Source organism: Clostridium sp. CTA-7, from assembly GCF_054768095.1.
Genome location: NZ_BAAAAV010000012.1, coordinates 1 through 57671, shown reverse-complemented (window position 1 = coordinate 57671; position 57671 = coordinate 1). Strand labels below are relative to the sequence as shown.

Here is a 57671-nt window from a genome sequence, read left to right as displayed (position 1 = left end):
TTTCTTTTATAAGTATATTTTATTTAAATGAGTAAAAAAACAATATAAGAATGGAGAGTGAAGTTATGAAAAGAGTAGAAGAAAGATTTTTAGAATATGTAAAAATAAATACTAAATCAGATGAAACAACTAGAAAGACTCCAAGTACAAATGGGCAATTAATTTTAGCAGAAAAACTATGCAATGAGCTTAAAGAAATAGGATTAAAGGATGCCAAAATAAGTGAACATGGATATGTTTATGCTACACTAGAGAAAAACTGTAACAGAGATTTACCAGTTGTAGGTTTTATAGCTCATATGGATACGGCTCCAGATTATAGTGGAGAAAATGTAAATCCTAAAATTATAGAGAATTATGATGGCGGAGATATTAAGTTAAATGATTCAGTAGTACTATCTCCTAAATTTTCACCTGAATTAAAAGAGTATATAGGAAAAACATTAATTACTACAGATGGAACTACACTTTTAGGTGCTGATGATAAAGCAGGACTTGCAGAAATTATGACAGCAATGGAGTATTTAGTTAATCATTCAGAAATTGAGCATGGAACTATCAAAGTAGGATTCACACCTGATGAAGAAATTGGAGAAGGTGCAGATCATTTTGATGTTGAAGAGTTTGGAGCAGACTTTGCTTACACTATGGATGGCGGGAGACTTGGAGAGCTTGAGTATGAAAACTTCAATGCTGCTGGAGTAAAGGTTCAAATAAAAGGAGTTAATGTTCATCCAGGTTATGCAAAGAATAAGATGTTAAATTCAATAATGGTTGCTAATGAATTTATAAATAGTCTTCCATTAGATGAAGTTCCAGAAAAAGCTGATAAGTATGAAGGCTTCTCACATCTTACAGATATAGAAGGAACTGTTGAAAATACATCACTAAATTATATTGTAAGAGATTTCTTTACAAATTCTTTTGAAGCAAGAAAAGAAAAATTTAAAGCTATAGAAAAAGAATTGAATAAGAAGTATGGAGAAGGAACTGTAGTGGTAAGTATAAAAGATCAATATAGAAATATGAAAGAAAAAATTGAACCTGTTATGCATATAGTAGAAAATGCAAAAGAAGCTATGATAGATGCAGGTGTTACTCCAAATATTAGACCAATAAGAGGTGGAACTGATGGCGCCAGACTTTCATTTATGGGCTTACCAACTCCAAATATATTTGCAGGTGGAGAAAACTTCCATGGAAAGTACGAATATGTTCCAATAGAATCAATGGAAAAAGCTGTTGATGTAATAGTTAATATAGTTAAGAAATATAGTAAATAGTTATACTTTTTAATAAAAAAATTACTACAAGTTTATTAATTCTTGTAGTAATTTTTTGCAAATTTATTCTATTATGTTTGATGCCTTTTCCTCAGTATCTTTTGGAGCAATATTATTAGAAGTAGGAATTACATTAGTATCTTTATTGACGAAATTATTTAATACATTTGCTAAATCTACACCTGTTAAACTTTTTAACACTTCAAAGCCATTAGCAGCAACGTCAGTTACAATTTTAGAAACTTTTGATGCTCCTTGGCTACCACCATTATCTATTACTGTTAATTTATCTATTTGCTCTAATGGGCTTGCTACTTCTTTCATTACATCTGGCAATTTATTTACTATCATTTCAACTATTGCAGCTTCACCATATTTAGCCATTGCCTCAGCCAATCTGTCTTTTGCTTCAGCTTCGGCAATTCCCCTAGCCTTAATAGCCTCAGCCTCAGCTAAACCTTTAGCTCTTATTGCTTCAGCATCAGCTTGAGCTTGTATTTTTTTAGCATCAGCTTCAGCTATTGCTCTTACTCTTATTGCTTCAGCATCAGCTTCTGCTTGTCTAATTGCTTGTATTTTATGTGCTTCTGCAGCAACTTCAACTTCATACTTTTTAGCATCAGCAGGCTTCTTTACTTCTGCTATTAATTTCTTTTCTACAACTAAAGCTTCTTTTTCAGCAAGCTCAGCTTGTTGTTCTGCTAAGATTGAATTATTCTCAACTTCTTGCAATTTATAGGCAACGTCGGCGTTTGCTTTAGCCTTATCTTGTTCAGCTCTGAAAGCTTCTAATTTAATTTTTTTATCTCTTTCACTTTGAGCAATTTGAGTTTCAGCTTCTAGCTTTGCTTTTTGACCTTCCCTTGTTGCACTTGCAGTTTTAATTTCCGTATCCATTTTTCTTTCAGCTTCTGCTATGTCGGCTTCAGATTTTGCTGCTGCTATTTGAGGTTTGGCTCTATTTTCTAAGTAGCCTCCTTGAGTACTTATCTTTAAGATAGTATAAGATATCAGAACTAATCCCATTGATCCTAATTCATTTCTTATATCATCTTCAATTCTTTGTTCAAATGAAGCTCTATCTTCATTTATTTGTTCAACAGTTAAAGTAGATATAATACCTCTTAACTTACCTTCTAATATTTGCTCTACTATAGTTCTTATTACGGTTACTGTATTTTTTTCTCCACCATTACAGAATTGTTCTACTGCTTTTAATACGCTTTCATTATCACTTTTAACCTTTACAACTGCTGTACCAACTATATTTACAAATATACCTTGCTTCGCAGGTGCTTCATTTACATCTGTTGTCATTGAAATATTTTCTAGTGAAATAGTAGAAGATGTTTCTAATACGGGAATCATCAATCCCCCTCTTCCAACTAAAACTCTTTTTCTAAGTCCTGTGATTACCATTGCTTTATCAGCAGGTACTCTTCTCCAAAAAGATAGAAATACTATTAATACTACAATTACAATAATTATTATTGGAAGTGCATTTAATAATTTTTCAAGTAAAATATTCATTATTATTTCCCCCTTGTATAAATTTAGATTAATTCTATACTTATATTTTATCATAAATTTTTCATTATTATGAAATATTTACAAAGATTTTTTGCTACATAAACCTAAAACAATTTATATTTATATTGGTAAAATATGTTTTTAAATGTAGGTATATATTGTATAATAAACATAAAAAAGTCGCCAAGGCGAGTTTGGCGAGCCGTTGACTTTTTTAGCGCATGTGCATTTATGAAGATTGTCTGAGGAAAATCTTGCGCGCGCACTATATTCATATTTTTACTATTTAGGAGATAACTTTAATAACTAAATATCTTACAATAGTTATCCATAATAAACATAAAAATATAATTTTCTAAAGAATAAAAAATTAAGTATGTAAGGAGAAGATTTATGATAGAAGCAATTTTAATATTAATACTTTTATTAACTATTTATAATGTTATTTTTTATATTCCTAATAAGCTAAAAGCTCAGGATGAAAAAATATCATTACACTTTAAAGAATTATATATTCGATTAAATAGACTTGAAAAGATGATTAAAGACAATTCAAATGAAGTGGAGTGATAGAAAATTAAAAATAATGACTTATGCATAATATTGAAGATAGTTTTATGTTTATATATTAGCTGGACAAGTGTAGAGCTTAATAAATTAAGTTTAGCAGTTGTAGTTATTATATTAATTTATATAATAACTACATTTATTAGAAGGGTTTTATATAATAAATACAGATTTTCATCTGAGATATTAACTATATTAGAGGTTTTACTTTCACTTTTATTTACCTTAAGATATATTGAATTTGGAGTTTTAATGATAAGCTTAAGTATGGCTGAGTATTTTATAAGTGAAAAGAAAAGAGTTGTATTAGGGATAATTTTAGCTAGTACTCCTTTATCTTTAGTACTTAAGTATCAGGAATTCAGTGATATAATTATGATTTTAGTTATTATATTAATAGCAATAATAAAGGATAACATTCAATGTAGTAAACTTAAAAGAGTTGAGGATATAGAAGAAAAACAACGAAAGTCTATAAATAAACTTCAAGACAAATTAGCTAAAGAAAGATATATACAAGAGCAAATTCTTCATACAGCAAGACTTGAAGAAAGAAATAAAATATCTACAAGACTTCATGATAAGATAGGCCATACTATTTCAGGAACCCTACTTCAGCTAGAAGCTATTAAACTTATAATAGATACAGATAAAGAAAATGCATACGTTATGTTAGATTCATGCACCGAAAATTTAAGAGCCGGAATGGAAGAGATAAGAATGGCTCTGAGAAATATTAAGCCTGCAGAGGAAGAACTAGGTATTAATAGAATTAAAAAAATACTAGATGAGAAAATAAAAGGGACAAGCGTTAAGGGAAAAGTAAATTACATAGGAGATTTAGATAAGATATCTTCAAGAATATGGTTATTGCTTATACAAGCTATAACTGAACTTACAACTAATTCAATTAAATATTCTAGAGGAGATTTTATAACAATTAATATAGAGATCTTAAAGAAATTTATAAAGTTAGAGGTAAAAGATAATGGAGAGGGCTGTAAGACTCTTAAAAAGGGAATAGGTCTTAGTAGTATAGAAGATAAAGTAAATAATATTGATGGAAAGTTTATTGTAAATTACCATAAAGAATTTGGGGTTATAATTTTAATTCCTTATTAACTAATAAGGGGGAACTAAAATGAGTATAAAGCTAGTACTAGCAGATGATGATGCTTTAATTAGAGAAAGTTTAAAGATCATTTTATCATCTCATAGTGAAATTGAAGTAGTAGGAGCATTTGAAAATGGAAAAGATACAATTGAATTTTTATTAAATAATCATGTTGATATAGCATTGCTAGATGTTAGAATGCCTTTAATTAATGGAGTGATAGCAACTGGTGAAATATCTAGAAAAACAAATACGAAAGTAATTATTTTAACTACCTTTGATGAAGATGAATATATAAGAGATGGAATAAGAAATGGCGCTAAAGGTTATCTATTAAAAAATACTCATCCTAATAAAATAATAGAAACTATAAAAATGGTTAGTGAAGGAAATTGTGTTATTCAAGATGAAATTTTAATTAAGCTTAGCAGCAATTTAAATAAAGAAGAGATAAAAGAAAATAAATTAGATAAAAGTATATTTACTGAAAGAGAATTAGAAGTTATGAAAGCTATTTCAGAAGGATTAAATAATAAGGAAATTTCAAAAGCTTTATATATATCAGAGGGGACAGTTAAAAATTATATAACCTCTATATTCCAAAAAACTGGACTAACACATAGAACTCAAATTGCAATTCATTATATAAAAGGAGAACAGTAGTCTATGTAAATTTATTTATTCCGCCGCTACGCTCCAAGTCAACATAAACTTACATAGACTACTTAAAAACTGAAGGAAATATATGACTTTTGTCATAGTTAAAAGGTGACCTTTGCTAGATTCTCTAGAAAGGTCTTTTTTATATAATATTAGTAAGATATATTAAGGAGGGGAATCTTATGGAAGTTATAGAAATAAAAGATTTAGTAAAAAAATATGAGGATAATATAGCCGTTGATAATATTAATTTAAAGATAGAAGAAGGCGAAATTTATGGAGTTCTAGGACCAAATGGAGCAGGTAAAAGTACAACTATAAGCATAATTTGTTCACTTTTACACCCTACATCTGGTGAGATTAAGGTTTTAGGAGAAGATATAAGAAAAAACTCTTTAAAGGTAAGAAGGTGCTTAGGACTAGTTCCTCAAAATATTGCTATATATAGTGATTTTACAGCTTATGAAAATGTTAAATTCTTTGGAGAGCTTTATGGGCTAAGAGGTAATGAACTTAAGGAAGGTATAGAAAATTCATTGGAATTTACAGGACTTTTGGAGTTTAAAAATAAAAAAGCAAAGGATTTTTCAGGTGGTATGCTGAGAAGATTAAATATAGCTTGTGCGATAATTCATAAGCCTAAGATATTAATTATGGATGAGCCCACAGTAGGGATAGATCCTCAATCTAGAAATCATATAATGCAGTCTGTTAAAGAACTAAATAAAAAAGGTGTAACTATAGTTTATACAACTCACTATATGGAAGAAGCGGAGGCTTTATGTTCTAAGATTGCTATTATAGATCAAGGAAAAATAATAGTTGAGGGAACTAAAGAAGAGTTAAAGGATATGGTAAGTGACAAAAGAACTTTAAATATAGGGCTTGAGGATATTTATAAGATAAATATTGAATCTCTAAGAAATGTTGAAGGAGTTTTAGATATATCTATAAATGAAAATAACCTTATCATAGCTTCATCAAAAGAGGTAAACAATCTAGATAAGATAATAAAAGTAGTATCAGATCAAGAATTAAAAATAACGGATTTAGGTTTTAAAGAAATAACATTAGAAACAGTATTTTTATCTTTAACTGGGAAAAAGTTAAGGGATTAGGAGGAAAAATTATGATTCCTATAATAAAAGCAACAATTTTGCATTGTATAAGAGATAAAAAGAATCATTTATTTATGATATTTTTTCCGTTATTTTTAATACTATTGATTGGAAGTACATTATCATCATACTTTAATAAAGTGAACAACAAAGCTGTTTTGAATGAAACAATTATATGCTATTTAGATGAAGGTTCTGATAAAACTAAAGAAGTTTTAAATACATTTAAGAATGCAAAATTAGATGATGAAGAGGATTTATCAATTACCTTTAAAGAGATAAGTAATATAGAGGAAGGAAAAAAAGAAGTAAGAATTAATAGAGCTGTATTGTTACATTTAAAGGGAGATACTATAGAGTTTTATTCTAATAGCCAATCTTTAGTAAAGCCATCCTTTGTATATGGAGTATTAAATGGAATTTCTAATAAGTTTAATGCTATTATGGAGGTTTATAGTATAAATCCTAGTAAGGTTAATGAGATAGTTAAGATTGAAAACACTAAGAATTATATAGAAGAAGAAAATATTACTTTAAATGAAAAGCCAAGTTCAATGGATTATTATGGTGTGGCAGAAATAGGTCTTATGATATTTTATTTTGTAACATTACCTCTATATAATATTAAAAATGATAGAAAAAATAGTATAAAAGATAGAATAAGCTTATCAGGGGTATCTACGAGTAAATATTATCTATCATCATTTATTGGATTTTTCTTATATTCTTTTGGAACATTAATGGTAACTTATTTATTAAGTAATATTATTTTTGATGTAAATTATGGTAAAAATTTATTGATAGTACCTTTGGCAATGTTACCATTTTTAACTATAGTAATTGGAGTAGGTATTGTAATACCAATGATTTTTAAAGAAGAAGAAATTTCAGGAACACTAATACAAAATATTATTATACCAGTTTTAGTATTCTTAGGTGGAGGATATATAGCATTAGATGACAACTTAGGTAGAGTATTAAATTTTATAACTAATATTTCTCCGTTGAGATGGTTTAATATAAGTATATTTAGATATATTTATTCAGGAGATTCATCAACTTTAATTAGATGGTTAGAAATTGGATTGATTAGTTTAATAATTACAATATTATTAATCTATATTATAGGGAGAAGGAGTGATAGAGTAAATGAAAAATATAATAGTATTAATTAAAAACAATTTAAAGATAGCTATAATAAAAAAGCCAATAGGGTTTATTATGTCTATTATTGCTCCTATTTTAATACTTTTGCTTATGTTAAATGTAATTAATATGAATTCAGGCTATATAACAGTTGGCATTATCGATAATGATAGTTCAAAAACTAGCAAGGATATTCTAGATTCAATTAAGAATTATGAGGGATTTAATGTAAGGGAAATCCAACAAAATGAGAAGAAAGATTTATTTTCAGAAAATGCTATAAATGCAGTTATAGAAGTAACCAGTGGATTCGAAGATAGTTTATTGAAAGGTGACACAAACCCAATAAAGATTACTTCTGTAGAAAATGATGATGTTGGAATGATAATAAGAAACTTAGTAAATGAGCAAATGAGCAATATAAATAGTATTGCAATAGCAGCAGAAGGAAATAAAGAGGTATATTATAAATCTTTAGATAATTATAGTAATAATTCATATATAAAGCTAGAAAGAGAAAGTTTAAATGATTTACATGAAGAGTATTCTTTTAGTCAAACGTTTATTGGTTTTATAATAATGTTTATGCTTATAAGAGGAATGAGTACTTCATATAGAGTATTTAAGGAAAAGGAGGAAAATGTATATAATAGAATATTTATGGCTCCTATAAAGACATATGAATATTATGTTGCTGATGCAATAAGTGGATATATATCAATATTACTTCAAGTTAGTCTAAGTATTATTGGTATAAAATTTCTTAAAGTACAAGTTGGAGTTAGCACTTTAGAATTATTTGCAATATTAAGCCTTGTAGGCCTTGTTTCAATTAGTCTTGCAATATGTTGTAGATCTTTTGCTAAAAATATAACTGAGGCTTCTAATATATTTAATTTTGCTAATATAATAATGGTAATGATAGGAGGAGCTTTTGTACCAATAGAAATAATGCCGCCTATAATAGAAAAAATATCATATTTTACTCCTGTTAGATGGGCTATTCAATCAATAATAGATATACAGCAAGGGGCAAGCTTTAATGAGATATATAAATATTTAATTATAATAGTATTATTTGCAGTAGCATTTTTTGTTATTGGAATCTATAAAACTTCTAAAGAAGAAAGAAAGCTTAGTATAAATTAATAATTTTGAGATATATAAAGTAGGAAGCTACACTAATGTGTAGCTTTTTTGTTAAAAGTTTACAGTTAGTAAAGTTTTATGGTAAAATATCTATAAAAGAGTTTAACTACTATCTTTGCATTTATCATTTCATTTAAATAATTAAATGATAAATGTATAAGGGAAAGGAAATTCTGATGAAAAAGGTAGTATTATATATAATTTTAAGTATTTTAATAGCAGTTAATATTTGGATAGTTATGTTATTGTTTAATGAATCTAATTTACTATCTAAGTTAAATTTCTATTTAGTTTGGATAGTATCTATTTTAATTGGGGTAATAACATTTATAGTATCTAGAAAATATAAAATTAATAAAAATATTGATATGATTATATTAGTAGTAACTATTGCTTCAATATTATTATTAACAATTATAGGAGGCACATTAATTATAACATCGGCTATTTATTAAGAAAAATAATAAAGTTTATAGGAGGAGAACTATGGAAATCTTTTTTTTGCTTCTATATATTACAATACCTATTTTAGCTCTATATTTTATAATAAGACTTGCAGTTAGTCATGCCATAAAGGATAATTTAGAAAATATTGAATCGGTTATGAAAAGAGCTATTAAGACGAGTATTAACGAAAAAGAGTGGAGAGAAAATAACTAATAAGATGGGAGAAAATATGGAAATTAACTTGAGACTATTAAATAAATTAGATGTAAATGAATACTGGGAGGTAGGATTTGAAAATCCAGACCAAGAAATGTTTTATTATACTGGAACAACAAACTACCCTACAAAAGAAGAAATAGAATTATTTATTGAGAAATCTATAAATAATGGGGAGAGAAGACATCTACTAATATGTGATAATGATCAAATTCTTGGAGAAGTAGTACTTATGGATATAGATGATGAGTATAAATCATGTAGTTTTAGAATAGCTATATTCGATAAGGATAACTTTAGTAAGGGTATTGGATTAAAAGCAACTAAGAAAGCTTTAGAGATCGCATTTACAGAACTAAATTTAAATAGAGTTGAATTAGAAGTTTTTGATTATAATCCTCGTGCTAGAGCTATGTATGAAAAGGCAGGATTTAAATTTGAGGGAACAAAAAGAGAAGCTCTTTTTATAAATAATGAATTTCATGATGTGCATATGATGGCAATATTAAGTAAAGAATTTAAACATAATTAGAATTAATAAAATCAAATATAAAAAAATTATAGACAGTTTAATTATAAATATGGAGATAAGGAGACATTATCTTGAAATATAAAAATGTTATAAAAGAAATTAGAGGAATTTTTTTAACTATAATAGGGAGCATTATAATAGTAACCGTAGTAAATACAAAGGCTTTAGCTAGTGCTAAGGTTCAACAGGAATCTATGGAAAATACACTATATAATAATGAAAAACTTATAGTTGATAAATTGAGTTACAATTTTACAGAGCCTAAAAGAGGAGATATTATAATATTTTTTGATCACGGAGAAAAATGTAATATATTTGAAGAAAGCTATGAATACTTAAAAGAAGTGGCTTCAGTTTCATATAATACTGATACAAGAACAAGACTTGTTAAAAGAGTAATTGGAATACCTGGAGATGAAATAGATATAAAAGATGGATATGTATATTTAAATGGTGAAAAGTTAGAAGAAACATACGCTAAGGGTACGACCTATAGTAAAGATACTGAACTTTCAGTTAAGGTAAAAGAGGGAACTTTATTTGTATTAGGAGATAATAGAGAGGTAAGTAAAGATAGTAGAGAGTTTGGACTTATTAATATTAATCAAGTTGAAGGAAAAGCAGTATTTAGATTATCACCATTAAATAGATTTGGATTTCTAGAATAAAAAGTGGATTTTTCCACTTTTTTATTATGTTTAATTTTAATTATTGCAAATGTATTAAGATTATAAAATTATGTTTAAGTTACAGATTTATTTATATATAATTAAAATTACTATAATTTTCAAGGAAATTAATATTACGAAGGATATTGTGAGAAAAGAAGTTAGAAATAATGAAGAAATACCTTATGTATTCAAAAATAATATTCAAGGATGTGATATGGGTTGGATACTCAAATTATAATTGTTTTAATATTAAACTTTATAATTTCATTAATTGGAACATTAGCCTATTCAGTTAGGTTAGTAGGTGTTAGAACTGGTAAGATAGCTGTTACCTTTGCAGTTTTTAATGTATTGATGCTTGTTTCTAGAACAGCATTAACGTTTCAAACTCCTTTATTAACAAAATTTGTAGAAAGTAATCCTAGTAGTGGAGATTTAATGACTATATTTAATTTAATAATTATAGTTTCAGGAATTGCAAGTATAGCTGGAGCTTTTTTAATACCAACTTTTCAACAAATGTTTAGTAAGGCAGTAAATCATTTTTCAGTAGAAAGATCTATTCCTAAACTTATTATCCATAGTGTTTCAAAAAATGGTATAAAGTATATGAAAGATAGTATAGCAATTCCAGTAAAAGAAAGTTTAACAAGTATAAATTATAGAAGACTTCCTAAAAAGATCTTATTTTATAATTTTATTTCTGTAGCTATTATTACGGCAGGAGCCTTTGCACCAATATATGCAGCAAGTATAGCTCCAGAGCTTAGAATGACTTGTTTATCTTTATCACCAATAATTAATGGAACAGCAACAATACTTACATCAATTTTTATTGATCCACATTTATCTATTATGACTGATGATGTTGTAGATGGTAAATGTAGTGTAGAAGATTTTAGGGCTTGTGTTATAGCTATGGTAGGAAGTAAAGTGGTAGGAACTTTCGTAGCGTTGGTATTATTTGTACCAGCATCATATTTAATTGCTTTTGTAGCTAATTTTATATAAGGTGAGTGAAGAGGAAATGGAGAATAATGAAACTTTTAAAGTTAGTAATATATTGCTTTTGATTTTAGGACTTTTTTGTGCAAAATTATGGGCATATCTATTAAGAGATATAAATATTCCTGAATTTTTTAAGTGGCTTACAGGTATTATAGTAATATTAACTATAATTTTTTCTATAAATAAAATCTATATAGTTATAGATCAAAAGAAAAAATAACTTTAATAGTTTATGTATTCTTATTTAATAAAAATTAAGAATATATTCAAAATTAAGAAGTGGGAAGAAGTTTAAAAATAAGCATGAAATTAAGAATAGGTAATAAATATCTTTATATAATAAAAATATTTATTACCTATTAATTTTTATAGAAGTTAAAGTATATTAATTTATTCGTGTTATTGTGTAGCCTTTTTCTTCTAATAATTTTAATATGTTATCATCACCGATAAAATGGCCAGCACCAACTGCGACGGTATGTTTTTTATCATCTTTAATTAATTCATCTATTTTATTTGCCATATCAATGTTTCTATCAGTAATCATTATTTTATAAACTTCTGGGTTATCACTTTTAATCTTATTATTTGATTCTTCAATAAATTCAATATCACCATTTTTATAGGCATTAAGAGAATTTATTGCATAATCAACTTCCTTATCTATATTAGAATCAGAGTAATTATTTATATACTCTTTTATATAATTCCAAGTAAAAGTTTTATTTCCAGCAATAATTTGTGAATCAACTCCCTCCAGTTCATTTATAACTATAGTATCTCTGGCAGCGTTATGTTGCTTCATTTCATTAATCATTAATAAATCTAATCCATTTCCAAGTATACCAGCTTTAGCACAACATAGTTTAGTTAATAAGCTATACAAAGATGGGGGATTTAAATATTTAATACTATCTATATTTAAATTGGGACTTAAAGATTTAAATATAGAAGATAATTTTTCAGTTTCACTTTCAGTTAAATAATTATCTATAGTTTCACCGTTTTTTAAATATCCAGATGATTGAGCTTTTTCGATAGTTTCTTTTTCAGATAAATCGAGTTCTACAGATAATACATCAGTTTCATCAATTATTTTTTTAATATCATCATTTAAAAAATTAATTTTATTGTCACCAATATGCATAGTTCCAACTAAAGTTACACTATTAGTTCCATTAGTAGCCTCCCAAATATACCCCCTAGCAGTTTCTTTTTCAATAGCTTTATTATTATTATCACATGCAACTGATATAGATATGAAGAAAGTAATAAGAAAGAAACAAAGAAAATTTTTCAGTTTTAAAATACTTCTCATATATTTTACCTCCTTAAAGTAATTTATTTTATGTTGAACTATATTTTACCATAAATGGTTTTATATTCATAGGAGACTTTATATAATATAACTTACTATATAAGTACTTATAAATTTTTTTAGTAAATTACTATTAAGAGTTTATATTATAGTTTATTATGTTAAAATTAGAAAAAATAAGCTAGTCAAATTGTATTATTAATATTTATGTAAATAATATAGAAATAGGAGAATATTATTATGAAGAGAAAAGTTGTATTATATATTGAAGTAAGCTTAGATGGATATATGTCAAGAAAAAATGGTGATGTAGATTTGCTATAAGATGATGGAGTATCTTTATTTAAATAAAATAGTCTAGAAATAAAATTTAAATTATTAGAAAGTAAAATTTTTAATAGAGTAGTAAAAAAATACTACATAAAAAAGATAATATCTAGCTAAAGATCGATATTTTAGGTTATAATTAAAATATAAATTTTAGGAGGGATACTTATGATAAATAAAATAGGTAAAATAACTATATACGTTAATAATCAAGAAAAGGCAAAGGAATTTTGGACTAAAAAATTAAACTTTGTAGTTAAATTTGAGCAAGCAATGGGTCCAAATATGAAATGGATAGAAGTAGGTCCAAGTGAAGATGAATTCACAACTTTTGTTTTATATAATAAAGAGTTAATGAAAGCTCAAAATCCACAAGCAAATGTAGAGCATCCATCAATAATACTAAGCACTAGTAATATTGAAGAAACATATAACAAAATTAAAGGAAATGAAGTTAAAGTTGGAGAACTTATGAAAATGCCATACGGTTCTATGTTTTCTTTCTTTGATGAAGATGGAAATCAATATTTAGTAAGAGAAGATTAGAGGTTTATAAATAAGGCTTATTATAATTAAATATGATAAGCCTTATTTAATTTTACTTTCAAAATATATTATGTATAGTTTTTAAATTTATTATATAATATTAATAGGTAAAATATAGTATAGATATTAAATGGAGGTATAAAAATGAAAAATGCAGAATATTACATAGAAAGTTTAAACATGACTTCACATGTAGAAGGTGGATATTTTAAAGAATCATTTTTATCAAATGATGAAGTAAGAAAAGATAAAAAACTATGGAGTAGTATATATTTTCTTTTAAAGACAGGTGAAGTATCAAACTTTCATAGATTAAAATCTGATGAAGTATGGTATTATCATGATGGTGAAGCACTTACTATTTATATGATAAGCCCAGAAGGAGAACTTATAGCAAAACAGCTTGGTATTAATATAGAAAATGGAGAAGTTCCACAGGTATTAGTTCCAAAAGGATATATATTTGGATCTGCAATGAACAATGATGGTTTTGCTTTAGTTGGATGCATGGTTGCACCAGCATTTGAATTTGATGACTTTGAATTGTTTGAAAGAGAAGAGCTTTTAAAATTATATCCAGAGCATAAAGAAACAATATTGAAACTTACTAGAGAAACAAACAATAATTAATATTTTAACGTTTAAAAGTTATTATAAAGAGAAAGAAAATTATAATAATATTAAAACTAAATGTAAGTCAGTAACTCCAATTATTAATTATATAAAGAATTATCTAAAAAGTAATAAATTTATCTTATTATGAGGTAAGTTTATTACTTTTTTTCTTATAATATATACATAAACTGTAATTATATGGTATAATATGCCTCGGAGTTTATTGAAAATTGGAGAAGTGAAAGAGATGAAGTCTAAAAAACTTATTTATATTATTATTGCAATAGTTATAGTATCAGGAGGAATTATAACAATAAATAGATTTATTGATAGGTTTTATATAGGAAATAATAGAAAAAGTATTTATACAGATAATTCAAAAATAGTAGCATTAAATGATAATTACTCTTATTTATATAAGAGAGGAATAAATGAAAAAGGATATACTAATATGTCCTTTAAGTTTTCAGGGATGGAGACTATTTGGGAAATTAGTTCTAAAAATGATTCAACAATAGATATAGAATTTGATTCTAAAATAGAATCTGGAAAATTTAAAGTAGTATTAATAGATCCAAATGATAATGTTATAAAAATTTTAGAGCAATCTCAAGAAGGTAGGAGTAAATTTGATATAAAAAAAGGGAATAGTAGAATTAAAATAATAGGAAGTGATTGTAAAGGTAAACTAAAAATAAATATAACTACAAATGAGGAAGAAGATGTAGATATAGTAGATGGTTACTAACAGGAGTAGTTATCTTTACTTTTCCTTTACTTGAAGAAAAATCTATTGAATTATTAGAGTAGCATTAATCTATTTAAGGAATAATAAAAATATAATTTTTATAAGTAGGTGATGTTATGAAAAAATTAATAGGTATGGTTCTAATAATAGTTTCATTTCTGAATTTAGCATTGTGTAAGACATACAGTTTAACTTTAGATGATAATGAATATAAAAACAATATTAAAAGAGATTTATTAGTGTTAATGGTAGCTTATGAAGATGAAATAGAAGATATAGAGGTGTCACAGGATTCTTTTGTTTATTTAATACTTAAGAATGGAAAAAAAGTACTATATGATGATAAAAAGGAAAAAGGAAAAGAAGAGAAGATTTCAAATGCAGATATTCAAGATACTTTAGAAATAATATATCCTTTAAATAGTATTGATTCAGTTTTAGATAATATAGATCCAGGAAGAGGAAGATCCTATTCTTTTCTTAATGTTATCTATGGAAGCAATAGAAACGAAATAGAAAAAAACCTATCTAATTTCTCAACAGGATGTGGAAATATAATGTTTAATAAAAACGCTAAAGCAGGTGAATCTCTTAAAAAATCTTTAAATGGAGCTAAGGAGTTAATATCTAGAGATGGATATGTAAGTAGTTATGTATTTCCCATAAACGGTACATATAATTATAGAGTTATTCAAGATACAGGAAGACTTAGTCCACATGCTTATGGAATTGCAATAGACTTAAATAGAAACAATGCAGATTATTGGAAATGGGTAGACAAGGCTAAAGGTAGTAAAAGAATAGAAGGATATCCTAAAGAGTTAGTAAAGATATTTGAGGACAATGGATTTGTTTGGGGTGGTAAATGGTCACACTTTGATATATTACATTTTGAATATAGGCCAGAAGTAATATTAAAGAGTAAGTATTTTGGGGATTTATCAAAACTAAATGAAGGGAAATGGTATGAAGGCGTCCCTATAGATGAAAAAATCGAAAGAATTATAAAAATTATAGATTGCAAAATAATCTGATGTCATGCAAAGCATGACATTTTTTTTGAAATAAATTATATTAACCATAGCCATAAAACAAGAATAAATTAAGATACATGTAATTTAATGATGATTGTTTAAAAAAATGAGAACTTATAAAAATGCAATTAAAAATATTTTATTGTATAATTAAAAAATGAGCGATTAAGAAAAGATAAAATATTGAGTTTTTAGAACTTTTAAGGGGAGTAGATTTGTTAAATGAAAGTTATTAAAAGAGATGGAAGTATAGTTGAGTTCGACAAGGGGAAAATAAGGGATGCTATTTCTAAAGCAATGAAGAATGGAAGTGGTATTTACTTAGCTGATATAGCAAAGCTTATAGCTAGTGATGCTGAAAAATATTTTAGCAAGCAAGGAGATACCCCAACTATACATAAAATAGAGTCTTATGTTTATGATAGATTAGTTCATTATGGACAAATCGTAACGGCTAAGTCATACGAAGGATATAGAGCAGTACAAGAATTTAAAAGAAATACAAATACAACAGATGAAAGTATATTAAGTCTTTTAAATAAAACAAATGAAGATGTTATAAAGGAAAACTCAAATAAAAATTCAGTTATAGCAGCGACGCAAAGAGATTTAATTGCAGGTGAAGTTTCAAAAGATATATCAAGAAGAAGACTTATACCAACTCATATTGTTCAAGCGCATGATGAAGGAATAATACACTGGCATGATATGGACTATACTCTTTCTAATATTTTTAATTGTTGTTTAATTAATTTAGAAGATATGTTAAATAACGGTACAGTTATAAATGATAAATTAGTAGAAACACCAAAATCTTTTAGCACAGCATGTACTGTTACTACTCAAATAATGGCTCAAGTTGCGAGTAATCAATTTGGGGGTCAAAGTATAACAATAAAGCATCTTGCTAAATTTTTAAGAGTTACCGAAGAAAAAACATATAAAATGTATTTAGAAAAATATAACAATGAAGAGCTTGCAAGAGATTTAGCTAAAGATATGAAGCTTAAAGAGTTAAGAGATGGTGTTCAAACCATAAGATATCAATTATCTACCTTACAAACAACAAATGGACAGGCTCCTTTCAGTACAATTTATCTAGAGATTGAAGAAGGTAATGAATACGAAGAAGAAATGGCTTTAATTTGTGAAGAAATGATAAAGCAAAGATTAGAAGGAATGAAGAATTATAAAGGTCAAGAAATAGGAGAAGCCTTCCCAAAGCTTGTTTATTTACTTGATGAACATAATTGCCTAGAAGGTGGAAAATACGATTATATAACTAAATTAGCTGCAAAATGTACAGCAAGAAGACTTGTTCCAGACTATCAATCAGCTAAAATTATGAGAATGAATTATGAAGGAAATACTTTTCCACCAATGGGATGTAGATCACATTTAAGCCCATGGAAAGATGAAGAAGGTAATTATAAGTGGTATGGTAGATTTAACCAAGGCGTAATTAGTTTAAACTTACCTCAAATTGGAATAATAGCAGATGGAGATATGGAATTATTTTGGGATATGCTAAATCAAAGATTAGAGCTTTGTAAAGAAGCACTTTTAACTAGACATAATATGCTTCTTGGAACTTCCTCAGATGTATCTCCAATTCATTGGCAACATGGTGCAATAGCAAGGTTAGAAAAAGAAGAGAATATTGATAAATTACTTAAAGATGGATATTCTACATTATCATTAGGTTATGTAGGTATATATGAAATGGCGCAAGCTATGCTTGGAGAAAGTCATACAACCAAAGAAGGAGAAAAGTTTGCATTAGATGTAATGAATCATATGAATAATGCTTGCCAAAAGTGGAAAAAAGAAACTGGCTTAGGTTTTAGTTTATATGGAACACCAGCAGAAAATTTAATATATAGATTTTGTAGATTAGATAGAAGTAAATTTGGTATGATTCCAAATGTAACAGATAAGTTATATTATACTAATTCTTATCATGTTCATGTATGTGAAGAAATTGATGCATTTAGTAAATTAAAATTTGAATCTCAATTCCATAATATAAGTTTAGGTGGGTGTATTTCTTATATTGAAGTTCCTGATATGAGTAAAAACTTAGATGCTATAGAACAGATAATTAACTTTATATATCATAATATTCAATATGCAGAAATAAATACGAAGCCTGATGTATGCTATAAGTGCGGATACACAGGTGAAATAAAACTAGATGATAATTTAAAGTGGCATTGTCCATCTTGTGGAAATAAAGATGAAACTGAAATGCAAGTAATGAGAAGAACTTGTGGATATATAGGAACTAATTTCTGGAATAAGGGCAGAACTGCTGAAATTGGAGACAGAGTTCTTCATTTATAATTAATAATGATCCCCCTAAAGTAAAAAAGCATATTTATAAATATGTTATTTATTTTAGGGGGAAAAATTAAACTAGTTTTTAGGTTTAAGGGGATGCTAGAATGAATTATGCTAAAATAAGAAAATTTGATGTTAGCAATGGACCTAACATAAGAACAACTTTGTTTGTAAGCGGATGTACTAATAATTGCGAGGGTTGTTTTAATAAAGAATTACAGAATTTTAACTACGGTAATAGGTGGACAAAAGAAGTAGAAAATGAGTTTATAGAATATATAAAAGATCCTAATGTAAAAGGGGTAAATATATTAGGTGGAGAACCTATGGATCAAATCCATGATAGAGATTTAATTAATTTACTAAAGAGAGTAAAAGAAGAAACTGGGAAGAGTATTTGGCTATGGTCAGGATATTTATACGAAGATATAATAAAAGATAATAATAGAAGAGAAATTTTATCTCTAGTTGATATTATAGTAGATGGTAGATTTGAAATAGATAAAAGGGATATATCTTTAAGATATAGAGGATCAAGTAACCAAAGAGTAATAGATGTTTTGCAGAGTCTTAAGAATAATAAAGTAATAGAAATAGAACTTTAAATTTATTATTAAATAATAAAGGGCATTTAGTTTGATAAAGATAATTTTGCTAAATGTCTATTTTTATATAATATATTGATAATTATTATAAAATTTTGACAATATATAAAGAATATTTTGACTAAAAACACGCTATAATGGATAATTAAATTGTATTAAATTTACAATATGGGTGAGGTGGAGCTATGGTTAAAAATTTAAAAGTTAGAGTTAAAATATTTATATTAACAACAACTCTAACTATTATGATGCTTATTATAGGTGGGATTGGAATATTCCAAATTAATAAGGCAGATGAAAGAATGCAAAAGATGTATAATGAAAATTTTTCTTCAGTAATAAGCCTAAGTAATAGCATAAATGAAGAGAGAAGTATCGAATCAAGTATATACAAAATAATTTTAAATACTGACAATAAAGCTTTTCAACAAGAAGAGTATGATGAAATTATAAAAAGTCAAGAAAACTTTGATAAAAACTTTAGCAATTATAAAAATATAGATATTGATGAATATTCAAGTAAAGCAATAATAGGATTAGAAGATAAGATAAAACCATATAGAGAAGAGCAAAAAAAGATTATTGATTTAGCTATGTCAGGTAATGGTTCTGAAGCCAAGAAGAAGTTTGAGGAAATAGAATTAAATTTTGGAGAAGGCTTTAGATATCAGTTAAACAAATTAGCAAACTATAGTAATACCTTAGCGGAAAGTATAAAAACTGAAAATCAAGAAGCTGTACAAAAACTTATAGTATTATTAATTATAAGTATAATATCAGTACTTTTAATAGGAATAATAGCAGCGGCTATTATAACAAGAAATATAGTTAAACCTCTTAAAATAGCTGTAAATGAAATGGAAATAATTTCAAAAGGTGATTTTTCAAGGAAAATAGATAATAAAATTTTAAATAGGAAAGATGAGCTTGGTGTTATATTAAAGTATATAAGTACAATTCAGGAATCCTTAAGTAATTTAATAAGTAGTGTAAAACTAGAATCTAAAAATACAGAAGTTTCAATTGTAAACATAAACAATAATATATATGATTTAAATACAGGATTAGAAAATATGGCTGCTACTTCAGAAGAAATAACAGCAGTAATGGAAGAAACGTCAGCTTCAACTCAAGAAGTAGGACATTCTATACAAAATATAGAGAAGTCAGCAGAGTTAATTGCAAATAAAGCAAATGATGGTTCTAAAATAGCGAGTGAAATAAGTAAAAGAGCTTTAGATAATAAGAGTTTTGTTAGCTTAGGACTTGAAAACACAAACAATATTTTAGGTGAATCTAAAGATATATTAAGAAAAGCAATTGAGCAAACAAAAGTAATTAATAAGATATACCAGTTGTCAGAGATTATTATAGAAATAACTGAACAAACAAATCTTTTAGCTTTAAATGCATCAATAGAAGCAGCTAGAGCAGGGGAAGCCGGGAGAGGATTTGCAGTTGTAGCAGAAGAAATAAGAAAGCTAGCAGAAGCATCAAAGGATTCTGTAATAAAAATAAAAGAAACAGGCATGGATATTTCAAATGCGGTAAATACTCTTATAGATAGTTCAAATAACTTAATTAATTTTATGGATGAAGATTTACAAAAAGAATTTTCTAATATGATAGCAGTTACAGAAACATATGGAAAAGATGGAGTGTTAATAGATAATATTGTAAAGGAATTCAATAAAATTTCAAGCGACTTATTGTTATCTATTAAGGAGATTTCAGATATAATGAATGGAGTTTCTAAAGCTACAATAGAGGGCAGTAAAGGAATAACTAGTATTAGTAATAAAATTGTAGAAGCTAGTAACAAGTCAGATAAAACCATGATAAATTCAAATACAGCAAAAGAAAGCTCTGAAAATTTGAAAAAATCTATAGATATATTTAAGATAAGAGAATAGTATTAAAAAGGATAATATGAAAAATAAATTTATTTTCATATTATCCTTTTTAATTACGTTGGATTAATATCATATTTGTAGCTAAATAATATTTCCTTTTTTGAGTTAGGTTGCATTACCGTTTGGAAACAAGGGTTGCCATTCTTATCTTTATCATAATTATCAGTAGAAAAATCCATTTGCCAAGGAGAAAAAATTGGTTCACATATTTTTATATTAATAGCTTCTTGTTTTGTATTAGTAAGTATATATTGTACTTCTTTAAAGATATAATCTTTATATTTTTGATAGTTTATTACATTTCTTTGAGAAGTAACATCAAAGGCATTTCCAATAATAAAGGAAACCTCCCTATCCTTAGCAATATCTTTTATAGAGCTTCCACCTAAAAATTCAAAATTACCGTCATAACCAGTATAAGTGTTTATACTACCAGAAGGCAGAGGAAAGCCTAAATTATTATCAGTTGTATTTTGAAATTTAATTATAATATTAGCATTTACATTATTGTATCCGAAATCATAAAGTTTATTGTACTTTACATTTTCACTAGAAAAATTTTTTATTCTTTTTAGTGTATTATTGGTAAGTTTATATTTATTAGGAACTGTGTAAATATAATAATCAGACATTTCTTCAATTGGAGTAGTGTAGCTTTGCAATTCTGTAGATTTAATAGATTTATCATGAAGAACTAAACTTTTATAATCTAAGTTAACATCTCCTGCAACAAATTTTAAAGTTACATTGTCATAGTCTATACCAGATTTATTTATTAAGTTAAACCATGAGTGGATTGATAATACTTCTTCCTCTAGGATTATTACATAGCTACTATACCACTTAATGTTATCAGTTAAATAATATGTGGTTATTTCTCTTGACTTAATACCATCACCTTGAATCAAAATTGAATTAGGTATTAAATTTTCACAACTATTGCAAGGCAATATATCAAGATTTTTTTTACTGTTACAACAAAGATAGTTAAAGTTCATTAAAATATCATTCATACCTATAACAACAACAGATGTCTCGTTTATAAATTTACTTATATCAAAATACTCAATAGTAACATAAGAAGAAGGATCTATTTTACTTTTAAGAACTTCTCTTGTTTCATTTATAAGTGCTACATTATTATAAACTGTTATTGAAAGATTTTTATTTTGTAAGTTTGTAGACTTTATATACATTAAAACCCCTTATAATAATTGATTATATTAGTATATTAGTATAATGAATATTATAAGGTGAATATATTTAGTATATAAATAGACATAACTAAAATAATCCATAAGGTTTATATTACCTTATGGATTATTTTAGTTATTTATTTAATAATTCTTTTACATAGTTAGGAAGCATAAAAGCACCTACATGTAAATCAGTATTATAATATTTAGTTGATAACCCTAAAGCACTCCAACTATTAGCATCAAAGTCTTTTATAGGATGTAATTCTTTAGATGCAAAGCAGAACATCCAATGACCAGAAGCATATGTAGGCATGTGATATTGATATGCTTCACAAATATTAAAGATTCCTTTTAATTTACTAAAGGATCTTTTCATTTCTCTTGCATTATGTGGATAATAAGGGCTTTCACATTGATTTATTAAGATTCCTTTTGATGTTAAAGCATTAAAGCAATCTTTATAAAATTCTGTAGTAAATAAACCTTCTCCAGGTCCAATTGGATCAGTTGAATCTACTATAATTAAATCATATAAATTTTCTTTTCCCTTTACAAATTTTATTCCATCTTCAAAAAATAAATTAACTCTTTTATCATCTAATTTATTTGAAGTAAATGGTAAGTGTTCTTTTGAAGCTATAACTACAGCTTCATCTATTTCAACCATATCTATATTTTCAATAGTTTCATATCTAGTTAATTCTCTAACAGTGCCACCATCACCAGCACCTATAACTAATACATTTTTTATATTTTTATTAGTAGCCATAGCTACATGAGTTATCATTTCATGGTAGATAAATTCATCTTTTTCTGTAACCATTGTCCAGTTGTCAATTACAAGTACTCTTCCAAATTCATAAGTATCTAAAACGTCTATTTTTTGAAATGGACTTTGATGTGAGTACAAGTGATTTTTAACTTTCATAGAAAAATTTACATTTTGGGTTTGATTTTCTGTGTACCATAATTCCATATCCTACACCTCCATTTTATGTTTTACTTGAATATTATCGTATGCACCATTAGAAAAAGTTTTAACTTTGTCGACTAAACCTCTTGCAACTTCAGTAGATTCACTTCTATCAGCTTTTAATGCATCTTCAAGATATTTAAAAGCAAGCCAAGGGTTAACAGTATCACCACAAGTAAATAGATCTACAGATGCATAACCATATTCAGGCCATGTATGAATTGTAAGATGAGATTCCTGGATTATAACAGCACCGCTTACTCCCCAGGGATTAAATTTGTGGAAACAGCTAGTAACTATTGTTGCATTAGAAACAATAGCAGCTTCTTTCATATGCTCCTCAATAATAGAATGATCTTTTAAGATATCCTTATCACAGTTATAGTATTCCACTAAAATATGTCTTCCTAGTTGTTCAATTTTCATAAAAATCCCTCCATAAATTTAAAATTTGATTCTATCCAACAGATAAGTATTTAACTAACAAAAATGCTTCACTCATGAAACCTCCTAAAATCGCACAAAAGTTTAGTAATAGTAAACTTAAAGTTAAACTATACTAACTATATTATTTTAGCAGCGAGGAGAAATGTTGTCAATAAGTATTTTTTGTATAAAAAAGCACTAAGTATAATATAACTTCGTATTATATAACTTCGTATTATATTAGCCTTAAATAGATAGTTTATATTTTATTATTTTGTATTAATATCCAAAAAAAATAAAATGTATAGAAAAAATGCCAGTAATCATTTACAATTGGATTAAGAAGTGTTTCTTTTAAATTTTATTAAGTTAAATATAGAGTTTTATGGAAACGTTTCCGTTAATGAAATCTTTGATAATTAAATAAAAGGGAGGATTTTTATGAGGGTAAATAATATTCTTAAACACAAAGATAAACTAAGTATCTTTACAGTTATACTATTTTTTCTAACATTAATACCTATTCCTAATAAAGTAGTTAAAGCAGGAACTACCGAAAGTCAAAAGGTAAAAGTTAGATTTTTAAAAGAAGATGGAGATTATAATGGATGGAATATTTGGTCTTGGTGGCCTCAAAAGAATGGGCATTCAGTTGAATTTACACATAAGGATGATAAAGGTGTATATGCAGTAATTGATGTACCAAAATCAGGTGAACTTGGACTTGTTGTAAAAAAAGGTGAATGGGAAGCTAAAGCTAATGAAGATATAAAATATGATTTAGCTAAAGGTGAAACTGAAATCATAATTACAGCTGGAACTATAGATAAGGAAAATCCTAAAGAAAAAAGTGTTGAGTACTCAGATTTATATAAGGATTTTTCAAAAATCAATATTAAAGTAAACTATAATAGACCTGACGGAAATTACGATAAATGGAATCTATGGAATTGGGTAGATGGAGGAATAGATGGATCTGAAGATAAAGTAGGCTTATTTACAGATTCTAATGATTTTGGTAAATCATCAAATTTATCATTTACTAATATAACTAAATCAAATAAAAATGTAGGAATCATAATTAGAACAGCTGGATGGGTATCTAAGGATGGAGATGATAAATTAATAGATTTAGCATACTTAGATTGTAATGGTAATTTAGAAGTTTATTATAAGGCTTCTGATGATACAACATATTATGTTAAACCAACATTAAATGAAGAGAATCCAGGAAATGGAGAAATAACTCCAGATGAACTCATTAATCAACCAGGTGGAAAAAATAAATGGTATGTAGCAGGATCATTCCAAGGATGGTCAAATAATAATCCAGATACTGAATTAAAACATTTAGTTGATGGTTTTTATGAGTACTCAACAGTATTACCAGCTGGTGAGCATCAATTTAAAATTGTAAAAAATGGAACTTGGGATGGATTTAGTAATAATGGAGACAATTTTACTATAAATTTATCTGAAAAAACTAAAGTTAATTTTTATATTAATGAAGAATTAAATCAGGCTAGAATAAATATTTTAGGAGTTAATGGATTGGAACAATATGCTCCAAAATTAAGTAATGATAAATGGCCAAGGTTAGTTGGAGATATTCAAAAAGTTTTTGGGGAAGGTGAATGGGCTCCAGATAAGGCTAAACAGATGTTTGTTGATTACTATTTTGATGGTAGTATATATAAGTTACAAAGAAATTTACCAGCAGGAAAATTTGAAGCTAAAGTAGTTTTTGGGTCTGATTGGAGTAGTGAAAACTATGGAGCTGATGAAAAAGGAAGTAATTTAGTAGTAAATACTTTAGATCCAGTAGATGTTGTATTTACAATTAATCATAAGGGTGATAAAAAATTAACTCATAATTATAAAGCAACAGAAGGTAATTTTGATGGTCTTATAAATAAATCAGCAATTAAATTTGATTCAAGAAGTATTACCTATAAAAAACCATTTGGTGCAATAAAAGAAGAAAGTGAAGATTTAACATTAAGAATTGGAGTTGCTAAAGATGATGTTCAAGTTGCAAAGATTGAACTTATAGATGGTAGTGGAGTAGCAAAAAGCTATGATATGAGAAAAGCAACTACAATAGGAGAAACGGATTATTATGAATCAATAATTTCAAAAACAGAGTTTAATGGGATTGGAATATGGGGTTATAAGTTTATATTAGTAGATGGAAAAACTAAGCTTGAATATGGAGATGATAGCTTAAGTGGAGGGCAAGGAGCTGTTGTAGAAGAGGGTGCATTACCATATAACTTAACAGTTTACGATAAAGATTATAAAACTCCAGATTGGATGAAGGATTCAGTTGTATATCAAATATTCCCAGATAGATTTTTTGATGGGAATAAAGATAATAATAGAGCAAAATTATTAGACGGATATCGTGGATATATTGGAACTGATGGAACGCTTAAAAGATATGAAATTCAATATTATGATGGAGGAGTAGAAAATGATCCAGCTTCATCACAAGTATGGGGTAGCTGGAGAGATTATCCTGAAAATCCTAGACATTCAACACCTGAAAATAAACCGTATTATCCAAATTCAAAAACAGATAATATATGGACAAATGAATTTTATGGTGGAGATATTCAAGGAATAGAAGATAAACTTGATTACTTAAAATCTATAGGTATAACAGCAATTTATCTAAATCCTGTAGCTTGGGCAGCATCTAATCATAAATATGATGCTACTGATTATAAATCTCTAGATCCTATGTTTGGACAACCTGTATATAATAAAGATGGAGATCCTAATTCAGGGTTAAATTATGAAGCAACAAGAGCAGCCTCAGATAGAGTATATCAAGCTTTTGCAAAGGCAGCTGAAGAAAATGGGATTAAGCTGATAGCTGATGGGGTGTTTAATCACGTTGGTGATGACTCTATATATTTTGATAGGTACGAAAAATATCCTGAAATTGGTGCATATGAGTATTGGAAAAAGGTATGGGATAAAGTAAATACAGGTAAATCTCAAGATAAAGCAGAAAAGGAAGTTATAAAAGAATATGAAAGTATTAAGAACCCCTTAACAGGAAAGAACTATTCTTACCCAGAAGACTTTGGTTTTACAACTTGGTTTAAGATTGAAAATCAATGGCTAATAAGAGATAAAGATGGTAATATGTTAGATAAAAAAGATCAACATTATAATTATGAGGGATGGTGGGGATTCGATTCATTACCAGTAATGGATGCTAAAGCTCCACAAAATGGGGATAGCTTAGCTATTCCAGGAAATCATGAATGGAATAATGTAGATTACAGAGATAATGTTATTGGCCATGATTTAACTGGTTTAAGTGATAAAGAGGCTGAGGAGAAAATGAAGTTTGCAGCATCTCAAAGATGGATGTGGATGGGAGCAGGAGGTTGGAGATTAGACGTTGCTCCAGATGTATCGACAAGTACATGGCAAAAATTTAGAGAAGCTGTTAAGTCGACAAAAGGAAGATTAGATGTTAATGGAAATGTAATAGATGATCCAATTATCTTAGGAGAAGAATGGGGAGTTGCAACCCACTACTTATTAGGAGATCAATTTGACTCAGTAATGAATTATCAGTTTAGAGCAGCACTTCAAAATTATATACTAAGTGGTAACTCAGTAAATTTCAACAATGCATTAGAAGTAATTAGAGAGAATTATCCAAAAGAGGCATGGCAAGCAATGATAAATTTAGTTGATTCTCATGATACAATTAGAAATATTACAAAAATGGATAATCCAACATGGGAAGAAGAAAATACAAAAATTGCACCAGAGGCTTCAGACAATGCCTTAAAATTACAAGCATTAACTGCAATATTCCAAATGGGATATGCAGGGGCGCCTACTATTTATTATGGAGATGAAGTTGGGGTAACAGGAACTAAGGATCCAGATTCAAGAAGAACTTTCCCATGGGAAAGAGTTTTAGAATCAAATGGTGATTTCTCAGGTGTAGGTAGATATGCAGAGTTATTTGATGTTTATAAAAATGCAGCAAGAGTAAGAAATGAAAATCTTGATTTATTTGCAACAGGTGAAATTCAAACAGCATATGCAAATGATAACGTAATTGCATATGCAAGAAAGAATTTAGAAAAGGGTGCATTGCTAGTAATAAATCAGTCAACTGAAGTTAAGACTATAGAAGCTGATGTAACTGGGTTTTTACCAGATAACTTAATATTGAAAGATGAACTATATGGAAATATATCATCAACAGTGAAAAACGGAAAGGTTCAAATTATAATTCCAGCACAAACAGGACTTATGATGGTATCCACAAACAATATAGTAAGTGTTGAGAAAGTACAAGACCTTAAGGCTATTCCAGAACAAGGAAAGGTAACTTTAACTTGGAGGAAAGTATCGGGAGCAAGTAAGTATAATGTGTATAGAACTAATCTTGAAGGACAAAAAGCTGAAAAAGTTGGAGAAGGGGTTAATAATACATTTATTGATAAAAATGTAGTTGATGGAATAAGATATTATTATTATGTTACAGCAGTTAAAGATGGTGGCGAAAGTGAATTTAGTGATGCGGTAACAGCACTACCATCCTTTAATATTAAGTCAATTAGTTTACCAAGTATAGTAAAAGATTTAATTATTGGAATAGGAAATAAAACTGAAGAAATAACCGTAAATATAGATATTCCAGGATTAACAGATAAAGAAGAATATAAAGGAAAAGATATTCCAAATTTTGAAGCTAAATTAATGTATTATAAAGATGGAACTTTAAGAGAAAATTCAAATACCACTAAATTGAGATATAAATCAGATTTAGAAGATGGATCAAAAGTTTATTATGCAACTTTTGAACCAGCAGAAGCAGGAGTATATAACTATTTTGCAAAAGCTACAACAAATGCAGGAGATACTTATACAGAGTCAAGTGAAGTATCAATGAAAGCTATTATGAATCCTGAAGATAACACTGCACCAAAAGCTCCAGTATTAAATGATATAATTGTAGAATCTAATAGATCAAAGCTTGAATGGGCATCCGATGGAGTAGATGTAGAAGGATTCGATATATATCGTAAGGAAGATAATGGAGAGTTTATAAAAATTGCAGTAGTAGATAAGAGTTCAAAAGAATTTGCAGATTTCACAGTAAGTAATGATAAAAATTATACTTATAAAGTAGCAGCTTATGATAAGTTCTACAATAGAGCATATTCAGAAGAAAAGAGCGTTACACCAACATTGGTTATGGTAGATGTAACATTAAGACTTCATATTCCAAATTATACACCAGCAACTGATGATATTTTTATAGCTGGTGATTTAAATGGATGGAATGCTGCAGGTGGAAGACTTACTGTACCTAGTGGAGCAACATCTAGAGATATAGTAGAATATAAATTTAAGATGATGGCAGGTAAGAGTATTCAATATAAATATACTAGGGGATCATGGGGCACAGAAGCCTTTACAAGCCACACGCGTCTTGCAAATGATACAGATGATTATGGAAATTGGGCATATAGTTCGACAGATACCAATATGAAGTTAACTGTTAAGAACCAAGGTGGAAATGCAATGGTTGTTGATGATTATGTACTTCGTTGGGGTGATATGCCAATGATGGTTTCTATGCCAAGAATTTCTTATGGAGATAATATTGAATATGAAACTAATGAAAAGGAATTTACTTTAAAGGCTCAAGTTCCATATGGGGTTGCATTTACAATAAATGATAAGGATATAAATACATTATATCCAAATGCCATGGACCAATATGGCAATGTATATGTAGAAGGCATTAAATTAAAATCTGGAATTAATGAATTCAAACTTCATATAGAGCCTACACAGGAAACTATTGATTTACCTTGGTACACTGATGATGGAAGAGCTGGACAAGCAACTAAGACTATTACAATGAAAATTAATTGTACAGCAAATCCAGATGAAGAAAAACCAGAAGATGTAAAAGTGACAGGAGTAAGCTTAGATAAAACTTCAGCAGAATTAAAGATAAATGAAAGTTTAGAATTAAAAGCAACAATTTCACCAGCAGATGCAACAAATAAAGATGTTACTTGGACAACAAGTGATGAAAAAGTAGCGAGAGTTGATGAAAATGGAAAGGTAGTAGCAGTTGCACCAGGAAAAGCTACAATAACAGTTACAACTAAAGATGGAAACTTTAAAGCAGTAGCTGAAATAATTGTAAAAGACAAAGAAGTACCTGTAGTAAAAGTGACAGGAGTAAGCTTAGATAAAACTTCAGCAGAATTAAATATAAATGAAAATTTAGAATTAAAGGCAACAATTTCACCAGCAGATGCAACTAATAAAGATGTTACATGGAAAACAAGCGATGAAAAAGTAGCAAAGGTTGATGAAAATGGAAAGATAACAGCAGTAGGAGCAGGAAAAGCAATAATAACTGTTACAACTAGAGAAGAAAACTTTAAGGCTATATGTGAAATCACTGTAAATAGTGATAAGGAGAATAGTGGAAATACTAATCCTATAGAAAATGTAGTTGAAAAAGTAGAAAATCCTAATGGCAAAAATGAAATAGTTATAAAGAATCCATCAAATGAATTAAAACTTGAAGTAAAGGATATAGGAGCTATTAAAACTGGAAATGGATCTTTAGAAATTAAGAATAGTGAGCATATTATATTATTACCATTTAGTATAATAGATAAAGATTTATTAAAAGAAGGTTCAAGTATTATTTTTGAAATGAATATTAAAGAAGATTCATCTATTACTTCAAGGATAAAGGGAGTTAAAAAAGTATTTGAATTTAACTTATATGTTAAGACAGGTAATGAAATAGTTAAGATTCACAACTTTAAAGATGGAGTTGCAACTATAACATTAAAATTAACAGATGAGGACTTAAAAGGATTAAATAAAGATAACTTAGCTGTATTCTATTATAATGAAGAAACTAAGACATTTGGACAATTAGAAACAACTATAAATGGAAATGAAGTAACATTTAAAACATCACATTTTAGTAAGTTTATAATTGCAGAAAAATCTACTAATGGAAAAGGAATAACTTTACCAGCTACAGGAGGAAATAATCCTATAAATGCTTTAATATTTGGATTAATATTATTATGCGCAGGAGTGTATTTCATATTTAACAAAAAATCAAAGCTTGTAAAGTAAAAATATAAATAGTAATTAATAAAAGCAAATGGATTATGTTTTAAATAAAGCATAATCCATTTTTTTAATTTATTTAATATTTTTACATAAGACTTTACTTAAAATAATGTGACTAATTTAATTAACATAATGTTAAAAATTTAATATATAGTATCATTAAATAAAAAAATATAAGAAATTGTTATTTAAAATATGGAAAATTAAGTTAATTAAATTTATTTTGCTGAAATATGGAATAAAAAAAATATTTAATAACAATCTATTCGACTAAAAAAACGTTTACTAAGTGATAAAATTAAATAAGTGAAAGACAAGGGGGGATTCTATAGAAAGGTATAGAAAAAACTTTATTTAAAATCCGCATTTTGAGTTTGACCTAATTAACAGAAGACATAATAAAAAACTTATACTAAGTGCTTACTTAAAATTATTTAAAGTGAGATGAAGCGCTTCTAAATTCTAGTATAAGATAATTAATTAGGTAGCATAATATCATCTCAAATTTAAATAAGAATAGATTAGGGAGCATAAACTGAGGAGGGATGTAATTAGGAAAACTAAGTACAATCAATATCAGAAACAAAGTTTGGGAAAATGTATTAAAAACAATAAAAAGGGGAGATAATAAAGTGAAATATAAAAAGAAACTTAGATTGCTGAGTTTTGTGTTAACCTTTACAATGGTTGTATCCAATTTCTTTACTAATTTTACAACATTAGTAGCTAAGGCTGAAGAGTTAAATAAAAATGTAGTCATTGAAAATTTTGAGAAGCTTAAAAAAGGAAATTATACGGAAGCAGATGTCGAATTAGAAACTGGTTCTTGGAAGTTTAGTAATGCAATGGAAGGAAAGCAAGAGGCTGACAAGAGAATAGATTCTATAGCTGCAAGGGTAAGATCAGAAGGTTTCATAGCTATGAATTTTGATGTTACTAATGTAAAAGAGATAATTTTATCACATGCATATTATGGGAATGATTCTGGAGCTACTTTAAAAATTCAAAAATCTATTGATTCTGGAGTAAGTTGGGTAGATGTTGGATCATCAAATTCTATAACAAAAGATTTAAAAGAAGAAAAGTTTGCCATTAATGAAGCAGGTAATGTTAGATTTAAAATTAATGTTATTGGCACAAAAGATAAAAGAATTAACATAGATAATTTTACTATAGTACACAACGATGGTACTGTAGAACAAATTGCATTAACTGGATTAAGCATTGATGAAAGTATATCTTTGGAAGTTGGGGGAAATAAAGGATTAACAATTGCGTATATCCCTGAAAATACAACAGAAAAGGCTGTAGAATATACAAGCCTAAATCCAGAAATAGCAGCAGTAGACTCTAATGGAAAGGTTACAGCTGTTAAAGAGGGACAAACAACTGTAGAAGTTAAATCAACAGTAAGACCTAATATAAAAGCAACATGTAAAGTTACTGTAACTAAGGGTGTTGACAAAGTAGGACCAACGGTTAGTAATTTAAAACCTGCAAGTGGACAAAATATAGGTGATTTAAGAAGACCAGAGATTAGTGCTACTTTCCAAGATGAAACAGGCGTAGATATGACTTCAGTTAAATTATCAATTGATGGTCAAATTGTAAGCGGTAACATAGTTAAGGAAGGAAATACTATAAAATATTTAGTTGATAAGGATTTATCTGATGGTGCTCATACTGTTTTAGTTCAAGTTAAGGATACATTAGGCAATTTAACTGAACAAGAGTGGAAATTTACAATTGGAGAGCAAAAGAAGAATTTATATTTTGGACAACTTCACTCTCATACAAACATTTCAGATGGTACTGGAACTATAGATGAAGCATATAAATATGCTGAAAATAATGCAAAAGTAGACTTTTTAGCTGTAACAGATCACTCAAACTGGTTTGATAATGATAAATTAGCTAATATAAGTGATGGATCAAAGAGTGAAGCTTGGAAAAAAGGATTAAGTGCAGCAGACAAATATAATAAAGATGGAAATTTTGTAGCTATTTATGGGTATGAAATGACTTGGTCTGGATCAACTGGTGGATATGGGCATATGAATACATTTAATACACCGGGATTTGAAACAAGAACAAATAGCAAAATGGATTTGAAAAATTACTACAATACTTTAAAGACACAAAAACAATCATTATCTCAATTAAATCATCCAGGTAAAACTTTCGGAGACTTTAGTGATTTTGCATATTATGATGCAGAAATTGATAAACAAGTTACATTAATAGAAGTTGGAAATGGTGAAGGTGCTATCAGAAGCTCAGGTTATTTCCCTTCATATGAATATTATACTAGAGCATTAGATAAGGGGTGGCATGTTGCTCCAACAAACAACCAAGATAACCATAAAGGTAGATGGGGTAATGCAAATACTGCTAGAACAGTTATAGAGGCTCCAAATCTTTCAAGAGATGCTGTTTATGAAGCAATAAGAGAAAGAAGAGTTTATGCAACTGAAGATGAAAATTTAAAAATATCTTATGAAATTAATGGAAATACAATGGGATCTATATTAGGAAAGACAGATTCATTAGATTTTAAAGTAAATGTTGAGGATATGGATTCAGGAGATACCATTAAGAAAATATCCATAATTGGAGATGGAGGTAAAGTTGTTAAGTCTATTGATAACGTAAACTCTACAACTAAAGAATGGTCATTTACTTTAGATAAATCAGTTAGTTCATATTACTATGTAAGAGTAGACCAGTCTGATAGAGATATAGCTGTAACTTCAGCAATTTGGGCTGGAGATAGGGAAAATGTTGGAATTTCTACAGTAGATTCTGATACAGAAGTAATAGTTGCTGGAGAAGAATTTAATATAGGAACTACTATATATAACAATGAAGCAGTTGCTATAAATAATGTTAAAGTAGAATACTATTTAAATAATGGAACTGAAGCAATAAAGACAGAGATTATTGAATCTATAGCTTCTGGATCAACAGCTGTAGCAAAGTTACCATATAAATTTGATAAAGCAGGAGATTATTCTTTCCAAGTAAAAGTTACTGCTACTGTAAATGGAGTTGAAAGAGAGTTTAAGGGAGCTAAGGAGGTTTCAGTTTTAGGAGCAAATGAAGTTTCTAAGGTTGTAATAGATGGTGCACATCAAAATCAATATGTTTCTGGAGACTACTCAGGAAAGATTACAACTTTAACAGCTTTAATGGCACAAAACAATGTTAAAGCGGTTATAAATAAAGAGCCTATAACAGATGAAGTTTTAAAAGGTGCATCTTTATTAATACTATCAGACCCTCAAAGTAAAGCAGTTACTTCTAGTGGATTATCACCTCAAAAATATACTTCTGATGAATTAGCTGCAATAGCTAGATTTATTGAAAAAGGTGGAAATATAGCAATAACTTCTAAGGCTGATTACGGTGATGCAACAGGTGAATATGGGAATGCAGAACAAGGTAATTCAGTTCTTAAAGCGATAGGTGCAAAAATAAGATTTAATGATGACCAAGCTACTGATGATGTAGAAAATGGTGGTCAAAACTTTAGATTATACTTTAACGACTATAATACAGAAAGCAGTTGGCTAAATGGAATTGATACAACTAAGAAATATAGTTTCTATAGTGGATCAACTCTTGTTATGCCAAAAGATGCTTCCAATATAGACGTTTTAGTAAAAGGTCATAGTACTACTTATGGAAATGATGCTGACAAACAAGGAGATAATACAGCTGTAAATAAAGGTGAGGTTGTTGGTTTAGCTGTTGAAACATTAAGTAGTGGAGCTAAAGTAGTAGTTTCAGGAGCGACATTCTTCTCAAATTTTGAAATGGATGGTTTAGATTATTCAAATTATCAAATAACTGAGAAAGTTATCAAGGAATTGGCAGCAGCTCCAGAAATTCCTGTAAGCAAGATATCAAGTGTTAGAATAGATGAAAATAAAGATAATACTCCAGATAGATTTGGAGAAACTGTAGTTGTTGAAGGATATGTAACAGCAGCTTCAAATGTTGCAGCACCAGGAAATTCATTCTTTGATGTTATTTATGTTCAAGATGATACTGCTGGATTAACTGTATTTGGAGTTTCAACTACATCAGTAAAATTAGGTCAAAAAGTAAGAATTAAAGGAAAAGTTTCATCATATTTGGGAGATGCACAAGTTGCTCTTAAAAATGAAAGCTTAGGATTACAAATTATTGATGAAAATATTAACTTAGTAGAGCCTACTAAACTTTCAACTAAAGATAGTATGTTGGAAGAAAAAGAGGGACTTTTAGTAAAAGTAGAAGGAAAAGTAACTAGAATTGATGGACAAAATATATTTGTAAATGATGGAACTGGAGAATCAAGAGTATATGTTGAAGGATACATTGGAAGTAGTAAAAATCCTGGAGTAGCTGATGAATGGAAAACTAGAATCAATGTAGGAGATAAAGTATCAGCTATAGGACTTGCTTCAGAAGATCCTGAAGGACACAGATTAAGAGTTAGAGATTCAGCTGAAATTGAAAATCTATCTAGCAATAAAGTAACAGGAGTAAGTTTAGATAAAACTTCAGCAGAACTTGAAGTAAATGAAACATTAGAATTAAAGGCTACAATTACACCAGAAGATGCAACAAATAAAGAAGTTACTTGGGCATCAAGCGATGAAAAGGTAGCAAAGGTTGATGAAAATGGAAAAGTAACAGCAATAGGAGAAGGAAAAGCTACAATAACTGTTACAACTAGAGATGGTAACTTTAAAGCTACATCTGAAATAACTGTAAAAGCAAAAGAAGTGCCAGTGGTAAAAGTAACAGGAGTAAGTTTAGATAAAACTTCAGCAGAACTTAAAGTAAATGAAACATTAGAATTAAAGGCTACAATTACACCATTAGATGCAACAAATAAAGAAGTTACTTGGGCATCAAGTGATGGAAAGGTTGCAAAGGTTGATGAAAATGGAAAAGTAACAGCAATAGGAGAAGGAAAAGCTACAATAACTGTTACAACTAGAGATGGTAACTTTAAAGCTACATCTGAAATAACTGTAAAAGCAAAAGAAATACCAGTAGTAAAAGTAACAGGAGTAAGCCTAGACAAAACTTCAGCAGAACTTAAAGTAAATGAAACATTAGAATTAAAAGCTACAATTACACCAGCAGATGCAACAAATAAAGAAGTTACTTGGACATCAAGTGATGAAAAGGTTGCAAAGGTTGATGAAAATGGAAAGGTAGTAGCTGTAGGAGCAGGAAAAGCTACAATAACTGTTACAACTAAAGATGGTAATTTTAAAGCTACAGCTGAAATAACTGTAAAAGAAAGTGAATTGCCAGTAATAAAAGTAACAGGAGTAAGCCTAGACAAAACTTCAGCAGAACTTAAAGTAAATGAAACATTAGAATTAAAGGCTACAATTACACCAGCAGATGCAACAAATAAAGAAGTTACTTGGTCATCAAGCGATGAAAGAGTAGCAAAGGTTGATGCAAATGGAAAAGTAACAGCAATAGGAAAAGGAAAAGCTATAATAACAGTTACAACTAAGGATGGTAACTTTAAAGCTACTGTTGAAATAACTGTAAAAGCTGAAGATTCAGCAAATGGAGGAAATACTTCAGGAAGTGGAGGAAACACTTCAGGAAAGGGAGGAATTACATTACCAAGCACAGGCGGAAACAATCCTATGTACGGTTTAATAGTTGCCTTAATTATAGTAGGTGCAGGTGCATTTATGGTATTAAGGAAAAAGAAAAAAGAAGTAAAAGAAAAATAAATTTTAAAAGAGCTGCTAGGATATTTCTAGCAGCTTTTAAAATACTCTTAAAAAAGCAAAAATAATAAGCATTGTACCTGATAGCCATGAAAGGTTTAGATTTGTACTTTCAACAAATTTTCTTCCCATAAATGATCCGAGGAGTATTGCTATAATTCCTATGAAAAGAGCAACAATAAAAACTTGAATATAATTAATAGAAATAAGGCTACTACCAAATCCAACTGCTAGACTATCTAAAGAAAGAGCAAAAGCCAGATAAAAAGCTTCTTTAGAAGTAAGTATTTTGGATTTATCAAAATCTGCTTTTGTTTCATCAGCATATACTTGAAGAACAAAATTGAAATCAAATAATTTGAAGGTTAAAGGAGAAGGTTTGTTTGAATTTTTTTTTATATATGATTTAAGTAGACTTTCAAAAAGTCTATATATGCCTAAAGCAAAAAGTATAAGGAAACTTGCTATTTTTGCAACATTAATAGAAATATAATTTTGTATAAATCCCCCAATTACAAGAGAAACCCCTAACATACTTGCTGATATTATATCTATTATAAGAGCAGATGTTAGAGGAATTTTTATTTTATTAGTTCCATATGCAATACTTGCCAGGAATGAATCTATAGATACAGATAAAACTAATAGTATTGTTTCTAACATAAATTTATCCTCTGAAATTATTATTAATTCATAATATGAAAAAAATAATCATATAGTTACAAAATATGACTAAGACAAATAAGAAGATAAAAATAAAAAAATATAAAAAAATAGTGGTAAAAAAGATTTTTTGAATATAAAATATTAGAGAATAACTTAATTCAAAGGAGAATAAAAATGGATAAAAAAGATTTAAACATAAATGAGGAAGAGAAGCAAATAATGACATTCCTAGATGAAGAGGGAAATAAAGTTGAATTTGAAGCAATAGCTAAGATTTATTTAGAGGAAACAGAATATTTACTTTTAGCTCCAATAGATGATGTTAATTCTGAAGATGTATATGTATTTAGAGTAGATGAAGTAGATGGAAAAGAGGAATTAAATTTAGTAGAAGATGATAAGGAATTTTTAGCTGTAAAAAAAGAATATAGAAAATTATTATATTAATCTCAGGAGGTAAATTATGAAAATTGATAAAATTATAAGTATGTTAGATGAAAACTTATTGTCAGACATTGAAGAGCTAAAAAATGAAGAGGAAATGTTTTTAGTAAAATTTCTGTTTGAGTTTGATGAAGATGTTTTAAATGCTGCTAGAAGCTACTCAAATGAGGAAAGTGATTATGAAGAAGAAAGCAGTGAATGGTACACTGAATACTTTCTTCCATATCTTTATGAATATGGAAATGATGAAGTGGTAGACATTATAGAAGAGATAGTAGAAGAGTTAGAAATATTAGGAGAGGTGATGGCTTTTCAAATGGATCCATCAAATTTTGAAGGACTTAAATTCATGGCATTATTCACAGAAGAAGATAGTGACATATCTATAGAAGATGTAGCAAAAGAATTTGTTTGCTAAGATATATATCTATGTGTAAAAATTTCTATTGAATATGATATAATTTATGCTATAATTAAATCATAATAAATCCTGAGATGTACGCTAAGCTTAAAATATTCAACCTACATTGAATATACGGGATTTACAACATCCTTGACGATGTCAGGCTTCAGTAATTCACTTTAAGTGGCAGGAGAAGGCAGAGGATTGGTGAGTTTAACCCACCTGCGAGAAGCAGGTATGAATATTTAAGTGAATGGCATGTTGGGACATATTTGATATTAATACCTCAGTAATGAGGTGTTTTTTGTTTAAAAATATAAAAACTTTTTAAAATAAATTTAAAAAGTTTTTATATTTTTTATTTTTATAAGAAATTAGTATTTGAATAATTTATAAAATAAAATAAAGTAGTTATTACAATACATATTAAATATTTAGTAAAATATTTAAGCAACCTTTTTTAAAGTGTTGCTACCAAAATATTTTCTAATATACTTTTTATATATATTTTTTTGTGATTTACTGATAAGCTTGTCCAAGTCTTGTGAAAGATAAATTATCAGTCTATTACTTGGAGAAAGATATCTTAGTAAGAAGTTAAGTATAGCTTTCTTAATTAGTATTTGTCTTCTACATTTCTTTATCATTTAGTAGCACCTCCATCTATTTACAAATTACATCTCGTTATAACAATATTATACCAAAAAGTATAATAATGTAAAATGAATTCATAAAACAAATAACAACAAATTTATATATAATTTTACTGAAAAATCTTATATTATATGACGTATTAAGTAATAAATTACAAAAAATAGAGAAGTAAATATTTTCATAAAAAATGTAAATATTATCATTTGTCGAAATTATATAAGTTGATATTGACTAAAATAGAGGTTAAAATATAATAAAGACTTAAATTTAAATAATGAAAAGGAGAACTAAAGATGGACTATCAAAACATGAAAATGGATGATGTAATTAAAAGAATTAATGAGCTTTATAAGAAAAGCAAAGAAGAAGGATTAAATGACTCAGAAAAGGAAGAACAACAAATTTTAAGAAGAAGATATATAGATAGTGTAAAAAGTAACTTTAGAGCTCAATTAGAAACAGTAGAACCGAAAAAAAGAAATTAATTGAAGGGTGATAAAATTGTCAGTTACAGTTGAAAAATTAATAAAAGATTTTGATATGGAAGTATTGGTAGAAGGTGAAAAAAATGTAGAGATCTTTGTTAATGATATAAATAGGCCAGGTTTGCAGCTATCGGGATTTTACAACTATTTTGCCCCAGAGAGAATACAGGTAATAGGTAAAGCAGAATGGAGCTTTCTAGAAGCTATGGGGATTGAATTACGTAAAAAAAGAATAGATAAATATTTTAGTTTTAATTTAAAATGCTTAATGATAACAAGAGATTTAGAGCCACAAGAAGAACTACTTAAATCAGCTCAAAAAAATAAGGTCTGGTTGATAAGAACTAAATTAGTAACAACTAAATTTATGAGTAAATTAACTATATACCTTGCGGGAGAATTAGCTCCAGAAACTAGACTTCATGGAGTGTTAGTAGATGTGTATGGTATAGGTATTTTAATAACAGGTGAAAGCGGTATAGGAAAGAGTGAAACTGCTCTTGAACTTATAAAAAGAGGACATAGATTAGTAACTGATGATGCGGTAGATATAAAGGAAATAGATGGAGAGCTTATAGGTACGTCTCCGAGAATAACTATAGGTATGCTTGAAGTTAGGGGGATTGGAATAATAGATGTAGCATCATTATACGGTTTAAGCTCTGTACTTCAAGAAAAAGATATAAAATTACTAATGCACTTTGAACATTGGAAGGATGATGGAGATTACGATAGATTGGGGTTAAATGATGAACGTCAAGATATTTTAGGGGTTAAAGTAAAAAGACTTAGAGTACCAGTAAGACCAGGAAGAAATATTGCAGTAATAATAGAAGCTGCAGCTGTAAATTATAGACACTCACTTATGTCAGATGTAACACCTGTAGACATAATAGAAAGTAGAATGGATAAAATAGTAGAGTAATAATTTACATAATTAAATCTATAATATTTTATGATAAATAAATTTAGGAGGGCTAATTATGGGCAAAAAAGAAGATAAAAAAAATCCTTGGTTAAAGTATATGGAGGATAAAAAAGAAGAGTTATTTGATTTCTGTAATGGGTATATAGATTATATGTCTATATGTAAAACAGAAAGAGAGTGTGTTTTAACAAGTATAGATATGGCAATAGCTCTTGGATATAGAGATTTAGAAGAAGTTATAGAAAATGGAGAAAGCTTAAATCCTGGTGATAAGGTTTTTATAAATAATAAAGATAAAGCTTTAGCATTATTTCTTATAGGGCAAGAGCCTATAGAAAAAGGAATGAGGATAATAGGATCTCATGTTGATTCCCCAAGATTAGACTTAAAACAAAATCCATTATATGAAGATTCAGATCTTGCTATGATGGAAACTCATTATTATGGTGGAGTTAAAAAGTATCAATGGGTTACTTTGCCTCTAGCTTTACATGGAGTAGTTGTTAAAAAAGATGGAACAAAAATAGACGTAGTTATAGGTGAAGATAATAATGATCCAGTTGTAGGAATATCTGATCTTTTAATACACTTATCAGGAGATCAAATGCAAAAGAAAGCCAATGTAGTTATTGAAGGTGAAGATTTAAACCTTTTAGTAGGAAATATGCCGCTAGAAGGAGAAGAAAAAGATGCTGTTAAAGCAAATATACTTAAACTTTTAAAAGAAAAGTATGATTTTGAAGAAGAAGATTTCTTATCAGCAGAAATTGAAGTTGTTCCAGCAGGAAGAGCAAGAGACTATGGATTAGATAGAAGTATGGTTATGGCTTATGGCCAAGATGATAGAGTTTGTGCATATACTTCATTAATGGCACTTTTAGACTTAGATCAAACTAAATACACATCAGTTGTTTTGTTAGTAGATAAAGAAGAAGTGGGAAGTAATGGTGCAACTGGGATGCACTCAAAATTCTTTGAAAATGTAGTAGCAGAGGTTATGGATAGGCTAGGAGAGTATTCAGGATTAAAATTAAGAAGAGCTTTAGCTAATTCTAAAATGCTATCAGCTGACGTAACAGCTGCATATGACCCTAATTATCCATCTGTTATGGAAAAGAAAAATTCAGCATACTTTGGAAAAGGTTTTGTATTTAGTAAATATACAGGAGCGAGGGGTAAATCAGGATGTAATGATGCAAATCCAGAATTTATGGCATGGCTTAGAAATGTTATGGATAAGAGCGATGTTTCTTTCCAAACAGCTGAACTTGGTAAAGTAGACCAAGGTGGCGGTGGAACAATCGCTTATATATTAGCAGAGTATAATATGGAAGTTATAGATTGTGGAGTAGCTCTTCAAAATATGCATGCTCCATGGGAAATAGCTAGTAAAGTAGATATTTATGAAACTATGAGAGGCTATAAAGCCTTTTTAGAAGAAGTATAAAAATATTTAGGAAAGTATAAAAGTTTAAAGCTTTGAAAATATGAATATTTAAGACTTTTAGCGATTGTATTTAAAAAATAGATTTATTTTATACTTTCCTTACCTTCAGTTTGGAAGTGGACATATATAAGTTTGCGTTGATTTGTAGCAGAGCGACGGAATAAGTAAACTTATATATGTCCACTTTTTTTATTCACATAACTACACTTTTGTGAATAAAATATATAGTATACAGGAGGTATTTATCATGAACTTCGATTGGTCAAGATTTAAAAATTATGGTCTATGGGTTTCTATAATTGCGTTAATACCCATGATTTTAAGTACATTTGGAGTTAAAGTAGTACCAGAAGGGTATCAAGCAATAGCTAATACTGTGTTATCTATATTAGTTGCATTAGGTATATTAAATAATCCTACTACTGAATGCAAATGGTTTAGAGATGATAAGGTTAATAAAGATGAATTAAAAGATAAAAACAAATAATTAATTAAGTTATAGAGATATTATATTTTAAGTAAAGGGTATATTATCTCTATTTTATTTATTAAAAATATTTGCAAATAGATACCATTTAAAGATAAAATTAAATAGACATAATTTAAAATTTAATAAAATATTATAAAGTGAGAATTGGTATGAAAATTGGGGAATTTAGCAAGATAAATAATATAAGTATAGAAACAACAAGACATTATATGGATTTAGGGCTTATTGTACCATATAAAAAAGGAGCTCAATATGAATTTAATAGGAAATGTCAAGATGACTTAACTAATATATTAGAATTAAAATCATTAGGTTTTACATTAAATGAAATAAAGTCTATATTTATTTATGAAACACTAGGAAAACTTAGTAATGAAGAACAAAATGGATTCTTACAAGATATATTTAAACTAAAGAATGAAGAAATAAGTAAAAGAATAGATGAGTTAAAAATAATAGAAACCAAATTAATTGATAAGCTAAGTGAAATTAATAAAAGAAAAATAAAAAGTAATTTTAATATTGGAGTTGATATAAAAAAATTAGATTTATTACAGTGTATTGATTGTGGAGGGAAGCTAGATTTAGAAGAAGCAAATATAAAAAACAATCAAATATTAGATGGAAGCTTAAGATGCTTATGTGGAAAAAGATATAAAATAAATTCTGGAATATTAATTGTACAAGAGAATTTAATAAATAAAGATAGTGAAAAATGTAAAAATGTTATCGAAAATTATATAAAAGAAACAGATGAAAATCATATTTTAAATATTAGAAAAGACTTGAATTGGACATATAACAAGTTATGTGATATTGATTTCAAAGATAAAGTAATTTTAGAAATAGGTAGTGGACTAGGATTTCTTTTAAGAAACTTATATGATAATTTAGATAGTAGCAGTTTATATATAGCTATAGATAATGATATTCAAAAACACATTTATTTAAAAAACTTAATTGAAAAAAGCAATGTAAAAAAGAATATAATGTTTATTTGTACAGATTTTAAATTTATTCCAATAAAAAGAGAATCTGTTGATTTGCTTTTAGATTGTGCAGGTAGTAGCAACTACTGGTTTGATAAAAATGATTTTTCTATTAAAGACATATTAAAATATTTAAAAGAAGATTCCTATGTTTTCTTATCATATATTTTATTTAAAAAGTTCTCTTTAACTAATTCTATTAAAGAAGAAAATAGAAAGAATTTTAATATTAATTACATTAAAAGCAAATTAAAAGAAAATAACTTTAATATGATATCAGATATAAAATCAAATTATTTGAATAAGCCTAGTGTATATGAAGACTATTTTTCAGATAATGAAGAAGTATATAGCTATTTATTTTTTGGCAAAAGGTAGGGTTAACCCTACCTTTTTTATTATATTCATGAAAAAAAGACTTTATTTAGTATTGATGTTTTGTAGAGACTATATTATAGAATTTAGGTAGAGGTGATTAAATGATTTATTTAAAAAATAAGGAGTATAAAAATATAATTTTATTCTATATAGGACGATTTATATCAATATTCGGGACATCTATATATACTTTTGCAATGAGTTTATATGTATTAAAGATAACTGGATCTAGTCTTAGTTTTTCGACTACATTGATTTTAAGTATATTACCTGTAATTATATTAAATCCAATTGCAGGAGTAATTGCTGATAAATATGATAGGAAAAAGTTAGTTGTTATAGCTGATTTATTAAATGGATTGTTTCTATTTAGTATATATTTAATTAGTATTTTAAAGGGGTTAAGTATAGGGGTAATTTATTTAAGTACTTTTGTTATAACAAGTATAAATATAATATTTGATATCAGTATAGGAGCATCTATACCTAATATTGTATCTAGAGAAAAAATAGTTAATATTAATTCTGGAAGTAGAATAATAGACTCAACATCATCTATACTAGGCCCTATTATAGGTGGAATAATTTTCTCCGCCTTTAATATAAAAAGCTTTATATTATTCAATTCAATATCATTTATATTTTCAGCATTTCTAGAAGTATTTATTGATTTTAAATATTCTAAAAACCAAGAGAAAGATATATTTATTGATAAGAATAAAATAAATTATATAAAAGATATAAAAGAGGGATTTAAGTATTTAATAACTCAAAAGTATATTATCAATATGCTGATAATATTTATAATATTTAACTTCTTTATATCTTTCTCAGTTACTATTCCTATGCCAATTATATTAAATAATATATTAGAGTTATCATCAAAAGGTTTTGGGATAATTCAAGGTTCAATTCCTGTAGGAATGATAGTAGGAGCATTTGTGGTTAAAAATGTAATATCAAGATATAAGATAAATAGTATATTTTCTATAGTGGGAATATTAATGTCTATAAATATAATATTGTTATCAATACCTTTATTATTTGAAGACAACATAAATAATACAAATATATATATTATTTATTATTCAATTGTAATGATTTTTATGGGAGTATGTATATCTTTAGTTGATATTCCATTTTCATATAATATGCAAACTAAGATTGATGAGGAGTATAGAGCTAGATCTATGAGTATTACAATAAGTATAGTGAAAATAGTTGTTCCTTTTTCTTATTTGATTTCTGGGGTTTTACTTCAAAACATTGAGGCTTATATAATAATTATTTTAGGTGGCATATCAGTTCTTTTAATAAGCATTGTGTTTTATTACTACACTAATAAAAAAAATGAAACTACAGGCAATTAAGCCTGTAGTTTTAACCAATCTAACATTGAAAGTATCCAATCTTCTTGAGGGATATGCACATCTCCAACATTTCCATGACTTTTATCATTAGGAATACCATGACAATCAGAACCACATGAAATAAATAAATTCTTTTCTTTAGCTAATTTTAAAAATCTTTTTGTATGGGCTTTAGTGTTTCTAAAATAAATAGCTTCTAAGCCATCAAACCCAAGCTTTAATAAATCTTCAATTGGCGTTTTTCTAACATGTAGTGGATGAGCTAAAAAAGTTAAAGCATTGTATTTTTTTAACAACTCAATACCTTCCTTTGTAGAAAGTTTTGTAGATGGAATATAAGCAGGACAATTATTTCCTATAAAGTTATTAAAAATATATTCATGATCATAAGGATATCCAGCATCTATTATAGCTTTAGCTATGTGAGGTCTAGCTATAGTATCTTTTCCATTAGATAAAACTTTATCTATATCAATTTCAATATTATGATATTTTTTAAGATTATCTACAATTTTATAAGCTCTACTAATTCTTTTTTCTTTAAATTCATTTAATATATTATTTAATTCAGGATTGTTATAAGTACTTTTATTAAAAAAACCTAAAACATGAATTGATTCTCCATTGTGTTCTGTTGATAGCTCAATACCTGGGATAAAATTAATACCAAGTTTATTAGCTTCATTTAAAGCTTCCTCTATTCCAGTTAATGTATCGTGATCCGTTAATGAAACATAGTCTAAATTCTTATCTTTTGCCATCTTTACTATATCTCTCGGAGTAAATCTACCATCAGAGCAAATAGAGTGAATATGTAAATCACATTTAAACATATAGTGCTCCTTTCAATAAATATAATATAGAAGTTTAAATTTCAAACTTTTATATTATTATGATATAATTTATTCATTAAAAATATTTTAACACAATGACATGACTTTTAACACAAAACATGGAGGAGATTTATGCTTTTAATGATAGATAATTATGATTCTTTTGTGTTTAATTTAGTTAGATATATAGAAGAGCTAGGTGAAGAGGTTTTAATATATAGAAATGATAAAATGACAATAGAAGAAATAAAGTCCTTAGATATAGATGGAATAATAATATCTCCAGGCCCTAAAGCTCCAAAAGATGCAGGAATATCATTAGATATTATACATAGCTTTAAAGGAGTTAAGCCTATTCTTGGAATATGTTTAGGACATCAATGTATAGGACACTACTTTTCAAGTTCAGTAATTAAAGGGAAAGAACCAGTTCATGGAAAAATAAGCTATATTAAACATTCAAATAAAGATATATTTAAAGATGTAAAAAATCCATTAAGAGTTACAAGATATCATTCATTAATAATAGATGATAGAGATATTAGTAAGGATTTAGAAGTAACTTGCTATACAGAAGATAGAGTAATAATGGGAGTAAAGCATAAAGAATATCCTATATACGGCGTACAATTTCATCCTGAGGCAGAAATGACAGAGGAAGGTCATAAAATAATAAAAAATTTTATAGATATAGCAAGAGCTTTAAGGGGGTATAGATGATTAAAGTAAGAGAAGTAAAAATAAGTTTTAATCCTCTTGAGGTATATAATATTTTCAAAGATGAGGTTAATACAGTATTATTAGATTCATCTAAAGAAGATAAAGTTTTATCTAAATTTTCATTTATAGGTATAAATCCATTTCTAATTTTTGAATCCAAAGGAAAAGAAACTTTTATAAATAAAAAATCGGTTAGTGGAGACCCATTTAATGTTTTAGATGAGCTTTTAGATAAGTATAAATGTAATTCTAAGAATTATGATAATATTCCATTTATATCAGGTGCAATAGGATATATTTCATATGATACAGGAAGAATTATAGAAAATCTTCCTAATACGAGTAGTGAAGATTTTAATATAAGCGATATGAAGTTTATATTTTATAAAAATATAATAATTTTTGATTTAGATAAAAATAAACAATATATAACATCAATTAGTGATAATAACTGGGATAAAGAAATTGATTTAATAGAAGAAAAGATAAAGTTTGCCCGGGAAATAATAGAAGAAACCTTTGAGGAAAGCAATAAAATTTTTATATCTAACTTTGAAAAAGAGGAATATAAAAAAGCTATTACTAAATTAAAAAATTATATTATAAGTGGTGATGTGTATATAGCTAATTTAACTCAGAGATTTTACACAGAAAACAAAGAGGGTTCTTTTGAAATATATAAGAAGCTAAGAACTATAAACAAGGCTCCTTTTGCAGCTTATATGAATTTTGAAGATTTTCAAGTAATAAGCTCTTCCCCAGAGAGATTTATGGAAATAAATAAAGGGAAGGTAGTTACAAGACCAATAAAAGGTACAAGACCTAGAGGAAGTAATAAAGAAGAGGATCTTAGAAATAGTTTAGAGCTTATGAATAGTGAAAAAGATAAAGCAGAGCTATTAATGGTGGTAGATCTTGAAAGAAATGATTTAAGTAAGGTTTGTAAGCCACATTCAGTAAAGGTAACAGAATTATTTAAGCTTGAAACATATGCAACTGTATTTCATTTAGTTTCTACTGTAGAGGGAGAATTAAAAGATAATGTATCAGCAGTAAAGTGCATAAAAGAATGTTTTCCAGGAGGTTCTATAACAGGAACTCCTAAAATTAGAGCTATGGAAATAATTGAAGAGTTAGAAAAGGTTAAAAGAAATTTTTATACAGGTTCTATAGGATATTTTGATTTTAGAGGTAATGCAGATTTTAATATAGCCATAAGAACTATTATAAAAAAAGATAATAAAGCTTACTTTGGAGTAGGAGGAGGAATAACCTACGATTCCATAGAGGAAGATGAGTATAATGAGACACTAGATAAAGCAAAAGCATTAATGAGGGTATTATAATGAGAAATTTAATTTATAAAAATGATAAAGCTTATATAGATAGTGGGTTCTTTTTTGGAAGAGGAGTTTTTGAGACTATACTTATAAAAAAGACCCCTATATTTTTAAAAGAGCATATAAATAGGTTAAATAATGGTATTAAGATTTTAAAAATAGGAGAACCTTTAGAAGAAAATTATATAATGAGCATAATAAAAGAAATAAATATACAAAATTGTGCATTAAAAATAGTTGTAACTGAAAAAAATATAATATTAGAGCCTAGAGAAGTGTTATATAAAAGTGGGGACTATATAAGAGGCTTTTCATTAAAAACTTCAAATATTATTAGAAATTCTACATCTAAAATAACTTATATAAAATCTATAAATTATTTAGATAATATTTTAGAGAGAGAATCTGCTTTAAAAGAGGGATATGATGAGGTTCTATTTTTAAACGAAAAAGGATATATTTCTGAAGGAAGTACTTCTAATATTTTTATAGTAAAAGACAATATAGTGTACACACCTAACGTAAGGAGTGGACTTTTACCAGGAATAGTTAGAGATTTCATAATTAATAATTATGAGGTATATGAAAAAGAAATAACTTTAGATGAAGTTATGGAATCGGATGAAATATTTATAACAAATAGCTTACTAGGCATAATGGGAATAAGTAAAATTAATAATAAAATTTTAAAGGAAAATAAAGTTACAATAAAGATTAGAGAAAAATACGAATTGAAAATAGAAAATTAGGAGGGGCATTAATGATAGATAAAGAAAAGATATTACAAGGAGTAAAACTGATATTAGAGGGAATAGGAGAAGATACAGAGAGAGAGGGGCTTTTAGATACTCCTGATAGAATAGCTAGAATGTATGAAGAAATATTTTCAGGTATAGGCAAGGAAGTAAAAGAAGAATTATCCAAAGCTTTTACTGTTGAAGGTAATGACTTAGTATTAGAAAAAGATATTACTTTTTATTCAATGTGTGAGCATCATCTTGTTCCTTTCTATGGAAAAGCTCATATTGCTTATATTCCAAAGGGAAAAGTTGCAGGCCTTTCAAAGCTTGCAAGATGTGTTGAAGTTTATGCAAAGAGACCACAATTACAAGAAAGATTAACTACTGAAATTGCTGATGCTATAATGAAATATTTAGATGCAGAAGGAGTTATGGTTGTAATTGAAGCTGAACATATGTGCATGACTATGAGAGGAGTAAAAAAGCCAGGAACAAAAACTGTTACTACTACATATAGAGGCTCCTTTAAAGAAGATTATGAGTTAAGAAGAGAAGTATTAAGTTTACTAAAGTAGGAGGTAGAATTTTGGAAAATGTCAATAAAATTCTAAATCATACAAAGTATAAAGAATTATTAGATGAGCTTAATGAATTAGAAAAAGAAAGAGAATTTTGTAATCATACTCTCGAACATTTTTTAGATGTAGCGAGAATTGCTTATATAGATGTATTAGAAAAAGGGTTAAATTATAATAAAGAGATAATATATTCAATAGCATTATTACATGATATAGGAAGAGTACTTCAATATAATGAAGGGATAGACCATCATGAAGGAAGTGCTATAATAGCACTAGAAATATTAAAAGACACAACTTTTAGTCAAGCTGATAAAGAATTAATAATTAAGTGTATAAAAGAACATAGAAAAGAAAGCCAAGATGAGCTTTCAAAAATTATATACGTAAGTGATAAGATCTCTAGAAATTGCTTTAAATGCAAGGCATATAAAGAGTGCTATTGGAGTGAGGATAAAAAAAATAAAACTATAAAATATTAATCTTAGGCATATGAAAATAAATAACAAGTCAAAGATGGGAAGTATATTTTGAGTTAGACAAGGAAACAGGTTCCGCAGATAGTAGCACTATCTAAGGGGTCTGTTGACGCAGTATAACACAAAATAGACGAGTATTCTGACTTATTTATTTTTTGAAGATGCCTTAAGGGGAGAGAAGCATGAAGATAGGAAATAAAGTTATTAATTTAGATGAAAGAACATATTTAATGGGAATTCTAAATGCAACACCTGATTCTTTTTCTGATGGAGGTAAATATAATGAAGTTGAAGAAGCTGTTAAAAGAGCAAAGGAAATGGTAGAAGAAGGCGTTGATATAATAGATATAGGAGGAGAATCAACAAGGCCAGAAGCAGAATATGTATCTGAAGAGGAAGAAATAAAAAGAGTAGTTCCAATAATAAAGGCTATAAAAAAAGAGTTAGATGTTATAATATCAATAGATACTTATAAAAGTAAAACTGCTGAAGAAGCAATAAAAGCTGGTGCAGATATAATAAATGATATATGGGGCTTTAAGAAGGATAGTAATATGGCTACAGTGGCTGCTGAATATAATATTCCATGTATATTAATGCATAACAGAGAAGAAAAGCCATATACAAATCTAATGAAGGATGTTTTAGAGGATTTAATAGAAAGTATAAATATAGCCTTAGATGCAGGAGTAAAAAGAGAAAATATAATATTAGATCCAGGTATAGGCTTCGCTAAGAGTTATGAAGAAAATCTAATTGTAATGAATAACTTAGAGAAGATAGTAAAAATGGGATATCCAGTATTACTTGCAACTTCAAGGAAATCTATGATAGGTTTTGCATTAGATCTTCCAGTTACTAAAAGATTAGAAGGAACTATAGCAACAACAGTTATGGGAATAATGAAAGGCTGCAATATTATTAGAGTACATGATATTGTTGAAAATAAAAGAGCTTGTATAATGACAGATAAAATACTAAAAATGAAATAGGGGGGAACTATGGATAAATTATATTTAAAAGATGTAGAGATATTTGCAAATCATGGTGTTTTTAATGAAGAAAAGTCCTTAGGTCAAAAATTCATATTATCTTTAGAGCTCCATGTTGATTTAAGTGAAGCATCTAAGAATGGTGATTTAACAAAGTCAGTTCATTATGGAGAGCTTTGCCATAATATAGAGAAGGAGTTTCAAAAGGAAAGCTATGATTTAATAGAAACAGCAGCAGAAAAAATAGCAGAGTATGTATTATATAATTATGATTTAGTTAAAGGAATAAAAGTATTATTAAAAAAGCCATGGGCTCCAATAGGTAGGCATTTAGATACAGCAGCAATAGAAATAAATAGAAGCTGGCATAAGGCTTACATTGCATTAGGTAGTAACATTGGAGAAAAAGAAGAAAATATAAAGAAGGCAATAGAAAAAATTAAAGATAATAAAGAAATAGAAGTATCAAAGATATCAACTATAATAGAAACTGAACCTTGGGGATATGAAAATCAAGATAGTTTTAAAAATGCTGTTATAGAAATAAAAACTATATTAAATCCAAAAGAGCTTATGACTTTATTATTAAATATAGAAAAAGATATGAAGAGAGAAAGAATAATAAGATGGGGTCCAAGAGTAATAGATTTAGATATTATTTTCTATGATGATTTAATAACTAGCGATGATTTTGTGACAATACCACATCCTAGAATGGAAGAAAGAGAGTTTGTGCTAGCTCCATTAAATGAAATAGCTCCTAATATGATACATCCTTTAAATAAAAAAAGAGTTTTTAGAATGCTAGAAGAAATTAAAAATTAAAAATTAAAATATTAGAGACAGTATATAGATTTTGATTTTACACAAGATCTATATACTGTCTTTTTTAACCTTCAAATCCATTTGACACCTTTTTTATATACTCACAAAATTTATATAAATTATAATAATCTGAAACTTCCTCCATTGAAATGACATCTTCTTCATAAATTCCATCCCAAGGGTACAAGGAAACTAACTTATCATTATATGCATTTATAATATATTTTGCATCTGAAAATTCTATTATTAACTTATATTGAGGAACAAGTCCTTTTTCTACCTCAGCATCATAATTTTTTTCGTTTAAAGAATCTATAAATTCAGGTAAAATGCTATGTTCTTCCTGACTAACATTATAATACTTATATATATCTAAATCAAAAATTTTAATATTATAAGGTTCTTTGTTGTTAAGTCTTTCATGTATTTCATTTGTATAGTAATTAATATTAGGTTTGGTATTTGGCCTTATGTATTGAGCTGTATTAATATTGCAACCAGGTAGAAAGACTATCAGCATTATAAGGATACAAGTAATAAAATGTTTCTTCACGATATGCCTCCTAAAATAATAAGTTATATATAAACTTATTCTGTAAAGAAAGAGTTTAGAACATTTTTACTTAAAAGAGAATAGTATAGATTAATAATAATTTTCCTTGGAGGAAGGGTGAAATACGGAATAGATATAAATAATACTAAAGTTCTAAATGCTATTTCACAGGAATTAAAAAAAAGTGGCAATTTCATTGTAAACTTATCACAAGAGGAAAATAAAAATCAAGGACAAGCATTATTAAAAAAAGTAGTAATAGCAAATATAACTAATATAGATTTTTATATTGGAATAGAATTCAATAGAGATATTTCAAAATGCGAGATATTTTATGATAACAACGAAAAGTCTAAAAAATGTAGTGAAATGGTAAAAAATATTTTTCGTAAAAATTTTCAAAATATAACTTGTGAAATAGGTGAGCATCTTTATTTACTTAAGAACACAAATGCACCAGCTTTATATATTAAAGTACCTTTAGAATATGAATGTACAATAGAAAAATTATATATAGAAGAGATAGTTAATGTATTAATTAATTTGGAAATATGAATTGGAGAAATAATGTTTATGAGAGATTTAAATATGACATAAAATTGCTAAAGATAGTTTTATGTCATATTTTTATGAAATTATATAATTTTATATTTGTAATAAAATTAATAATTCCGTAGTAGAAATAATTAATAACAATAATAGGGAGAGTATTATGCACATAATAGCAACAATAGGACCAAAATCTACAGATAAATGGGTTATTAAAGAACTTATAGAAAATGGAGCAGACATATTAAGATTAAATTGTTCTCATTTTAATAAAGAAGAATTTGAGCAGGTAGTAAAGGTAGCAAGAGAAATAAAAGGAGATTTACATATACTGGTTGATTTGTGTGGAAAAAAAATAAGAGTATCTAAAGAGTTAGATTATATATATAAAATTTATAGTGGAGAAGAAGTATATTTTTGCGGAGAGGATTTTTATAAAATTATTGAGATTTCAAAACTTAAGGAAATGAAGCTTATTCCTCTAACAATAGAGACAGAAGAAATAATAAAAAGTGATATAAAGTCCATTTCAATGAAGGATAACTCAATGAATTTCGAAATTATTGAAGTAGATAAAGGGTTAGTAAAGGCTAAGGTTCTTAGAGGAGGAATTATAAGAGGAGGAAAAGGATGCAATCTATCTAATATAGATAATAAAAAAAATTGCTTAAGTAAAAGTGATAAAGAAAGCATACTATGGGCTTTAAATAACGATATAGATATTATATGTCAATCATTTGTTGAAAGTGAAGATGATATAAATCTAGTAAGAGATTTAATTTCTAAGGAAGTTAAGAAGAATAGTTGTGATTTATGGGCTAAGGTAGAAACACCAAGAGGAATAAATAATCTTGAGAAAATATTAAAAGTAGCTAACTCAATAGTTATAGGAAGAGGAGATTTAGTTCCAGAAGCAGGAATTCTAAATGCTGTAGATCTTCAAGAAAAATCTATTAATATGATAAAAAGAAATAATAAAAAGGTGATAATAGCAACACATTTATTAAATAGTATGAAAAATGGACATCCAGCTACTTTGCCAGAAATTGAAAGTATTAGTAAGTTTGTAAAAATGGGTGTTGATGGATTTTTATTAGCAGGAGAAACATCTATAGGAAAAGTACCTATTCAAACAGTTAAATTTCTAAAAAGTGCAATAAATCATTATGATAAATAGGAGTTTTGTATGGATAAAAAAATAGAAACAATTATTAATTCAATATTGTGGGTGATTTTAGGAGTAGCAATGATTTTATTGTTTTTATATGTATATAAATGGGTGGGATAACCACTCTTTTTTATTCTTTAGGAAATTATAAAAAGTTTATTATGTGGATAACTTTTTATAATTTCCTTCCTTCACTTTTTTATTATAAAGTAAATAATAAATCAATAAGTTAATAAATTAATAAATTATATTAAAAAAATAAAGAAAAATATTTGATTTTACTGTATAATAAAATTAAAATAATGGCAAAAGGGGTAGATAAGATGTGTAATATAGTACATATTGAGCAAAGTGGCTTCTTTTCTAAATTAGTAGAGAGAATAGTTTTAGAAAAGGGTTATAGATACATTAATGTTAAAGATTTTTGTGAAGCAAAAGAAATCTTAGATTCACAAAATGTTAGTCTTATAATAACATCACTATATTCTAAATGTGGAAGTATCGAAGACTTTATAAAAGAGATAGATAAAAAATTTGATATACCTATATTTGTAGTAACTAGTGATGATATGGGAGATACTAGAAAAGACCTAATTAATCTTGGAATAAGTGAGTACATATTAAAAAAAGACTTAGAGGAAGAAATAAAAAAATATTTAGATACTGTTTTTAGAGAAGATGAGTATATTAAGGATCTTCAAGAAGTAGCTATAGCTATAGTAGAAGATAATGACTTTTTTATAGATTTAGAAAAAGAAATATTAAAATCTAGAGGAATAACTAATGTAGACTATTATAAAGACGGGAAATCTTTAACAGAAAGCGGAAAAAAATATGATATATATCTAATCGATATTATATTGAAGAATGAATTTGGAAAAGACCTTATTAGAAAAATAAGAAGGAATAATATAGATGCATCAATAATAGCCGTAACTGCATTAGATAGTAATAAAGCTTTATCTAAAATACTAGATAGTGGAGCAGATGATTTTATAACTAAACCAATAGATGAGGAATTGTTTATAGCTAAGTTAAAATCAAATATAAGAATCTATAATCTTCAAAAAAAATTAGACAAGCTTAATAAAAATTAAATTTCTTAAGAAAAAAGAAATACTTTCTTATGTCTTTTGTAACAATATTGACATAAAGATATAGTAATATATTTATATAGTTGTTAGCGCAGTTTAGCAATTAATAATTTATCCCCTTAATAAAAAAATGATATCCAATTTTGGATATCATTTTTTTATATATTATTCTCTAGAAAAGCTTTCACAATTAGTTTCACTATAGAACTTAACATCACTACCAGAAACATTTATAGAATTTAATGAACATAATTCATTTTCGTTATATCTACAAGTGTTAACTTTACAAACTAAACAACTACAAGGCTCACCCTCATCATAAGTATTATTAGTTAAATTTCCGTAAATAGCTCTATCTAAGAATGATGCACAACATGTATCACATTCTTTATCTGAATTTTTTCCAACAACATTTGTACGATTGGAAAAACAAATATTTTCTTTATTATGAGAACAATTATTTGCACTACAATAAATTTTTTGCATAAAAATCTCTCCTTTTTAACAATTATTAATTAAAATATCTATCTAGCAAGCCTTTAAATGCACAACCATGCCTAGCTTCATCTTTACACATTTCATGAACAGTATCATGAATTGCATCAAGATTATTTTGTTTAGCTAAATCAGCAAGCTTTTTCTTACCATCACAAGCACCATATTCAGCTTCAACTCTAGCTTGTAAATTTGCTTTTGTATCGGCAACAACAACTTCACCTAATATTTCAGCAAACTTAGAAGCGTGTTCAGCTTCTTCGTAGGCTATTCTTTTATAAGCTTCAGCTACTTCAGGGTATCCTTCTCTATCAGCTTGACGAGACATGGCTAAATACATACCAACTTCAGTACATTCACCTATGAAGTTAGCTCTTAATCCTTCTAAAATATCAGAATCAATATCTGCTAAAGTGCCAATTTTATGTTGGTCTGCCCATTTCATTTCATCAGTAATTTCTTGGAATTTTTCAGGTCCTACTTTACAAACAGGACAAAATTCAGGTGGAGTATCTCCTTGATGGATATAACCACAAACGGTACAAACAAATTTTTTCATTTAGAATCCTCCTTAAAATAAATTTAGATAATGATCTAAAATGTAATAGTAGTATTTGCTAAAAATCATAAAAAATACATAATGTTATAAAAATATTGAAAAAGTTGTATTTTTAAATGAAAAATTTCTTTAGTTGTATATTTTATCTAATATTAAAATTGAATAAGGAAGTAACAAGCTAAATGTTATATATTTATTTGTATTTAATACTATATTTTGTTAAAATATAAGGGGAAAAGTGGAAAAATGTAGAGATGCAGATTGTAAAGACATTGAGCGGAGGATTAATTATGAAGTTTATAAGAAGTTTACTTAAAGTGATAAATGAAAACTTAAAAATTAAAATAGGATTATGTGTTTCTTTAGTAATAATTTTAATGTCCGTAATTATAGGAGGGATGATTTATTCTAACAACATAAATAAGAAAAATCTATCTCTAAAAGTAACCACAAAAAAAGTAAGTGCTCCTGAAAAAGAAGATAAAGCGAAAGATATAAAAAATGAGAAAGTTGAAAAGATAAACTCCATAAAAGATAAGATAAAAGAGTTGGATGCTAATATAGATTTAGAAAAGACTGAAAATGATATCGATATAGATTTATTGTTTTATGAAAATTTGTATAAGGATTTATTAGCAAAGAAAGAAGAGGAAGAAAAAGCAAAGAAAGAAGAAGAACAGAAAAATGAAGAAGAAAACAATAAATTGATAGAAAATAATAGTAGTAATATCTCTACAGGAAGTAGTAATTCAAATAATATTTTAGAAGAAGTAATAAGGCCACAGCCTGATCCACAACCAAACCCAGAACCAGATAAGGAACCGGATAAGGAACCAGATAAGGAACCGGATAAGGAACCGGATAAGGAGCCAGATAAGGAACCGGATAAGGAACCAGATAAGGAGCCAGATAAGGAACCGGATAAGGAACCAGATCCAAAGCCAGAAGTAAAACCAGAATTGTAGCAAGAAATAAAGTAAATAAAAATTTATTCAATAATAGAATGATTTAAAAAGGGTAGGAAGACAATCTTTCTACCCTTTTAATTTCATATTGTTTAAAATTACCATAAATAAAAAAAGAAAAAAGGTAAATCATAAGATGTAATGAATTTTTTAATTAATACAAAAACATCAAGTTACAAGGAGGAAAATAAATTGGAGCATAAATTGAGGAAATTTTTATTTCTTTCTGTAAGTATATTTCTTATTGCTTTTATATATGCACAAAATATGACAAGCATATCTGTAGATTCTATAATAGAAAATAATGAAGAGTTTGATGCAAATCTGAATAGTAATAATAAAAAAGTTATATATTTAACCTTTGATGATGGACCAAGTTATAAGGTAACAAATAAGATTTTAGATACATTAAAAGAAAAAGAAGTAAAAGCAACATTTTTTGTAATTGGTAATCAAATTGAAGATAGAGAAGATACATTAAAAAGAATTAATAATGAAGGTCATAGCATAGGATTACATACATTTAGTCATAAATATAACTGCGTTTATTGTAGTGAAGAGATATTTATAAAAGAAATGGTTGATTGTCGTAATGAAATAAACAGAGTAACAGGAACTTCACCAAATATAATTAGATTTCCTGGAGGGAGTTATAAGCATTTAAATAAGAAATATTTAAAAAGACTACATGATAATGATTTTAAGATATATGACTGGAATGCAGATTCTACAGATGGCTTAAATCCAAAACTAGCACCTAGCAAAATATATAGAAAAGCAACAAAGGGAAGTGAAGATTTACAAACTATAAATTTACTTATGCATTGTACAGATATGCACAAGAATACTTGTGAGGCGCTTCCAAAGATAATAGATTACTATAAAGAAAAAGGATATGAGTTTAAGGTTATTGAAGAAGATACGCCAGAGATGTATTTTAGAGTATCATAAGATATAATTAATAAACAAAATACCGTATTATTAAATAAAATGTACCCCTTGTAAAGGACATTATGAAAAAGACCGTGCTAAGTTAAGAAGATGATTTCTGTATTGAACAGGAGTCATCTTCTTTAAGTTCCATTGATATCTATATTCATTATAATAAGTCATATATCGGTCTATCTCATTTCT

At 27.5% G+C, this 57671-nt stretch carries 54 protein-coding genes; 42 read left to right on the top strand and 12 right to left on the bottom strand.

Annotated elements, in window-relative coordinates:
- Nucleotides 1-50 precede the first annotated feature (50 nt).
- The gene (pepT, locus tag ACYUEX_RS17775) at nt 51-1283 is read left to right on the top strand and encodes a peptidase T (protein WP_460289339.1); all 1233 of its coding nucleotides are present in this window, start codon (nt 51-53) and stop codon (nt 1281-1283) included.
- A 63-nt stretch (nt 1284-1346) separates the two neighbouring features.
- Here pepT and ACYUEX_RS17770 read toward each other — a convergent pair whose 3' ends face one another.
- On the bottom strand, nt 1347-2813 hold the full coding sequence (locus ACYUEX_RS17770) for a flotillin family protein (RefSeq protein ID WP_460289338.1): 1467 nt from the start codon (nt 2811-2813) through the stop codon (nt 1347-1349).
- Between the two features lie 393 nt (nt 2814-3206).
- Here ACYUEX_RS17770 and ACYUEX_RS17765 point away from each other — a divergent pair, with 393 nt between their 5' ends.
- From ACYUEX_RS17765 to ACYUEX_RS17710, 12 genes are all read left to right on the top strand, one after another.
- Nucleotides 3207-3383 carry a hypothetical protein gene (locus ACYUEX_RS17765; RefSeq protein WP_460289337.1) on the top strand — a complete coding sequence of 59 codons (177 nt, stop codon included), beginning with the start codon at nt 3207-3209 and terminating at the stop codon, nt 3381-3383.
- Between the two features lie 33 nt (nt 3384-3416).
- Nucleotides 3417-4502 carry a sensor histidine kinase gene (locus ACYUEX_RS17760; protein ID WP_460289336.1) on the top strand — a complete coding sequence of 362 codons (1086 nt, stop codon included), beginning with the start codon at nt 3417-3419 and terminating at the stop codon, nt 4500-4502.
- A 19-nt stretch (nt 4503-4521) separates the two neighbouring features.
- On the top strand, nt 4522-5157 hold the full coding sequence (locus tag ACYUEX_RS17755; protein WP_460289335.1) for a response regulator transcription factor: 636 nt from the start codon (nt 4522-4524) through the stop codon (nt 5155-5157).
- 179 nt (nt 5158-5336) lie between these two features.
- A complete protein-coding gene (locus tag ACYUEX_RS17750; RefSeq protein ID WP_460289334.1) occupies nt 5337-6272 on the top strand; it encodes an ABC transporter ATP-binding protein in 936 nt (311 codons plus the stop codon).
- Between the two features lie 11 nt (nt 6273-6283).
- Complete coding sequence (locus tag ACYUEX_RS17745; RefSeq protein ID WP_460289333.1) at nt 6284-7447, top strand: ABC transporter permease; 1164 nt, start codon at nt 6284-6286, stop codon at nt 7445-7447.
- Nucleotides 7422-8567: an ABC transporter permease gene (locus ACYUEX_RS17740; protein WP_460289332.1), complete on the top strand. Its 1146-nt coding sequence runs from the start codon at nt 7422-7424 to the stop codon at nt 8565-8567. The genes ACYUEX_RS17745 and ACYUEX_RS17740 overlap by 26 nt, the downstream gene beginning before the upstream one ends.
- Before the next feature lie 176 nt (nt 8568-8743).
- Nucleotides 8744-9022 carry a hypothetical protein gene (locus ACYUEX_RS17735; protein ID WP_411168237.1) on the top strand — a complete coding sequence of 93 codons (279 nt, stop codon included), beginning with the start codon at nt 8744-8746 and terminating at the stop codon, nt 9020-9022.
- A gap of 31 nt (nt 9023-9053) precedes the next feature.
- Nucleotides 9054-9227 carry a hypothetical protein gene (locus tag ACYUEX_RS17730; RefSeq protein ID WP_411168236.1) on the top strand — a complete coding sequence of 58 codons (174 nt, stop codon included), beginning with the start codon at nt 9054-9056 and terminating at the stop codon, nt 9225-9227.
- Nucleotides 9228-9243: 16 nt separating this feature from the next.
- Nucleotides 9244-9762, top strand: a complete 519-nt coding sequence (locus ACYUEX_RS17725) for a GNAT family N-acetyltransferase (protein ID WP_411168235.1) — start codon at nt 9244-9246, stop codon at nt 9760-9762.
- Nucleotides 9763-9833: 71 nt separating this feature from the next.
- A complete protein-coding gene (gene lepB / locus ACYUEX_RS17720) occupies nt 9834-10430 on the top strand; it encodes a signal peptidase I (protein WP_460289331.1) in 597 nt (198 codons plus the stop codon).
- Between the two features lie 222 nt (nt 10431-10652).
- Complete coding sequence (locus ACYUEX_RS17715; protein WP_460289330.1) at nt 10653-11444, top strand: lipid II flippase Amj family protein; 792 nt, start codon at nt 10653-10655, stop codon at nt 11442-11444.
- A gap of 16 nt (nt 11445-11460) precedes the next feature.
- Nucleotides 11461-11661 carry a hypothetical protein gene (locus ACYUEX_RS17710; protein WP_460289329.1) on the top strand — a complete coding sequence of 67 codons (201 nt, stop codon included), beginning with the start codon at nt 11461-11463 and terminating at the stop codon, nt 11659-11661.
- Between the two features lie 165 nt (nt 11662-11826).
- On the opposite strand, the gene ACYUEX_RS17705 is transcribed toward ACYUEX_RS17710, so the two are convergent.
- Nucleotides 11827-12759, bottom strand: a complete 933-nt coding sequence (locus ACYUEX_RS17705) for a TraB/GumN family protein (protein WP_411168231.1) — start codon at nt 12757-12759, stop codon at nt 11827-11829.
- Between the two features lie 495 nt (nt 12760-13254).
- On the opposite strand from ACYUEX_RS17705, the gene ACYUEX_RS17700 reads away from it, so the two are divergent.
- The 7 genes from ACYUEX_RS17700 (at nt 13255) to ACYUEX_RS17670 (ending at nt 20887) form a co-directional block, all read left to right on the top strand.
- On the top strand, nt 13255-13632 hold the full coding sequence (locus ACYUEX_RS17700; protein WP_460289328.1) for a VOC family protein: 378 nt from the start codon (nt 13255-13257) through the stop codon (nt 13630-13632).
- A 144-nt stretch (nt 13633-13776) separates the two neighbouring features.
- A complete protein-coding gene (locus tag ACYUEX_RS17695) occupies nt 13777-14262 on the top strand; it encodes a cupin domain-containing protein (RefSeq protein WP_460289327.1) in 486 nt (161 codons plus the stop codon).
- 232 nt (nt 14263-14494) lie between these two features.
- Nucleotides 14495-14995 (top strand): hypothetical protein, encoded by a 501-nt coding sequence (locus ACYUEX_RS17690; RefSeq protein ID WP_460289326.1) that lies wholly within the window; start codon nt 14495-14497, stop codon nt 14993-14995.
- 116 nt (nt 14996-15111) lie between these two features.
- Nucleotides 15112-16029 (top strand): M15 family metallopeptidase, encoded by a 918-nt coding sequence (locus ACYUEX_RS17685; protein ID WP_460289325.1) that lies wholly within the window; start codon nt 15112-15114, stop codon nt 16027-16029.
- A gap of 222 nt (nt 16030-16251) precedes the next feature.
- Nucleotides 16252-18372, top strand: a complete 2121-nt coding sequence (nrdD, locus tag ACYUEX_RS17680) for an anaerobic ribonucleoside-triphosphate reductase (RefSeq protein WP_460289324.1) — start codon at nt 16252-16254, stop codon at nt 18370-18372.
- A 101-nt stretch (nt 18373-18473) separates the two neighbouring features.
- Complete coding sequence (gene nrdG / locus ACYUEX_RS17675; RefSeq protein WP_460289323.1) at nt 18474-18974, top strand: anaerobic ribonucleoside-triphosphate reductase activating protein; 501 nt, start codon at nt 18474-18476, stop codon at nt 18972-18974.
- Between the two features lie 185 nt (nt 18975-19159).
- Nucleotides 19160-20887 carry a methyl-accepting chemotaxis protein gene (locus ACYUEX_RS17670; RefSeq protein ID WP_460289322.1) on the top strand — a complete coding sequence of 576 codons (1728 nt, stop codon included), beginning with the start codon at nt 19160-19162 and terminating at the stop codon, nt 20885-20887.
- Between the two features lie 53 nt (nt 20888-20940).
- Here the strand turns inward: ACYUEX_RS17670 and ACYUEX_RS17665 are convergent, their stop codons facing one another.
- The 3 genes from ACYUEX_RS17665 to speD form a co-directional block, all read right to left on the bottom strand.
- Entirely contained in the window at nt 20941-22083 is a 1143-nt protein-coding gene (locus tag ACYUEX_RS17665; RefSeq protein ID WP_411168223.1) for a DUF4139 domain-containing protein, read from the bottom strand.
- Nucleotides 22084-22216: 133 nt separating this feature from the next.
- The gene (speE, locus tag ACYUEX_RS17660) at nt 22217-23062 is read right to left on the bottom strand and encodes a polyamine aminopropyltransferase (protein WP_411170709.1); all 846 of its coding nucleotides are present in this window, start codon (nt 23060-23062) and stop codon (nt 22217-22219) included.
- A gap of 3 nt (nt 23063-23065) precedes the next feature.
- Nucleotides 23066-23485 (bottom strand): adenosylmethionine decarboxylase, encoded by a 420-nt coding sequence (speD, locus tag ACYUEX_RS17655; protein WP_411168222.1) that lies wholly within the window; start codon nt 23483-23485, stop codon nt 23066-23068.
- 441 nt (nt 23486-23926) lie between these two features.
- Between speD and ACYUEX_RS17650 the strand changes: the two genes are divergently transcribed.
- Nucleotides 23927-30646 carry an alpha-amylase family glycosyl hydrolase gene (locus ACYUEX_RS17650; protein ID WP_460289321.1) on the top strand — a complete coding sequence of 2240 codons (6720 nt, stop codon included), beginning with the start codon at nt 23927-23929 and terminating at the stop codon, nt 30644-30646.
- Between the two features lie 629 nt (nt 30647-31275).
- Nucleotides 31276-36396, top strand: a complete 5121-nt coding sequence (locus tag ACYUEX_RS17645) for an Ig-like domain-containing protein (protein WP_460289320.1) — start codon at nt 31276-31278, stop codon at nt 36394-36396.
- 36 nt (nt 36397-36432) lie between these two features.
- On the opposite strand, the gene ytaF is transcribed toward ACYUEX_RS17645, so the two are convergent.
- Nucleotides 36433-37056, bottom strand: coding sequence for a sporulation membrane protein YtaF (gene ytaF / locus ACYUEX_RS17640; protein WP_460289319.1), 624 nt, complete (start codon nt 37054-37056; stop codon nt 36433-36435).
- A gap of 177 nt (nt 37057-37233) precedes the next feature.
- Here ytaF and ACYUEX_RS17635 point away from each other — a divergent pair, with 177 nt between their 5' ends.
- Nucleotides 37234-37506, top strand: coding sequence for a DUF1292 domain-containing protein (locus ACYUEX_RS17635; protein ID WP_411168218.1), 273 nt, complete (start codon nt 37234-37236; stop codon nt 37504-37506).
- A 16-nt stretch (nt 37507-37522) separates the two neighbouring features.
- The gene (locus tag ACYUEX_RS17630; protein WP_460289318.1) at nt 37523-37921 is read left to right on the top strand and encodes a hypothetical protein; all 399 of its coding nucleotides are present in this window, start codon (nt 37523-37525) and stop codon (nt 37919-37921) included.
- Nucleotides 37922-38352: 431 nt separating this feature from the next.
- Here the strand turns inward: ACYUEX_RS17630 and ACYUEX_RS17625 are convergent, their stop codons facing one another.
- Nucleotides 38353-38553 carry a hypothetical protein gene (locus ACYUEX_RS17625; protein WP_411168216.1) on the bottom strand — a complete coding sequence of 67 codons (201 nt, stop codon included), beginning with the start codon at nt 38551-38553 and terminating at the stop codon, nt 38353-38355.
- Nucleotides 38554-38853: 300 nt separating this feature from the next.
- Here ACYUEX_RS17625 and ACYUEX_RS17620 point away from each other — a divergent pair, with 300 nt between their 5' ends.
- The 6 genes from ACYUEX_RS17620 (at nt 38854) to ACYUEX_RS17595 (ending at nt 44647) form a co-directional block, all read left to right on the top strand.
- Entirely contained in the window at nt 38854-39045 is a 192-nt protein-coding gene (locus tag ACYUEX_RS17620) for a DUF896 domain-containing protein (protein WP_291651300.1), read from the top strand.
- Nucleotides 39046-39061: 16 nt separating this feature from the next.
- The gene (gene hprK, locus ACYUEX_RS17615; RefSeq protein WP_460289368.1) at nt 39062-39970 is read left to right on the top strand and encodes an HPr(Ser) kinase/phosphatase; all 909 of its coding nucleotides are present in this window, start codon (nt 39062-39064) and stop codon (nt 39968-39970) included.
- Between the two features lie 58 nt (nt 39971-40028).
- Entirely contained in the window at nt 40029-41420 is a 1392-nt protein-coding gene (locus tag ACYUEX_RS17610) for an aminopeptidase (RefSeq protein ID WP_460289317.1), read from the top strand.
- 247 nt (nt 41421-41667) lie between these two features.
- A complete protein-coding gene (locus ACYUEX_RS17605; protein WP_460289316.1) occupies nt 41668-41907 on the top strand; it encodes a phage holin in 240 nt (79 codons plus the stop codon).
- Between the two features lie 152 nt (nt 41908-42059).
- A complete protein-coding gene (locus ACYUEX_RS17600; protein WP_460289315.1) occupies nt 42060-43277 on the top strand; it encodes a MerR family transcriptional regulator in 1218 nt (405 codons plus the stop codon).
- A 101-nt stretch (nt 43278-43378) separates the two neighbouring features.
- The gene (locus tag ACYUEX_RS17595; protein ID WP_460289314.1) at nt 43379-44647 is read left to right on the top strand and encodes an MFS transporter; all 1269 of its coding nucleotides are present in this window, start codon (nt 43379-43381) and stop codon (nt 44645-44647) included.
- On the opposite strand, the gene ACYUEX_RS17590 is transcribed toward ACYUEX_RS17595, so the two are convergent.
- On the bottom strand, nt 44644-45480 hold the full coding sequence (locus tag ACYUEX_RS17590; RefSeq protein WP_460289313.1) for a PHP domain-containing protein: 837 nt from the start codon (nt 45478-45480) through the stop codon (nt 44644-44646). The two genes, ACYUEX_RS17595 and ACYUEX_RS17590, sit on opposite strands and share 4 nt — an antisense overlap.
- Nucleotides 45481-45612: 132 nt before the next feature.
- On the opposite strand from ACYUEX_RS17590, the gene ACYUEX_RS17585 reads away from it, so the two are divergent.
- From ACYUEX_RS17585 to folK, 7 genes are all read left to right on the top strand, one after another.
- Nucleotides 45613-46200: an anthranilate synthase component II gene (locus ACYUEX_RS17585; RefSeq protein ID WP_460289312.1), complete on the top strand. Its 588-nt coding sequence runs from the start codon at nt 45613-45615 to the stop codon at nt 46198-46200.
- Nucleotides 46197-47546: an aminodeoxychorismate synthase component I gene (gene pabB / locus ACYUEX_RS17580; RefSeq protein ID WP_460289311.1), complete on the top strand. Its 1350-nt coding sequence runs from the start codon at nt 46197-46199 to the stop codon at nt 47544-47546. The genes ACYUEX_RS17585 and pabB overlap by 4 nt, the downstream gene beginning before the upstream one ends.
- Entirely contained in the window at nt 47546-48289 is a 744-nt protein-coding gene (locus ACYUEX_RS17575) for an aminotransferase class IV (protein ID WP_460289310.1), read from the top strand. The genes pabB and ACYUEX_RS17575 overlap by 1 nt, the downstream gene beginning before the upstream one ends.
- An 11-nt stretch (nt 48290-48300) precedes the next feature.
- Nucleotides 48301-48855, top strand: coding sequence for a GTP cyclohydrolase I FolE (gene folE, locus ACYUEX_RS17570; protein WP_460289309.1), 555 nt, complete (start codon nt 48301-48303; stop codon nt 48853-48855).
- 11 nt (nt 48856-48866) lie between these two features.
- The gene (locus ACYUEX_RS17565) at nt 48867-49340 is read left to right on the top strand and encodes an HD domain-containing protein (protein ID WP_460289308.1); all 474 of its coding nucleotides are present in this window, start codon (nt 48867-48869) and stop codon (nt 49338-49340) included.
- 179 nt (nt 49341-49519) lie between these two features.
- Nucleotides 49520-50329 (top strand): dihydropteroate synthase, encoded by an 810-nt coding sequence (gene folP / locus ACYUEX_RS17560; RefSeq protein ID WP_460289307.1) that lies wholly within the window; start codon nt 49520-49522, stop codon nt 50327-50329.
- Nucleotides 50330-50338: 9 nt separating this feature from the next.
- Nucleotides 50339-51154, top strand: a complete 816-nt coding sequence (gene folK, locus ACYUEX_RS17555) for a 2-amino-4-hydroxy-6-hydroxymethyldihydropteridine diphosphokinase (RefSeq protein WP_460289306.1) — start codon at nt 50339-50341, stop codon at nt 51152-51154.
- Nucleotides 51155-51218: 64 nt separating this feature from the next.
- On the opposite strand, the gene ACYUEX_RS17550 is transcribed toward folK, so the two are convergent.
- The gene (locus tag ACYUEX_RS17550) at nt 51219-51707 is read right to left on the bottom strand and encodes a DUF4883 family protein (protein WP_460289305.1); all 489 of its coding nucleotides are present in this window, start codon (nt 51705-51707) and stop codon (nt 51219-51221) included.
- A 117-nt stretch (nt 51708-51824) separates the two neighbouring features.
- Between ACYUEX_RS17550 and ACYUEX_RS17545 the strand changes: the two genes are divergently transcribed.
- The 3 genes from ACYUEX_RS17545 to ACYUEX_RS17535 all read left to right on the top strand — a co-directional run bounded on the left by ACYUEX_RS17545 (nt 51825) and on the right by ACYUEX_RS17535 (nt 54521).
- Complete coding sequence (locus tag ACYUEX_RS17545; RefSeq protein WP_460289304.1) at nt 51825-52262, top strand: hypothetical protein; 438 nt, start codon at nt 51825-51827, stop codon at nt 52260-52262.
- 157 nt (nt 52263-52419) lie between these two features.
- Complete coding sequence (locus ACYUEX_RS17540; RefSeq protein ID WP_460289303.1) at nt 52420-53433, top strand: pyruvate kinase; 1014 nt, start codon at nt 52420-52422, stop codon at nt 53431-53433.
- A 314-nt stretch (nt 53434-53747) separates the two neighbouring features.
- Nucleotides 53748-54521 carry a response regulator gene (locus ACYUEX_RS17535; RefSeq protein WP_411168200.1) on the top strand — a complete coding sequence of 258 codons (774 nt, stop codon included), beginning with the start codon at nt 53748-53750 and terminating at the stop codon, nt 54519-54521.
- Between the two features lie 162 nt (nt 54522-54683).
- Here the strand turns inward: ACYUEX_RS17535 and ACYUEX_RS17530 are convergent, their stop codons facing one another.
- Entirely contained in the window at nt 54684-55004 is a 321-nt protein-coding gene (locus tag ACYUEX_RS17530) for a DUF1540 domain-containing protein (RefSeq protein WP_460289301.1), read from the bottom strand.
- Nucleotides 55005-55029: 25 nt separating this feature from the next.
- On the bottom strand, nt 55030-55572 hold the full coding sequence (locus ACYUEX_RS17525) for an NADH peroxidase (RefSeq protein ID WP_460289300.1): 543 nt from the start codon (nt 55570-55572) through the stop codon (nt 55030-55032).
- 290 nt (nt 55573-55862) lie between these two features.
- On the opposite strand from ACYUEX_RS17525, the gene ACYUEX_RS17520 reads away from it, so the two are divergent.
- Nucleotides 55863-56537 (top strand): hypothetical protein, encoded by a 675-nt coding sequence (locus ACYUEX_RS17520; RefSeq protein WP_460289299.1) that lies wholly within the window; start codon nt 55863-55865, stop codon nt 56535-56537.
- A 192-nt stretch (nt 56538-56729) separates the two neighbouring features.
- Nucleotides 56730-57488, top strand: a complete 759-nt coding sequence (locus ACYUEX_RS17515) for a polysaccharide deacetylase family protein (protein WP_460289298.1) — start codon at nt 56730-56732, stop codon at nt 57486-57488.
- Nucleotides 57489-57548: 60 nt separating this feature from the next.
- Here the strand turns inward: ACYUEX_RS17515 and ACYUEX_RS17510 are convergent.
- On the bottom strand, nt 57549-57671 hold a 123-nt coding region (locus ACYUEX_RS17510; protein WP_460289367.1), incomplete at its 5' end, for an IS3 family transposase.

What these genes read in the sequence shown, in the direction of transcription:
- nrdG (WP_460289323.1), top strand. Translation starts at nt 18,474, where the DNA reads ATGAATTATGCTAAAATAAGAAAATTTGATGTTAGCAATGGACCTAAC.
- ACYUEX_RS17525 (WP_460289300.1), bottom strand. Translation starts at nt 55,572, where the DNA reads ATGAAAAAATTTGTTTGTACCGTTTGTGGTTATATCCATCAAGGAGAT.
- ACYUEX_RS17750 (WP_460289334.1), top strand. Translation starts at nt 5,337, where the DNA reads ATGGAAGTTATAGAAATAAAAGATTTAGTAAAAAAATATGAGGATAAT.
- ACYUEX_RS17740 (WP_460289332.1), top strand. Translation starts at nt 7,422, where the DNA reads ATGAAAAATATAATAGTATTAATTAAAAACAATTTAAAGATAGCTATA.
- ACYUEX_RS17665 (WP_411168223.1), bottom strand. Translation starts at nt 22,083, where the DNA reads ATGTATATAAAGTCTACAAACTTACAAAATAAAAATCTTTCAATAACA.
- speD (WP_411168222.1), bottom strand. Translation starts at nt 23,485, where the DNA reads ATGAAAATTGAACAACTAGGAAGACATATTTTAGTGGAATACTATAAC.
- ACYUEX_RS17620 (WP_291651300.1), top strand. Translation starts at nt 38,854, where the DNA reads ATGGACTATCAAAACATGAAAATGGATGATGTAATTAAAAGAATTAAT.
- ACYUEX_RS17650 (WP_460289321.1), top strand. Translation starts at nt 23,927, where the DNA reads ATGAGGGTAAATAATATTCTTAAACACAAAGATAAACTAAGTATCTTT.
- ACYUEX_RS17625 (WP_411168216.1), bottom strand. Translation starts at nt 38,553, where the DNA reads ATGATAAAGAAATGTAGAAGACAAATACTAATTAAGAAAGCTATACTT.
- ACYUEX_RS17530 (WP_460289301.1), bottom strand. Translation starts at nt 55,004, where the DNA reads ATGCAAAAAATTTATTGTAGTGCAAATAATTGTTCTCATAATAAAGAA.
- ACYUEX_RS17765 (WP_460289337.1), top strand. Translation starts at nt 3,207, where the DNA reads ATGATAGAAGCAATTTTAATATTAATACTTTTATTAACTATTTATAAT.
- ACYUEX_RS17535 (WP_411168200.1), top strand. Translation starts at nt 53,748, where the DNA reads ATGTGTAATATAGTACATATTGAGCAAAGTGGCTTCTTTTCTAAATTA.
- folP (WP_460289307.1), top strand. Translation starts at nt 49,520, where the DNA reads ATGAAGATAGGAAATAAAGTTATTAATTTAGATGAAAGAACATATTTA.
- speE (WP_411170709.1), bottom strand. Translation starts at nt 23,062, where the DNA reads ATGGAATTATGGTACACAGAAAATCAAACCCAAAATGTAAATTTTTCT.
- ACYUEX_RS17770 (WP_460289338.1), bottom strand. Translation starts at nt 2,813, where the DNA reads ATGAATATTTTACTTGAAAAATTATTAAATGCACTTCCAATAATAATT.
- ACYUEX_RS17600 (WP_460289315.1), top strand. Translation starts at nt 42,060, where the DNA reads ATGAAAATTGGGGAATTTAGCAAGATAAATAATATAAGTATAGAAACA.
- ACYUEX_RS17685 (WP_460289325.1), top strand. Translation starts at nt 15,112, where the DNA reads ATGAAAAAATTAATAGGTATGGTTCTAATAATAGTTTCATTTCTGAAT.
- ACYUEX_RS17670 (WP_460289322.1), top strand. Translation starts at nt 19,160, where the DNA reads ATGGTTAAAAATTTAAAAGTTAGAGTTAAAATATTTATATTAACAACA.
- ACYUEX_RS17730 (WP_411168236.1), top strand. Translation starts at nt 9,054, where the DNA reads ATGGAAATCTTTTTTTTGCTTCTATATATTACAATACCTATTTTAGCT.
- ACYUEX_RS17630 (WP_460289318.1), top strand. Translation starts at nt 37,523, where the DNA reads ATGAAAATTGATAAAATTATAAGTATGTTAGATGAAAACTTATTGTCA.
- ACYUEX_RS17700 (WP_460289328.1), top strand. Translation starts at nt 13,255, where the DNA reads ATGATAAATAAAATAGGTAAAATAACTATATACGTTAATAATCAAGAA.
- ACYUEX_RS17735 (WP_411168237.1), top strand. Translation starts at nt 8,744, where the DNA reads ATGAAAAAGGTAGTATTATATATAATTTTAAGTATTTTAATAGCAGTT.
- ACYUEX_RS17585 (WP_460289312.1), top strand. Translation starts at nt 45,613, where the DNA reads ATGCTTTTAATGATAGATAATTATGATTCTTTTGTGTTTAATTTAGTT.
- ACYUEX_RS17605 (WP_460289316.1), top strand. Translation starts at nt 41,668, where the DNA reads ATGAACTTCGATTGGTCAAGATTTAAAAATTATGGTCTATGGGTTTCT.
- ACYUEX_RS17695 (WP_460289327.1), top strand. Translation starts at nt 13,777, where the DNA reads ATGAAAAATGCAGAATATTACATAGAAAGTTTAAACATGACTTCACAT.
- ACYUEX_RS17595 (WP_460289314.1), top strand. Translation starts at nt 43,379, where the DNA reads ATGATTTATTTAAAAAATAAGGAGTATAAAAATATAATTTTATTCTAT.
- ACYUEX_RS17690 (WP_460289326.1), top strand. Translation starts at nt 14,495, where the DNA reads ATGAAGTCTAAAAAACTTATTTATATTATTATTGCAATAGTTATAGTA.
- ACYUEX_RS17705 (WP_411168231.1), bottom strand. Translation starts at nt 12,759, where the DNA reads ATGAGAAGTATTTTAAAACTGAAAAATTTTCTTTGTTTCTTTCTTATT.
- ACYUEX_RS17745 (WP_460289333.1), top strand. Translation starts at nt 6,284, where the DNA reads ATGATTCCTATAATAAAAGCAACAATTTTGCATTGTATAAGAGATAAA.
- ACYUEX_RS17610 (WP_460289317.1), top strand. Translation starts at nt 40,029, where the DNA reads ATGGGCAAAAAAGAAGATAAAAAAAATCCTTGGTTAAAGTATATGGAG.
- ACYUEX_RS17755 (WP_460289335.1), top strand. Translation starts at nt 4,522, where the DNA reads ATGAGTATAAAGCTAGTACTAGCAGATGATGATGCTTTAATTAGAGAA.
- ACYUEX_RS17710 (WP_460289329.1), top strand. Translation starts at nt 11,461, where the DNA reads ATGGAGAATAATGAAACTTTTAAAGTTAGTAATATATTGCTTTTGATT.
- ACYUEX_RS17590 (WP_460289313.1), bottom strand. Translation starts at nt 45,480, where the DNA reads ATGTTTAAATGTGATTTACATATTCACTCTATTTGCTCTGATGGTAGA.
- ytaF (WP_460289319.1), bottom strand. Translation starts at nt 37,056, where the DNA reads ATGTTAGAAACAATACTATTAGTTTTATCTGTATCTATAGATTCATTC.
- ACYUEX_RS17725 (WP_411168235.1), top strand. Translation starts at nt 9,244, where the DNA reads ATGGAAATTAACTTGAGACTATTAAATAAATTAGATGTAAATGAATAC.
- nrdD (WP_460289324.1), top strand. Translation starts at nt 16,252, where the DNA reads ATGAAAGTTATTAAAAGAGATGGAAGTATAGTTGAGTTCGACAAGGGG.
- ACYUEX_RS17635 (WP_411168218.1), top strand. Translation starts at nt 37,234, where the DNA reads ATGGATAAAAAAGATTTAAACATAAATGAGGAAGAGAAGCAAATAATG.
- folE (WP_460289309.1), top strand. Translation starts at nt 48,301, where the DNA reads ATGATAGATAAAGAAAAGATATTACAAGGAGTAAAACTGATATTAGAG.
- ACYUEX_RS17575 (WP_460289310.1), top strand. Translation starts at nt 47,546, where the DNA reads ATGAGAAATTTAATTTATAAAAATGATAAAGCTTATATAGATAGTGGG.
- folK (WP_460289306.1), top strand. Translation starts at nt 50,339, where the DNA reads ATGGATAAATTATATTTAAAAGATGTAGAGATATTTGCAAATCATGGT.
- ACYUEX_RS17520 (WP_460289299.1), top strand. Translation starts at nt 55,863, where the DNA reads ATGAAGTTTATAAGAAGTTTACTTAAAGTGATAAATGAAAACTTAAAA.
- ACYUEX_RS17540 (WP_460289303.1), top strand. Translation starts at nt 52,420, where the DNA reads ATGCACATAATAGCAACAATAGGACCAAAATCTACAGATAAATGGGTT.
- pabB (WP_460289311.1), top strand. Translation starts at nt 46,197, where the DNA reads ATGATTAAAGTAAGAGAAGTAAAAATAAGTTTTAATCCTCTTGAGGTA.
- pepT (WP_460289339.1), top strand. Translation starts at nt 51, where the DNA reads ATGGAGAGTGAAGTTATGAAAAGAGTAGAAGAAAGATTTTTAGAATAT.